This window comes from Pseudomonas sp. CJQ_9 (assembly GCF_043106615.1).
Lineage (GTDB): Bacteria > Pseudomonadota > Gammaproteobacteria > Pseudomonadales > Pseudomonadaceae > Aquipseudomonas > Aquipseudomonas juntendi.
Window position 1 is genome coordinate 1 of the sequence record NZ_JBICMS010000035.1, and the last position, 57671, is coordinate 57671.

The window sequence follows — 57671 nt, forward strand, 5'->3', positions numbered from 1 at the left end:
CCGGTACTGGCCCTATCGCTGGCAAGCCAGCTCCCACAGGGTACTGCACAGGCTTCGAGTGCTGCGGTATTCCTGTGGGAAATCACACAGCCCTAAGGGCTGCGCTGTCGCGCAGTGAACTCGATTCATAAGCCCGGCGCGCCCGCTCCAACAGGGTACTGCACAGGCTTCGAGTGCTGCGGTATTCCTGTGGGAGATCACACAGCCCTAAGGGCTGCGCTGTCGCGCAGTGAACTCGACTCATAAGCCCGGCGCGGCCCTGTGGGAGCGGGCGTGCCCGCGAACACCGGCGCAGCCGGTGCCATGCACCGCGCTGGATGCTTCGCGGGCGCGCCCGCTCCCACAGGGTACGCGGTGCACCCGGCGCTGCAAGAATGACAGGCAAAAAAAGGGGCGCCGACCAAGCGCCCCATAAGCCGTAAAGCACACAACAAATTCAGTGGGCGTCCACTAGCGCCATCGCCTCGGCACTGCACGCTTGGATCCGCGCCCAATCGCCATTCTTGATCCAGCTGCTGTCGAGCATCCAGGTACCCCCTACACACATCACGTTGGGCAAGGCCATGTAATTGCGCACATTGGCCGGGTTCACACCACCGGTTGGGCAGAAGCGGATATCGCCGAAAGGCCCGCCGAACGCCTTGATCGCCGCCACGCCACCGCTGATTTCCGCGGGGAACAGCTTGAAGCGACGGTAGCCCAGGGCATACCCCAGCATGATTTCGGACGGCGTGCTGATGCCTGGCAGCAGCGGGATCTCGCTGTCCACCCCGGCCTGGAGGAGCTCCGGGGTAATGCCTGGGGTGACGACAAATTGCGCCCCTGCGGCTTCAACGGCGGCGAACATACCGCGATCCAGTACAGTGCCGGCGCCCACGCAGAGCTCCGGGCGCTGCTTACGCAGTACCTCGATGGCCTTCAGCCCAAGCGCTGAGCGCAAGGTCACTTCGAGGGTACGGATACCGCCCGCAGCCAGTGCGTCAGCCAGCGGCAGGATGTCTTCCTCACGGGCGATGGTGATCACCGGCAGGATGCGCGCCTTTTCGCAAATGGCGTCGATCCGCGCGGCTTTGTCGGCCATCGAGAGCTTGGACTGTGGGCGTTCAAGGGTGGTCATGACTGTGGATCCTTGGCTCATGGGCACCAGTAGATGTCCAGGGGGGCGTGAAGAAAAGCGCGAATCGGCATTTCGGTAAGGTCGTTGCCAGCCAGCGCGGCGCGCAGGGTGGCGAGTTTGCCCTGGCCCTGCACGGCCAGCGCGGTAAAGCCGGCACTGGCCAGCAAGGCGCGGGTCATCGACAGGCGCTGGTGCGGCACGCTGGGCGCCAGCAACGGCAGGCAGCGACGTTGGCTAGCCAGGTCCAGGCCTGCTTTCAGGTTCGGGCTGGCCGGGAACAGCGAAGCGGTATGGCCATCGTCCCCCATGCCCAGCACCAGCACGTCGATCTGCGGCAGCTCGGCCAACGCCTGGTCGGCCAAGTGCGCTGCGGCGTCGAGGTTTTCCGCCTGCTGGTACAGGCCAATGAAGCGGGCCTCGGCCGCATTACCCTGGAACAGGTGACGGGCCAGCAGGCCCGCATTGCTGTCGGCGTGCTCTACCGGCACCCAGCGTTCATCGGCCAGGCTGACTGTGACCTTGGCCCAGTCCAGCGCTTCGCTGGCCAGTTTTTCCAGGAATGGCACCGGGCTGCGGCCACCGGACAACACCACGCAGGCCTGCCCCTTGGCAGCAACCGCAGCGCGCAGGCGCTCGGCCACGTCGTGGGCTTGAGCGGCGGCCAGCGCCGTGGCGTCTGCCAACTCGTGTACGTTCACGACCGCTGGCAGTTTCAGTTCAGATATCCCCATACCACGCCCTCCCATCGCGTGTGATCAGTGCAATCGAGCTCATCGGCCCCCAGGAGCCGGCCGCGTATGGCTTGGGCGCATCGCCCGCATTACGCCAGCCGGCGATCAACTGGTCGCACCACTTCCAGGCATACTCGATTTCGTCCTTGCGCACGAACAGGTTCTGGTTGCCGCGCATCACTTCGAGCAACAGCCGCTCGTAGGCATCCGGAATCCGCGCACTGCGCCAGGTATCGGAAAAGTTCAGTTGCAGCGGGCCACTGCGCAGTTGCATGCCCTTGTCCAGCCCCTGCTCCTTGGTCATTACCCGCAACGAAATGCCTTCGTCCGGCTGCAGGCGGATGATCAGCTTGTTGCCCACCTGCAAACGCTGTTCCGGGGCAAAGATGTAGTGCGGGGTTTCCTTGAAGTGAATAACGATCTGCGACAGCTTCTGCGGCATGCGCTTGCCGGTGCGCAGGTAGAACGGCACGCCTGACCAACGCCAGTTGCGAATGTCGGCACGCAGGGCGACGAAGGTTTCGGTATCGCTCTGCGCGTTGGCATTGTCTTCTTCCAGGTAGCCCGGTACGGGCTTGCCATCGCTGTAGCCGGCAATGTACTGGCCACGCACCACGCGGGTGCTCAGGGCGTCGCCCGTGATCGGTGCCAGTGCCTTCAACACCTTGACCTTTTCGTCGCGGATGGCATCGGCAGACAAGTCGCTGGGCGGGTCCATGGCGATCAGGCACAGCAGCTGCAGCAGGTGGTTCTGAATCATGTCGCGCAGTTGCCCGGCCTTGTCGAAGTAGCCCCAGCGGCCTTCGATACCGACCTTTTCGGCAACGGTGATCTCCACATGGGAGATGGAATTCTGGTTCCACTGGGTTTCGAACAGGCTGTTGGCAAACCGCAGGGCAATGAGGTTCTGCACGGTCTCCTTGCCCAGGTAGTGGTCGATACGGTAGACCCGGCTTTCCGGAAAGAACCGGGCGACAGCGTCGTTGACCCGGCGTGACGATTCCAGGTCATGGCCAATGGGTTTTTCCAGCACTACCCGGGTGCGCGCCACCAGGCCGGCCTTGTCGAGGTTCTCGCAGATGGCCCCGTATACAGCCGCGGCGGTGGCGAAGTAGGCGATCAACGGCAGCTCGCCGGGCAACTGCTCGGCCAGCGCCTGATAGCCTTCAGGCTGCAGGAAGTCCAGGTGCAGGTAGCTCAGCCGGGCGAGGAAGCGCCCCAGTGCGGCCGGCTCGATATCGGCCTCGGGCACATGCCGGCGCAGGTGCGCTTCGATGTGATCCAGGTGCGCCTGCGCACTGCCGGCCTCACGCGCCAGCGCCAGCAGACGGGTGTCCGGGTGCAACAGATTGGCGCGGTCGAGTTGGTACAGCGCAGGAAACAGCTTGCGCAGCGCCAGGTCGCCGAGGGCGCCAAACAGGGCAAAGGTGCAAGGTTCGACACTGATTGCAGCCATGATGTTGGTTCTTTCCTAAAGTTGGTCTAGGAATACCGCTTTCACATACGGTTTTCAAGGGGAAATGTAGTAAAAACCACAACATTACACACAAGTGTTACAGACAAGTGGTACGCCAACCGCACCGACAGTACGATAGACGACCGTGCAAAAAGCCTGCTGCTCCCACAGCCGGCTGTCTTCCCGACCCAAGGACATACCCATGGACCGCGTGCGAAACCTCCTGGAACAGATCCAGGGACGCCTCGACGAGCTGAACAAGGCCGAACGCAAAGTCGCCGAAGTCATCCTGCTCAACCCGCAACAAGCCACCCGTTTCAGCATCGCTGCGCTGGCCCAGGCGGCCAAGGTCAGCGAGCCGACCGTCAACCGTTTCTGCCGCTCGTTCGGCGTCAGCGGCTACCCGGAGCTCAAGCTGCAACTGGCACAGAGCCTGGCCAGCGGGGCCGCCTACGTCAGCCGTGCAGTAGAGGCCGACGATGACCCGGCGGCCTATACCCAGAAAATCTTCGCCAGCGCCATTGCCTCACTCGACAGTGCCTGCCAGCAACTGGACCCGATGCAGGTCAGCCGTGCCGTGGACATGATGATCCAGGCCCGGCAAATCCACTTTTTCGGCCTTGGCGCCTCCGCCCCGGTGGCCCTCGATGCACAGCACAAGTTCTTCCGCTTCAACCTGGCGGTATCGGCCCATGCCGACGTGCTGATGCAGCGCATGCTGGCCTCGGTGGCCCACACCGGTGACCTGTTCGTGATCATTTCCTACACCGGGCGCACCCGCGAACTGGTCGATGTGGCCCGCCTGGCCCGCGAAAACGGTGCCTCGGTGCTGGGCCTGACTGCCGCCGGCTCGCCCCTGGCCAACGCCTGCAGCCTGAGCCTGCATATCCCGCTGCCCGAAGACACCGACATCTACATGCCGATGACCTCGCGCATCATCCAGCTGACCGTGCTCGATGTCCTGGCTACCGGCATGACCCTGCGCCGTGGCGTGGATTTCCAGCCGCACCTGCGCAAGATCAAGGAAAGCCTGAACGCCAGCCGCTACCCGATCGAGGACGACGAACTCAACTGAGCCGGTGCGCCTGCAAACGCAGGTGGGCACGCTGCCCCGGCGCCAGGCTCAGGCCCTCGCCGCTGCCACTGGCAGCCTCGACGCAGACAAAGCCCTGGCATTCCCGCCCGGTCACGCCCATCAACGGGCGATTGCCCGGGTGCCAGACCACCGTGTCGTCGCTGTCGCCCGTGTCGATGCACAGCTCGCGCTGCCAGGCCGGGTCCTGCAGTTGTACCCGGGGCGTGCCCGGGTAGACCTTCTGGCAGCCGCCCTTGAGCTTCAGCGCACCGTCCTCACGGCAGGCCTGACGGCTCAGCCGGTCATAACCCTGTATATCCTCCAGCCCAGACAGCGCTATCTCGGAAACGTGACTGATACGCCAGTAGGCCAGCAAGGCATGGCTCAACTGGCAGGGTTGGCTGTCCTGGTGCTCAGTACTCAAGCTCAGTTCCATGCGGCTACCCAACCGGGCGTGCAGGTCGACCTGCCAGTCGCACAGGTCCAGCTGCCATTTCAGGCTTACGCCCTCCTCGTCCTCGCGGCTGTCCACCAGCTTCCAGTCGAGCAACCGCGCCCAGCCATGCGCCGGCCACAGGTCTTCGCTGGGGTGGCGGCCATACCATGGCCAGCACACCGGTACACCACCGCGTATCGCCCCCACTTGCGGCCACTGCTCGGCGCACCACAGCCAAGGCCGCTCGCCCGCCGGCTGAAAATGCAGCAGTTGCGCGCCCTGGCGGCTGAATACCGCCTGGCAACGGGGGTGGTCGATGATCAGCACATCGCGCTGCTGGTAACGCTCCCACTCGAATGTCGGCCGCGGCCGCTGCGAGGTGAAGAAGCGATGGAGCGGATGTTCGGGCATGGTTCAAAGCTCTTTTTGTTTGAGGTAGCGCTGTCTCAGCCTATCCCCAACACCCACTGCAGGGCAGTGGGTGCCGGGCGCCGAAATGGATTGGCGTAAATTTACAACAATTGCCCTCAGAATGACGACTGAATCTTCAAGCCGGCGACCAGCGCATTGTCCACCTGGTCAACCCCACCCGGGCTCTTGATGTACTGCAGGTTGGGCCGCACGGTCAGCCAGTTGGTGACGTGGAAGCCGTAGTACAGCTCGGCGTTGTACTCGGTGCGCTGCAATGGCATGAAGCCTGGGTTGTCATAATCGTCGATGCCGTTCTGCGCGTTGATCAGCTCGGCACGCTTCTTCACGTCGTCGTTCACATGGATGCGCGCCACGCCAAAGCCGATGTCATCCTTGGGCCGTGCGTCGAACGCACCTTTGTACACCAACCCCACCTGCTGGTAGTTGTCGACCACGTTGGTGGCCTTGTCGTGCACGGTGAAGTTAGCGAAAAGGCTGAGGCCACGGTTCACGTCCCCCGCATGGGCGGTGACCTGTTGCTGCGCCACCACCCACCAGCCATGCTTGCTGGAGTGCGACTTGAACGCGTCGCCGGTGAGACCCTGCGGGTTGCCGTTGACGTCGTCGTAGACATCGTCGGCCTTGGCGGTGCTGTAGTAGTAGCCCAGGCGGTACTCGCCCGGCAGGCCGTTGACCTTGGGTGACCACACCGCCTCTACCGGCAGGATCGCGCCCTTGGTGCCGCTGCCACTGAGTTTGAAGCCGTTGCCGGTTTCCAGGTTGGAGGGGTTCTGCTCGAAGGCACCGACCTGCACGAAGAAGTCCGGGGTGATGTTGTACTTCACCCGCAACGCCCACTGGCTGACCGGCCAGTTGTACCAGATGCCGCCTACCCAGTTGCCCACCTGCGAACCGCAGAAGGCTAGGTTCTGGAAGTCGCACGGGAAGCTGTTGAAATCCTCGCCCGGGCCGTAGCGGCCGACTTTCACATCCAGTGCGCCGTCGAAGTACTTCTGCTTGACCCACATCTGGGTCAGGCGCCAGGTCTGGCCGCGCCCCCACACTTCCTGCACCGAGCTGAACTGCCCGGCGCGCGGGTCGCTGATGCGGTCGTTGGACAGGTTACGGCCGCTACGCTCGGTGATCGCCAGCTTGAATTCGGCATCGTGCCAGCCGAAGATCTTCTGCAGGTCCAGGTGCGCGCCAAGGGCGAACTGGTCGCTGTAGCGCGCGGTTTTGTCGTGGTTGTAGCCGCCATGCAGGTTACCGGCCACTTCGCCCACGTAATCGAGGGTGAAATCGTAGCCCTTGTCCAGCAGCTCGGTACGGGTGCCGCCCCAGTCGCCGGTCATCCACTTCGATTCGCTGGAAAATGCCTCGGCAGCTTGTGCACTGGCGCTGCCAACCACGGCGAGCAATGCCAGCGACCCCAATGTCTTGATACGTTTGCGCTGTTCCATCCCTTTGCGTCCTCTTTTTCTTATTGATGATGTAGACGAATTAACGGCCTTTGAAGTGAGCCACGTTGTCCTTGGTGGCTGCGGCAGTGCTGGCCAGGTGCAGCCGCTCGCCGCTGTTGGCGTCGAACAGCAGCACCCGCGCCGGGTCCAGTTGCAGGTTGAGGTTGTCGCCAACCTGGCAGGCCACATCGGGCGCCAGGCGGCAGCAGACCTTGGTCTGGTTGAGGGTGACGAACACCAGCAGGTCCGGCCCGGTGGGTTCGGTGACCTGCACTTCGGCACGAATGGCCGGCAGGCCGTTGCCCTCGCTGGCCCCCAGGGCTATCTGCTCAGGGCGGATGCCCAGCAGGATTTCACGGCTATCCTGTTCATTGGCGGCCAGCCCCAAAGGCAGCTCGCAGCGCGCCTGGCCGCTGTCGAGCAGCGCCAGCAGGCGGCCATCCTGTTGCTTGAGGCGGGCCGGAATGAAGTTCATTGGCGGCGAGCCGATGAAGCTGGCGACAAACTGGTTGGCCGGGTCGTTGTAGATCTGTTGCGGGGTGCCGAACTGCTGGATGATGCCATCCTTCATCACCGCAACCTTGTCGCCCAGGGTCATGGCCTCGATCTGGTCATGGGTGACGTACACGGTGGTGGTCTTCAGGCGCTGGTGCATCAGCTTCATTTCGGTACGCATCTCGACCCGCAGCTTGGCGTCCAGGTTGGACAGCGGCTCGTCGAACAGGTAGATCTTCGGCCGCCGCGCCAGTGCCCGGCCCATGGCCACGCGCTGCTGCTGGCCGCCCGACAGCTGCGCCGGTTTGCGCGCCAGCAGGTGCTCGATCTGCAGCAACTTGGCCACACGCGCCACCTCTTCATCGATTGCCGCCTGCGGCAGCTTACGGATTTTCAGGCCAAATTCGATGTTTTCGCGCACGCTCATGGTCGGGTACAGCGCGTAGGACTGAAACACCATGGCGATGTCGCGGTCCTTGGGGCTCATGCCACTGACGTCCTGCCCGTCGATGAGAATGGCCCCGCCGGTGATCTGCTCCAGGCCGGCGATGCAGTTCATCAGAGTCGATTTACCACAGCCCGACGGGCCAACCAGGATCAGGAACTCGCCGTCGCTGATCGACAGCTGGATGTCCTTGAGGGTATCGGGCAGGCCGGTGCCGTAGGTCTTGTTTACATTGCGCAGTTCGAGCGTTGCCATGACTTACCCCTTGACTGCGCCGGCCGTCAGCCCGCGCACGAAATATTTGCCTGCCACCACATAGACCAGCAGGGTTGGAAGGCCGGCGATCATCGCCGCCGCCATGTCGACGTTGTATTCCTTGGCGCCGGTGCTGGTGTTCACCAGGTTGTTCAGGGCCACGGTGATCGGTTGCGAGTCGCCGCTGGAAAACACCACGCCAAACAGGAAATCGTTCCAGATCTGGGTGAACTGCCAGATCAGGCAGACCATGATGATCGGCGTCGACATCGGCAGGATGATGCAGCGGAAAATGGTGAAGAACCCGGCGCCATCCAGGCGCGCCGCCTTCACCAGCGCATCCGGGATACTCACGTAGAAGTTGCGGAAGAACAGGGTGGTGAAGGCCAGCCCGTAGACCACGTGCACCAGCACCAAACCACTGGTGGTGCTGGCCAGGCCAAGCTTGCCGAGGGTGAACGAGGCCGGCAGCAACACTGTCTGGAATGGCAGGAAGCAGCCGAACAGCAGCAGCCCGAAGAACAGCTGCGACCCGCGGAAGCGCCACATCGACAGCACATAGCCGTTCAACGCGCCGATGGCGGTGGAGATCAGCACCGCCGGCACGGTGATCATGATCGAGTTCCAGAAGTAACCGCTGACCGTGCCCCAGGCCTTGACCCAGCCAATGCCGGTGATCACCGCAGGCCAGCTCAGCAGGTTGCCGGTGCTGATGTCTTCCGGGGTTTTGAAGCTGGTCAGCAGCATCACCACCAGCGGCACCAGGTACAGCAGCACAGCGATCAGCAACACGCCATGGATGGCGATACGGCCAAGGCTGAGTGCCGTTTTGTCGGCAGGGCTATTCGATGCGCTATGCATGGCGTTTGCTCCGCAGCTCCGAGTACAGGTAAGGCACGAGGATCGCCAGAATCGCGCCCAGCATCAGGATGGCGCTGGCCGACCCCATGCCCATCTGGCCGCGGCTGAAGGTGAACGAGTACATGAACATGGCCGGCAGGTCGGATGAGTAACCCGGGCCACCGGCGGTCATCGCCGCCACCAGGTCGAAGCTCTTGATGGCAATGTGCGAAAGAATCATCAGCGCACTGAAGAACACCGGGCGCAGGCTGGGCAGCACCACTGTCCAGTAAATGCGTGGCAGGCTGGCACCGTCGATCTGCGCGGCGCGTATGATGGACTGATCAACCCCGCGCAGCCCGGCCAGGAACATGGCCATGATGAAGCCCGATGCCTGCCACACGGCGGCGATCACCAGGCAGTACACCACCCGGTCCGGGTCGATCAGCCAGTCCAGCCGAAAACCCTCCCAGCCCCAGTCGCGCAGCAGCTTGTCCAGGCCCATGCCAGGGTTGAGCAGCCACTTCCAGGCGGTGCCGGTAACGATCATCGACAGGGCCATGGGGTACAGGTAAATGGTTCGGATAAAACCTTCGCGGCGAATGCGCTGGTCCAGCAGTACCGCCAGCAACACGCCGATGGCCAGGCTGATGGCGATGAACAGGCCGCCGAACAGCAGCAGGTTCTTGCTGGCCACCCACCAGCGGTCGTTGTCGAACAGCCGGGCATATTGCGCCAGCCCCGCCCACTTGTAGGTGGGCAGGAAGGTGGAGGTGGTGAAGGACAGCACGAACGTCCAGAGGATGTAGCCGTAGAAGCCCACCAGCACAATGAACATGCTCGGTGCCAGCACCAGCTTGGGTAGCCAGCGCTGCAGCGCGTCCAGGGGTGAGGCCCGCAATTGGGCGGTAGTTGTGGTCATGGTTCACCTCAAAGGCGCTGCACTCCGGGTAGGAGCGGCCTTGCGTCGCGATGGGCTGCAGCGCAGCCCTGAGGACTCAAGTTCGACACCTACCTGAAAGATCGAGTGCGCAGGTTTGGGGCTGCTGCGCAGCCCATCGCGACGCAAGGCCGCTCCTACAACGGGACCGCGTCAGCCTTTACTGGGCCGCCTTGATGGCCGCCGCCAGCTTCTTCGCCGCATCGGCCGGGTCGGCCTTGGGGTCGTTGATGTAGTTGGTCACCACATCGAAGAACGCGCCCTGCACGGCCAACGTGGTGGCCATGTTGTGCGCCATGCTTGGCTGCAGGCCGCCCGTCTTGGCGTCGTCGAGGAAGTTCTTGGCGGAGGTTTGCGCGCAGCTGTCGAAGCCATACTTGCCCATGTTGCCGAGCATGTCGTTACGCACCGGAATCGACCCTTTGTTGATGCTGAAGACCTTCTGGAAGTCCTCGCCCAGCACCTTGCGCGCGATGTCCTGCTGCCCGGCGGATGTTCCGGCGTCGTTCTGCTTGAACACCACCAGCGAGTCGATGTTGTACAGGAAGGCCTTGTCAGTGCCGGGGAATGGGACGCACTGGTAATCCTTGCCGGCGGTTTTCTTCGCCAGGGTCCATTCGCTCTTGGCCCAGTCACCCATGATCTGCATGCCGGCCTTGCCGTTGATGACCTTGGCCGCTTCCAGGTTCCAGTCCTGGCCCTTGCCATCCTGGTCCATGTAGGTGGCGACCTTTTTCAGCTCGGTCAGTGCCTTGACCATTTGCGGGCCAGCCAGGGTGGCGCTGTCGAGGTCGACCAGGGCCTTCTTGTAGCCATCGACGCCCATTACTGCCAGGACCACGTTTTCGAACACGGTGCTGTCCTGCCAAGGCTGGCCGCCATGGGCAAGCGCAATGAAGCCGGCGGCCTTGAGCTTGTCGGCAGCGGCATAGAATTCGTCGAGGGTGGTGGGCGCCTTGTCGATGCCGGCTTTCTTGAAGACTTCGGGGTTGATCCACAGCCAGTTGATACGGTGGATGTTGACCGGCACGGCAACGTAGTCACCGTCGTACTTCACGGTATCGGCGACCTTCTTGTCGAGCAGCGAGTCCCACTTTTCTTCCTTGGCCACGTCCTTGAGCACATCGGCATCGAGCAAGCCGGTGGCCGCCCAGTCCTGGATGTCCGGCCCCTTGATCTGCGCCACACCGGGCGGGTTGCCGGCGACTGCGCGACTCTTGAGTACGGTCATGGCGGTGGCCCCGCCGCCGCCGGCAACGGCGCCGTCCTTCCAGGTGAAACCGTCTTTCTCGACTTGCGCCTTGAGCACATCGACCGCTGCTTTTTCACCGCCAGAGGTCCACCAGTGCACCACCTCTACACTGCCTTTGCTTTCAGCGGCGCTGGCGCCCAGCGGCAGTAAGGAGGCGAGCGAGATAGCAGCGGCGAGACAGAGTTTGGAATTCATCGAAGCACCTTTCTTGTTGTTATGCGTGCAAGTCAAACGCTTGCGTTGCATGGAGTCTAAACAGCGTGCCCGCCCCGTCAGGTAACGAAGCGATGCGTGAATGTCATCATTTGGTTACATTGCTGCCCAGGTTGCTGGCCAGGCTGGGCGCCAGCGGCAAGCCTGGCAGCAGCAGCGCCTGGTAGGCGTGATAGAGGTCGGGCTTGCCCGGCCAGATGGTCCCGGCCGGCCGGTTGTTGCTATCGAGTTCGTGGTGCCAGCTGCCCGCCACAGGGTCGATGAAGTGGTTGGCGATAAACCCCCAGAGGGTGCGGTACCACTGCTCGTAACGGGCCTCGCCGGTACGCTGCAACAAGGCCGCGGCGGCGGCGCACGCTTCGGCGTGCACCCAGTGCAGGCGCGCGTTCACCACCGGGCGGTTGGCCCAGTCCAGCGTGTACACGAAACCCTCTGCGCCATCGACGTTCCAGGCGTGCTGGCAGGCGGCCTCGAACAACCCGCTGGCACTTTCTGCCAGCCACTGCGGTGCCGGCAGCCCGGCACGTTGCAGGCTGGCCTCCAGGTGCAGCAGCAACCGCGCCCATTCCAGCGCGTGCCCAGGCGTGGTGCCAAAGGGCCGGAAATGATCGGCGGGGTGGTCGTGGTTGTAGTCCGCCACGGGCTGCCAGTGCACGTCGAAGTGTTCGATCACCCGGTAACCGCTACCGGCGGCATGGGTATGGATGATGCGTTCGGCGATACGCAACGCGCGTTGCAGCCACAGCGTGTTGCCGGTGACATCAGCCAGGGCCAGGAACGCCTCGGTCGCATGCATGTTGCTGTTGGCGCCACGGTACGGCTCGGGCAACTGCCAGGCACGGGAGTAAGCCTCTTGCAGGGCACCTTCGGCTTCGCTCCAGAAATGCCGCTCGATCACCTCGGTGGCGTCTGCCAGCAGGCCCCTGGCACTGGCGGCGCCCGCCACCACGGCAGAGCTGGCGGCCAGGGCGACGAAGGCATGCAGGTAGGCGGCCTTGCCGCTGTCCTGCTGGCCATCGGGGTGAGCGAACCAGCCCCCATAGCTGGCATCCTGCATGGCCCCGCGCAGGGCGGCCACGCCGTGCTCGGCGTAGGCCAGGCAGCCTGGAATGCCTTGCAGGTGAGCCAGGGCAAAACAGTGGGTCATGCGCGCCGTGTTCATGGTTTCGGCGCGGGCACCAGCGGCGAGTTGGCCTTTGGCATCCAGGTTGCCGAAGCCGTCCGGGCGTTTCGCGGCTTTGGCAAAGGCCAGCAGCCGCTGGGCCTCGGCCAGGCGCCAGGCGGTATGAGCCGGGGCTTTCAGCCAGCTGGTGGAGGGCAGTAGGTGGGTATTCATGAGCCAGCTTTATCCTTGCCAGTCGTGTGCGAATTCTAGCCAGCGGGGTCGAGGCAGATGTCACGAAGGAGGCTGGGATTGTCACTGGGCAGTGACAATTGAGTGACCTGAGTGCAAACCTTGAAACCCGTGCGGCCCTTGCAGGCAACACGGAAAATCAGTCCATGCCTCGCGGCAGGAACAAGGTTACCCGCAGCCCACCGTCGCGCAGGTTCAGCAAACTCACCTCGCCGCCATGGCTATGGGCAATATTGCGTGCAATCCCCAACCCCAGCCCGTAACCCTGTTGCTGGGCGGCCAGGCGGAAGTGTGGCTCGAACACCTGCTCCAGCTGCTGCTGGGGCACCCCCGGCCCTTGGTCATCCACCTGCAGCACAAAGCCCTCGGCGCTGTCGATGATACGCAGTTGCGCCCGTTCGCCGTACTTGATGGCGTTGTCGATCAGGTTGCCGATGCAGCGCCGCAGGGCCAGAGGTTTGCCCGGGTACGGTGCAAGCGCCTTGCCGTACACAGTGACGCGGCCATCGGCCAGGTAAGGCTCGGCCAGGATATCCAGCACCTGATTGAGGTCGACGGGCTCGATGTTCTCGTGGATGTCGGTGTCCTTCACGCATTGCAGGGCGCCTTTGACCAGCAGCTCCAGCTCGTCCAGGTCCTGGCTGAACTTGGCTTGCAGGCGCTCGTCTTCCAACAGCTCGACACGCAGGCGCAGGCGGGTTATCGGTGTGCGCAGGTCGTGGGATATGGCGCTGAACAACTGGCTGCGTTCGGTCAGGTAACGGCTGATACGTTCGCGCATGCTGTTGAATGCCCGGCTCACCTCGACCACTTCGCTGCCGCCACCTTCCGCCAGCGGCGCCACATCAGCGCCCAGCGACATTTCCCGCGCGGCCCGGGCCAGGCGTTTGAGTGGCCAGCTTTGCCAGTGCACCAACAAGCCGATGAACAGCAACAGCAAGGCCGTGGTCAGCACCATGAACCCCACCTGCTGGCGTGGCAGGCGTTCGGCTTCCAGGCCGGTATACGGCTCGGGCAGCAACGAGGCGATGTACAGCCACTCCCCCTCACCCAGGCGGATCTGCGTGACCAGCACCGGTGGCTTGAGGGGCTCGAGCGTCAGCGAGTAATGCGCCCACGAGCGCGGCAGCTCGTCGAGCTTGAGGCCGCTGTTGAAGATGCGCAGCTCGTCAGGCCCGACGAACTCGACGGAAATTTCCATCTGCGACCCCAGGCGCTCGTGCAACACCTGCTGGAATACATCGATCACCGCCTGCTTGCGCGCCGTGACGGGCAACGCCTGCATGTCCAGCGGGGTAGCATTGAGCGATACGAAAAACCGCGTGCCGCCCATGCTGCGCAACTGGTCGAGCACCAGCGGCCGGTAGGCCACCGGCAACGACCGGAAGTAACTGACGCTGGCGCTCATCGAATGGGCCAGGCTGCTGGCACTGGCCCGCAACCCCTGCAACTGGCTGGCGCGCAGTTGGGAAACCCAGATGATGCTCGACAACCCCTGGGCCAGCAGCACCACCAGCAGGGTCAGCAGCAGCATGCGCCCCAGCAGTGAGCGGGGCAGCAAGCGCCAGCGCCGCTCAGGACGCACAGCAGACATGCGCCGCCAACAAGTAACCGCTGCCGCGCACGGTGCGGATCAGCCGAGGAGGTTTGTCGGTGTCGCGCAGGCGCTGGCGCAGGCGACTGACCGCCATGTCGACGATACGGTCCAGCGGCATCGGCTCGCGGCCGCGGGTGGCGTTGCCGATGGTGTCGCGGTCGAGGATTTGCTGTGGGTGGTCGAGGAACAGCTTGAGCAGTGCGAAATCGGCACCGGAGAGAATCACCTCCTCACCATCGCGGTGGAACAGCCGGTGGCTGACCGTGTCCAGGCGCCAGTCATCGAAGGCCAGCACCGCACTGCCCGGCGCCGCCTGGCCAAACTCGGCGCGGCGCAGCAGGGCCTTGATCCGCGCCTGCAGCTCGCGCGGGCTGAACGGTTTGCCCAGGTAGTCGTCGGCACCCAGCTCCAGGCCGATGACCCGGTCGGCTTCATCAGAACTGGCAGTGAGCATGATGATTGGCACACGCGCCCGGCGCGGATGTTGCCGAACCCAGCGGCACAGGCTGAAACCATCTTCATCGGGCAACATGACGTCGAGAATGACCAGGTCGCAGGGACTGCTGTCCAGCGCGCGACGAAAGCCCGCACCGTCGGCTTCGGCATGCACCTGGAAGCCGGAGCGGCTCAAATAGGTTTGCAGCAGTTCACGGATTTCCTGGTCGTCGTCGACCATCAGGATCGATTTGCCGGCAGTGCTCAAGGTGGTCCTTCCTCTTCTTGGTTACAGGTCTTTGCTGCCTGTTTTTTATTGGGGCTGCTTTGCAGCCCTTCGCGGGCTTGCCCGCTCCTACAGGGATCGCCCAATTCATGACACAGCCATGCACCTGTAGGAGCGGGCAAGCCCGCGAAGGGCCGCAAAGCGGCCCCAGTCAATGATCCAGCGCTTGCTGCAAGGCCACACCCGCCCCCTGCAACCCGGAAAACTCCGCCGTCACCAGCCACACCGGCACACCCGCGAAGTAGCCGCTCATGCAGCCCTTGTCGGCAAAGCTGGCGGCGAACCCGCTGCGCAGGAACAGCTCGGCAAACCGCGGGATGACCCCGCCAACGATATAGACCCCACCGCGCGCGCCCAGGGTGAGCACATTGTTCCCGGCCACCCGCCCCAGGAACCGGCAGAACTGCTCGATCACCGCCAATGCCCGTGGCTCGCCGCCCAGCGCTGCATCGGTGATCTGCGCCGGGGACGTGTGCCGTGGGGTGTCGCCGTCCAGCGCACACAGGGCCTGGTAAAGCCGTACCAGGCCACCCCCGCTGAGTACCGTCTCGGCACTGACATGGCCGATTTGCTGGTGGATCTGCTGGTGGATCGCCGCTTCGCGGGCGTTGCCCACCGGCAGGTCGACATGCCCGCCTTCGCCCGGCAAGGCCTGCCAGTGCTGCCCGCCAAGGCGCAGCAGCGAACCCACGCCAAGGCCGGTGCCCGGGCCGATCACCAGCGCCGGGCGCGTGGGGTCTGCCTGGCCGGGGCATACCTGGCGCACTTCGCCTTCTTGCAGGCGGGTCATGCCCAACGCCATGGCGGTGAAATCATTGATCAACACCAGCCGCTCGACCTGCAAGGTCTTGCAGAACGCCAGGCGGCTCAGGCGCCAGTGGTTGTTGGTGAAGCGAAACTCGTCGCCCTCCACCGGCCCGGCCACCGCCAGGCATACCGCGGCCAAGCCGCCGCGGGCAATGCCCAGGCCATGCAGATAGGCCTCGATAGCCTGCTCCGGGCTGGTGTAGTCCGCGGTAGCGAAGACTTTTACCTCGTGCAACTGGTTGTCACGCCACAACGCAAAACGGGCGTTGGTGCCGCCGATATCGCCAACCAGCAGGTCCTTCATTTAAGGTTCTCCAGGGCAGAGGTGAAGGCACTGGCGCCCTGCTCTGCCGGGCTGAACGCCATGCGCATGAAGCCGAATAGCTCGCGCCCGCACCCCAGGTCATTGCCCTGGGGCGCCGGCGGCAGGTCGCGGCTGGCCAGTTCTTCGGCCGATACCAGTACCCGCAGCGTGCCTTCGACACCATCAACGCGCACCATATCACCATCGCGCACCCGTGCCAGCGGGCCACCGTCATAGGCTTCGGGGCACACGTGGATCGCCGCCGGGATCTTGCCCGAGGCGCCGGACATGCGCCCGTCGGTAACCAGCGCCACCTTGAAGCCGCGGTCTTGCAGCACGCCCAGGAACGGCGTGAGCTTGTGCAGCTCGGGCATGCCATTGCAACGGGGGCCCTGGAAGCGCACCACCGCCACGAAGTCACACTCCAGCTCACCGGCCTTGAACGCATCGGCCAGCGACTGCTGATCGTGGAACACCCGCGCCGGGGCCTCGACCACCTGGTGCTCGGCAGCTACAGCCGAAACCTTCATCACGCCACGCCCCAGGTTGCCCTCCATCACCCGCAGGCCGCCTTCGGCCGAGAACGGCCGCGCGACCGGGCGCAGGATGCTTTCGTCCAGGCTTTGCAGCGGGCCTTCGCGCCATACCAGCTTGCCATCATCGAGGAACGGCTCCTGGGTGTAACGGCGCAGGCCATGGCCGGCGACGGTGTTGACGTCTTCGTGCAGCAGGCCGGCATCGAGCAGCTCGCGGATCAGGAAGGCCATGCCGCCAGCGGCCTGGAAGTGGTTGATATCAGCCTTGCCGTTGGGGTAGACATGCGACAGGGTGGGCACCACCTCGGAGAGGTCGGCCATGTCCTGCCAGGTCAGCTGTATGCCGGCAGCCTGGGCAATTGCCGGGATGTGCAGGGTATGGTTGGTGGAGCCACCCGTGGCGTGCAGGGCAACGATGGAGTTGACCAGCGCCTTCTCGTCGACGATTTCGCCCAGCGGCATGAAGCTGCCACTGGCCTTGGTCATGCGCGTGACCTGTTGCGCGGCCTCGGCGGTGAGCGCATCGCGCAGCGGCGTGTACGGGTTGACGAACGACGCGCCAGGCAGATGCAGGCCCATCACCTCCATCACCAGCTGGTTGGTATTGGCGGTGCCGTAGAAGGTGCAGGTACCCGGGCTGTGATAGGAATTCATCTCCGACTCCAGCAGCTCCTCGCGGCTGGCCTTGCCTTCGGCATAGCGCTGGCGCACGTCGGCCTTCTGCTTGTTGGAAATGCCGGAAACCATCGGCCCGCCCGGCACGAAAATGGTCGGCAAGTGGCCAAAGCGCAACGCGCCCATCATCAGCCCGGGGACGATCTTGTCGCAAATGCCCAGCATCAGCGCGGCGTCGAACATGTTGTGCGACAGCGCCACCGCAGTGGACATGGCAATCACTTCCCGGCTGGCGATGGCCAGTTCCATGCCCGGCTCACCCTGGGTCACGCCGTCGCACATGGCCGGCACGCCACCGGCGAACTGGCCGACCGAGCCGACCTCGCGCAGGGCCTGCTTGATCTGCTCGGGGAAGTGCAGGTACGGCTGGTGGGCCGACAGCATGTCGTTGTAGGCCGAGACGATGGCCACGTTGGCGGCGTTCATCAGGCGCAGCGTTTGCTTGTCGTCGCTGCCGCAACCGGCCACCCCGTGGGCGAAGTTGGCGCACTGCAGGCTGGCGCGCATGGGCCCGTCACTGGCCGCGCCGCGAATCAGCTGCAGGTAGCGTTCGCGGGTGGCTCGGCTGCGTTCGACCAGCCGCTGGGTGACCTCAAGGATGCGCGGATGCATGTACTGGACTCCAGACTAATTGTAAGGGCGGTTTACCGGGCATTTCCCCTCCAACCGATTGCCGCCTAGGCTCAAGACCAGGAGCCCGCTGCATCGGTAGAGGCATCTTGCCCCACCACTCGTTGTATGTTTAAACAAAATACTGCCACTAAAAAGGCTTGTTTTCTATCTGATAGTGAATAATCTTGTAATTCCAACAACAAAACCGTTTCAGTGAAGCTCCTTTGTGCCACAGGTTTCACTCGGACTGCCAGAGGTACTGCCATGACCCTTCGCATCGCCATCAATGGATTCGGCCGCATCGGCCGCAACGTCCTGCGCGCACTGTATACCCAAGGCTACCGCCAGGACTTGCAGGTCGTCGCCATCAACGACCTGGGCGACAGCGCCATGAACGCCCACCTGCTCAAGTACGACAGCGTGCACGGTACCTTCGACGCCACGGTCGAGGCCGACCACGAAAGCCTCACGGTCAATGGTGACCGTATCGCGGTCAGTGCCATTCGCAACCCCGCCGAACTGCCGTGGAAGGCTGAAGCGATCGATGTGGTGTTCGAATGCACCGGGTTATTTACCGAGCGGGCCAAGGCAGCTGCCCACCTGGCCGCCGGGGCGGGCAAGGTGATTGTCTCGGCGCCGGCCAAAGGGGCTGATGCCACCGTGGTGTACGGGGTCAACCATGACGTGCTGCGGGCTTCGCACCAGGTCATTTCCAACGCCTCGTGCACCACCAACTGCCTGGCACCGATCGCCCAGGTGCTGCACCGCGAGTTCGGCATCGAGCAAGGCCTGATGACCACCATCCACGCCTATACCAACGACCAGGTGCTGACCGACGTTTACCACAGCGACCCGTACCGCGCGCGCTCGGCAACCCAGTCGATGATCCCCAGCAAGACCGGCGCGGCCGAGGCGGTAGGCCTGGTATTGCCGGAACTGGCCGGCAAACTGACCGGTATGGCCGTGCGGGTGCCGGTGATCAACGTGTCGCTGGTGGACCTGACCGTCAACCTCAAGCGCGAGGCCACCGCCGAGCAGGTCAACCAGTTGTTCCTCGAGGCGAGCAAGCATTCCAAGGTCTTGGGCTATAACGCGTTGCCATTGGTTTCCTGCGATTTCAACCACAACCCGCTGTCGTCGATCTTCGATGCCAACCACACCCGCGCCAACGGGCGCATGCTCAAGGTGCTGGCCTGGTATGACAACGAGTGGGGCTTCAGCAACCGCATGCTGGATAACTGCCTGGCGTTGTGCAGGGCACGGTGAGCCTGACGGGGCACTTTTGGCGCCTGTGAGACCCGGCGCCGCGCGGGCGGCGCTCGGTCTCGAATACACAGAACATCCTCCCCCAGCCACCAGCGGGCTCACAATCTTTACCTTTTCCTAACATTTCCAGACTTGACCTTCTGCATAGATGATAAGCATTATCATTAGCTTTTGGTCGGTCAGGTCTTCTCGTGAGTCACTCCCGGTTCAACGCCGTCTTCCTCCTCCAGCGCCTTTCCCTGCTGCGCACCCTGCAGCGCATGGTCGGCAACCCCAGCACCGCCGAGGACCTGCTGCAGGAAACCTACCTGCGGGTGTCGCGCGCCCTGGGCGAGCGGCCTGTCGAGCACATCGAACCCTTCGTGTTCCAGACGGCCCGCAACCTGGCGCTCGACCACTTGCGCGCCCGCCGGGTGCAGGCCCGCATGCTGGTCGACGACGTGCCCGACGAGGTGCTGCACAGCGTGGCCGCACCGGCCAGCAGCAGCGAGGATGCCGCGCACGCCGAACAACTGCTCAAGCACCTGAGCATCAGCCTGAACCAGCTGAGCGAGCGCCAGCAGCGCATCTTCATTCTCAGCCGCCTGCATGGCGCCACCTACCTGGAAATTGCCGAGCAACTGAATGTTTCGGCCAGTACGGTACAAAAGGAACTGAAGCTGATCATGGCCATCTGCATGGGCGTCGCCGAGCGCCTGAAGTGAACCGGCCGCTGGCCAGCCCCTCAACGTAAAGCCCTTGCCACACCACGCCGCAGCCTTGATCATTTGCAAAAAACCACGCAAGGATTCCCCGTGACCGACAGCCCCGCCCCTCGCCCGTCACCTGCCGGGCCCAATGCCCGTGCGCGTGCCATGGACGAGGCGCTGGAATGGCTGGTACGCCTGCAAGGCGCCGATGCCGACGACACCCTCGCCTTCCAGGCCTGGTTGAGCGCAGCGCCAGAAAACGCCGAAGCCTATGTCGAGGCAGAAGCGCTGTGGAACGGTATGCCGCTGCACCAGGTGGCCACGCAGATGCACCGGCAGCAGCGCCGGTCGTGGCGCGGGCGCCTGCGCAGCCACTGGAAGCCGTTGGCGACGGCAGCCGTGCTGCTGGTTGGGCTGGTGACCTTCGGCAACCTGCCGACACGCCTGCAGGCCGACCACCTGACCGTGGTCGGCGAACGCCAGCGCCTACAACTGGACGATGGCGCAAAGGTGCTGCTGAACACCAATTCGGCGTTCGCCAGTGACCGCCGCGGCGGCCGCCAGGTCGCGCGCCTGCTGCAGGGTGAAGCCTACTTCCAGGTGCCGCAGAACGCGCCGATGCCGCTGGAAGTCCAGGCCGGGCCATTGCGCGCGCAAGCACGCGATACCGATTTCGCCGTGCGCTACCTCAACGGTGAAGCGCAACTGCGGGTGCAGCGCGGCGATGTCGACCTGCAAGGTGCGCGTGACCAGCGCATACGCCTCAGCGCTGGCGACAGCATCAGTGTGGGCCCCCAGGGCATTGGCCAGCGCCAGCGCCCCGACATGCACAAGGACCTGGCCTGGGTCGATGGCCGCCTGGTGTTCGAAAACTGCCCGCTGAGCCAGGTACTGGCCGAAGTCCGGCGCTATTACCCCGGCTGGATCATCAACCGCAATACCCAGCTGGATGACGTTGCCGTAACCGGCAACTACCGCCTCGACCAGCCGCTGGAAACCCTGCGCGCGCTGGCTCACATCACCTCCGCCCAGTTGCATGAGTACCCGGCGCTGGTCATCCTGAACTGACTGTTTGCCTCCCCTACGGCCACGTCGCCGCGCAGCCCGGCATGCCTGTTCAAAGCTTTTGCATTTATTTTTACGCGGTTCTGCGCCCCCATCCGTCTCGTTATAGCCAATGCAACTGATTCTTGTTTAACAAACGAGAACAGACACCTATAACTGTCTGCACGTTTGGGAGCGCTTCCGATGTACACAGGTATTACCCGCTCGTCTTCCCTTCCCCGCCGTACCGGGCAGCTTTCGCTGCTGACCTTGGCATTGCTCGCCAGCGGCGCCTGTAGCCTGCCGGCGCTGGCTGGCGAACCGGCCCGCGCCAGCAGCCCGCGCATGGGCGACTACCGCTTCAGCATCGGCCAGCAACCGCTGGTGTCGGCCATCAACGCCTTCAGCCAGGTCACCGGTTGGCAGGTTGGCTTCAGCGCCGAGTTGGCCGAAGGCGTGGCCTCGCCCGGTGTACAGGGTGCGCTGCCGCCAGATGCCGCGCTCAAGCGCCTGTTGCAGGGCACCGGGCTGAGCTTTCGCAAGATCGGCAATGCCAATGTGGTACTCGAACGCCAGGCCGCGAACAATGTGATCGCGCTGCAGCAAGTGACCGTCAGCGCCACCCGCAGTGCCCAGGACGTGAGCCAGGTGCCGAGCACGGTCAGCGTGCAGACCCGAGCGCAACTGGACCGCCAGAACGTCAACAACATCCAGGACCTGGTGCGTTACGAACCGGGTGTATCGGTGGCCGGCACCGGCCAGCGCAGTGGCCTGAACGGCTACAACATCCGCGGTATCGACGGCGAACGGATTCTCACCCAGGTCGACGGTGTGGCGATCCCCGACAGTTTCTTCTACGGCCCCTACGCGCAAACCCAACGCAACTATGTCGACCCGGAAATCGTCAAGCGCGTGGAAATCCTGCGCGGCCCGGCCTCGGTGCTGTATGGCAGCAATGCCATCGGCGGCGCGGTCAGCTACTTCACCCTTGACCCCGACGACATCATCAAGCCAGGCAAGGACGTTGGCGCACGCCTGAAGAGCGGTTACAGCTCGGCGGACGAAAGCTGGCTGACCTCGGCCACCGTCGCCGGGCGCCAGGGCGATGTCGACGGGCTGCTGCACCTGAGCCAGCGCAACGGCCACGAGACCGAGACCCAAGGCCACCACAGCGGCGCCGGCCTGGCCCGTACCGAAGCCAACCCGATGGACGTGCGCACCACCAACGTGCTGGCCAAGGCAGGCTGGAACTACGCTGATGACGCCCGACTAGGCCTTACTTACGAGCGCTACAAGGATGACCGCGACCAGAACATCCTCAGCGCCGCAGGAGGGCCGTTCATACCCGGGTTCGGTGGCATGGGCTACTACAAGGCGCGCAGCGGCAACGACACCATCACCCGCGAACGCTTCGGCATCAACCATGAGTTCGGCCTGGACACGCTGTTCGCTGACCAGGTGAAGTGGAGCCTGAACTACCAGGTCGCCAAGACCGACCAGCACACCGATGAAATCTATGCGCCACCTGGCCGCCAGGTACTGCGCACCCGCGACACCCGTTACAAGGACCGCCAGTGGGTATTCGATGCCCAGCTGGACAGGGCCTTCAGCATCGGCAGCACCGACCACTTGCTGACCTACGGCACCACCCTCAAGCACGAGAAAATCACCGGTTCGCGCAGCGGCACGGGCACCTGCCTGGCCGTAGGCTCGGGTTGCGCTGCCGCCGGCGCGCCGCGCCCGGCCGACGGCCAGGTGCTGGTCAGTGATTTCCCGGACCCGACCGTGAACACCTACAGCCTGTTCGTGCAGGATGAAATCCGCTGGAACCGCTGGACCTTCCTGCCAGGCGCCCGTTACGACTACACACGCATGCAGCCCAGGTTCACCGAGGCGTTCCTGCGTGGCCTGGAGTCCACCGCCACCGCGCCCACCTCCCAGGACGACTCGGACAAGACCTGGCACCGCGTCTCGCCCAAGTTCGGCCTGACCTACGCCTTCGATGACCACTACACCTGGTACGGCCAGTACGCTGAGGGCTTCCGCACGCCGACCGCCAAGTCCATGTATGGGAAATTCGTCAACCTTGACCAAGGCTACCGGGTAGAGGGCAACCCAGGGCTGGAACCTGAAAAAAGCAAGGGCTATGAAACCGGCCTGCGCGGCAACTTCGACGCCGGCAACTTCGACGTGGCGGTGTTCTACAACAAGTACCGCGACTTCATCGACGAAGACGCCGTGCAGAGCGCCAACCTGGAACAGACCTTCCAGGCCAACAACATCAAGCACGCCACCATCAAGGGCGCCGAGGTCAAGGGCCGCCTCAACCTTGACCACTTCGGAGCGCCACAAGGCCTGTATACCCAGGGCTCGATTGCCTACACCTACGGCCGTAACGATGACACCGGCGAACCGCTGAACACGGTCAACCCGCTCAAAGGCGTGTTCGGCCTGGGTTACGAGCAACACAACTATGGTGGCTTGCTGAGCTGGACGCTGGTCAAGCGCAAGACCCGGGTCGACGACAGCACCTTCTACTCGCCAGACGGTTCGAGCACGAAGTTCCGCACGCCAGGCTATGGCGTACTGGACCTGACCGGTTTCTACAAGGTGACCGACGACGTCACCATCAACGCCGGGCTGTACAACCTGACCGACAAGAAATACTGGCAGTGGGACTCGGTACGCAGCTATGACGGCCAGGGTGAAGCGGCCGTGACCCAGCCGGCCAACATCGACCGTTTGAGCATGCCGGGGCGCAACTTCGGCATCAATGTGGTGTGGGATATCTGAAGGTTGCAGTTTGCGGCGCCCGATCCCACAGGCGCCGCAATGACCCGTCTGTACATACCCGGTTTTTTTACTGTTCCGCCGCCGCTGCTTCGTCTTGTCTCTAGACGCCCTCTTTCCAAGGACTGCCCCATGACCGACCGCCCAGCCTTGCGCTCCCAACGCCTGAACCAGATCACCCACGCCCCGCACGCCGAGCTCGATGCCCTGGTCAAATCCCACGCCCCATTCGACAGCCGCGAAAGTTTCGCCCGCTTCGTGGTCGCCCAGTACCTGTTCCAATCCGAGCTGCAGGCCCTGTACAACGACCCGCAACTGATTGCCATCGTCCCAGACCTGGCCGCGCGCTGCCGGGCCGACCACGCCCGCCTCGACCTCGCCGACCTCGACACCCAAGTGCCGGCCGCCGTGCAGGGTGCATTGGGCAATCCGAGCCTGGGCGAGGCAATGGGCTGGATCTTCGTCTCCGAAGGCTCCAAACTGGGCGCTGCGTTTCTGATCAAACGGGCAGCAGCGCTGGGCCTGTCCGACAGCTTCGGCGCCCGGCACCTGGGCGAGCCGGCCGGTGGCCGTGCCGAAGGCTGGAAGCAGTTCACCCGCATCCTGGATGCCCTGGACCTGTCGGCCGAAGAAGACGCGGCGGCCGAGCGCGGCGCAGTAGCGGCATTCGAGCGCTTCACCGAGCTGCTCAAGCATGCCTATCCTGCAGATGCTGCGCTGGTTTGATACGCCCTAGCCGGCCACCCTTCCGGTGGCCGCACCGTTTTTTGCAGTGAGACCATGACCCGACCCGCCCGCTCGAAACTCGCCCGCCTGCTGTATGGAATACTGGCTTACGTGAGCCTGGGGGTGGGTCTGGTCGCGATCGTCATTCCCGGCCTGCCAACCACCGAATTCATCCTGCTGGCAGCGTGGGCTGCAACGCGCAGTTCGCCACGGTTGTCGGCCTGGCTGGAAAACCACCGCCTGTTCGGGCCGATTCTGTACAACTGGCGCAACGGCAAGGTGATCCAGCGCCGCGCCAAGGTCAGCGCGACCCTCAGCATGCTGCTCTGTGCAGGCCTGATGCTGACCTTTCTTGAGCACCACTGGCCGGTATTCCTCGCCATCGCCGGCATGACCCTGGGCAACCTGTGGATCTGGTCACGCCCGGAGCACGCCTGCACAGCCCCGTCACAAGCTCAGCAACCCTGAGTAAAGGGCGTAGGCGGCCAGCGCCGCGCCTGCCAGCACAGCTGCGAAAATCAGCTTTTCCCAGGTGGTGAACAGGGTTTGGCGCTGCTCATGTTTGGCCCTGGCGAACAGGATCACGCCCGGGGCATACAGCAACGCCGACAACAGCAGGTACTTGAGCCCGCCGGCATACAGCAGCCAAATCGCGTAGAGCAAGGCAACCAGCGCCACCAGCACGTCTTTACGCCGCAACCGTGGCTGCGCGGCGTAGCTCTCGCCACGCACAGCCAGCAGCAGCGCATAGGCCGCCGACCACAGGTAAGGCACCAGGATCATCGACGACGCCAGATAGATCAGGCTGGTGTAGGTACCGGCCGAGAACAACGTGATCAGCAGGAAACCCTGGATCATGCAGTTGGTGAGCCACAGGGCATTGGCCGGCACATGGTTGGCGTTTTCCTTGGCCAGGAAGCGCGGCATGGTCTTGTCGCGAGCCGTGGCGTAAAGAATCTCGGCACACAGTAAAGCCCATGAAAGCAAAGCCCCCAGCAGCGAAACCGCCAGGCCGATACTGATCAGCAATGCGCCCCAGGGGCCGACGATATGCTCCAGCACCGACGCCAGCGAAGGGTTCTGCAACCCGGCAAGCTCCGGCTGGGTCATCACCCCGAGGGACAGCACGTTGACCAGCACCAGCAGCGCCAGCACGCCGAGAAAGCCTATGACCGTGGCCTTGCCCACATCGGAGCGGCGCTGGGCGCGCCCGGAGTAGACGCTGGCGCCCTCGATGCCGATGAACACGAAAACGGTCACCAGCATCATGTTGCGCACCTGCTCCAGCACGCCCCCGAACTGAGGGTTGCTCAACCCCCAGATATCACGGGTGAAGATATCGGCACGGAAGGCGAATGCGGCAATCACCACGAAAATCAGGATGGGCACCACTTTGGCCACGGTGGTCACCTGGTTGATGAACGCCGCCTCCTTGATGCCGCGCAAGACCAGAAAGTGCACCGCCCATAGCAGGACTGAGGCACAACCGATGGCGACAGGCGTGTTGCCCTCGCCAAAGACAGGGAAGTAGAAACCCAGGGTGCTGAACAGCAATACGAAGTAACCGACGTTGCCCAGCCAGGCGCTGATCCAGTAGCCCCAGGCCGAAGAAAAGCCCATATAGTCGCCGAAACCGGCTTTGGCGTAGGCATATACCCCCGAGTCCAGTTCCGGCTTGCGGTTGGCCAGGGTCTGGAACACGAAGGCCAAGGCCAGCATGCCCACCGCAGTGATGGCCCAGCCGATCAGTACCGCCCCTACATCGGCACGCGCCGCCATGTTCTGCGGCAACGAGAATATGCCGCCGCCGATCATCGAGCCGACCACCAACGCGATCAGCGCGCCCAAGCGTAACTTCTGACCCGGTTCGCTCATGTATCCCCCGTTTTTTTCGCCAATGTCATACGGATGTAACAGCGTTTGCGGCCATATAGAAACGCTTGCTTATAGTGAACCCGCTCACAAAAAGAACTGCGGTAATAACAGTTTTATCTATAAACAGTTCCTGTAAAAACTAGCAGCTAGATGGCGACTGGAGAAGGAATTGATAAAACTTGAAAAATTCGTAAAAAAGTTGCGAAAGCCAGGAAAGCGGCTAGCGTCAAGCATCGCAGGCTGAACAGAGCGTTTGCTCTAGAATGACATGGAGGTGCCAGCGCGCAAGGCCTGCAGCTTGAGCTGTCGGCACACTCCAGGAGCACCGTGAAGGTTTTTTCCTACTTCACGGCACCATGACCTGACCCACGTCAGCGAATGGCTGAGACGGCGGATTTATGCTGTCGTCAACTTTCTCCTGGCAGGAGTTGTTAAATGTCTGATTCATCCGGAAAATTGAAACTCGGTGCATTAGTTGCACTCGTGGTCGGCTCGATGATTGGCGGCGGCATATTCTCGCTGCCGCAGAACATGGCCGCCAGCGCAGGGGTTGGCGCGGTACTGATCGGCTGGGCCATCACGGCGGTGGGCATGCTGACCCTGGCCTTCGTGTTCCAGACCCTGGCCAACCGCAAACCTGACCTCGATGGCGGGGTGTATGCCTACGCCAAGGCCGGTTTTGGCGACTACATGGGCTTTTCTTCGGCCTGGGGCTACTGGATCAGTGCCTGGCTGGGCAACGTCGGCTACTTCGTGCTGCTGTTCAGCACCCTGGGCTACTTCTTCCCGATCTTTGGCGAGGGCAACACGCCAGCCGCCATCATCGGCGCCTCGCTACTGCTATGGGCGGTGCATTTCCTGGTCTTGCGCGGCATCAAGGAAGCGGCGTTCATCAACCTGGTCACCACCGTGGCCAAGGTGGTGCCGCTGGTGCTGTTCGCCCTGATCTGCCTGTTCGCCTTCAAGCTGGACGTCTTCACCGCCGACATCTGGGGCCGGGGCACGCCCGAACTGGGCAGTGTGATGAACCAAGTCCGCAACATGATGCTGGTCACCGTGTGGGTGTTCATTGGTATCGAGGGTGCGAGCATCTTCTCGTCACGCGCCGAAAAGCGCGCCGACGTGGGCAAGGCCACGGTCATCGGCTTCGTGACCGTGCTGTTGTTCCTGGTACTGGTCAATGTGCTGTCGCTGGGCATCATGACCCAACCGGAACTGGCCAAGCTGCAGAACCCGTCGATGGCCGCCGTGCTCGAACATGTGGTCGGCCACTGGGGGGCGGTACTGATCAGTGTCGGCCTGATCATCTCGCTGCTGGGGGCCCTGCTGTCGTGGGTGCTGCTGTGCGCCGAAATCATGTTCGCCGCCGCCAAGGACCACACCATGCCGGCATTCCTGCGCCGCGAGAACGCCAACCAGGTACCGGCCAATGCGCTGTGGCTGACCAACGCCATGGTGCAGGTCTTCCTGGTGATCACGCTGTTTTCCAGCAGCACCTACCTGTCGCTGATCTACCTCGCCACCTCGATGATTCTGGTGCCCTACCTGTGGTCGGCGGCCTACGCCTTCCTGCTGGCCCTGCGCAGCGAAACCTATGAGCAGGCCCTGGCCGAACGCAAGAAGGACCTGATCATCGGCGCTATCGCCCTGCTGTACGCCATCTGGTTGTTGTACGCCGGCGGCGTGAAATACCTGCTGCTGTCGGCATTGCTGTACGCCCCTGGCGCGATCCTGTTCGCCAAGGCCAAGCGTGAAGTGGGCCAACCCATCTTCACCAACGTGGAAAAACTGATCTTCGCCGCCGTGGTGATCGGCGCCCTGGTGGCAGCCTATGGCCTGTACGACGGCTTCCTGACCCTTTGACCACGCTTTCGTCCCATTGGAGGAATGAAACCATGTCCGCTGAAAAACAGAAGTACGGTGTGCACTCCGAGGCCGGCAAGCTGCGCAAAGTCATGGTGTGCGCACCGGGCCTGGCGCACAAGCGCCTGACGCCGAGCAACTGTGACGAACTGCTGTTCGACGATGTGATCTGGGTCGACCAGGCCAAGCGTGACCACTTCGACTTTGTCACCAAGATGCGGGAGCGTGGCGTGGAAGTGCTGGAAATGCACAACCTGCTGACCGACATCGTGCAGCAACCTGAAGCGCTGAAGTGGATTCTGGACCGCAAGATCACCGCCGATACCGTCGGCGTGGGCCTGACCAATGAAGTGCGCAGCTGGCTGGAAGGTCTCGAACCGCGGCACTTGGCCGAGTTCCTGATCGGCGGCGTGGCCGGCCAGGACCTGCCGCAGAGCGAAGGCGCCGAAGTGGTCAAGATGTACAACGACTACCTGGGGCACTCCAGCTTCATCCTGCCACCGCTGCCCAACACCCAGTTCACCCGTGACACCACCTGCTGGATCTACGGCGGCGTCACGTTGAACCCGATGTACTGGCCAGCACGGCGCCAGGAAACGCTGCTGACCACCGCCATCTATAAATTCCACCCGGCGTTCACCAGCGCCGACTTCCAGGTGTGGTATGGCGACCCGGACAAGGACCACGGCAACGCCACGCTCGAGGGTGGCGACGTGATGCCGATCGGTAATGGCGTGGTGCTGATCGGCATGGGCGAGCGCACCTCGCGCCAGGCCATCGGGCAGCTGGCCCAGAGCCTGTTCGCCCACGGTGCGGCCAAGGAAGTGGTGGTTGCCGGCCTGCCCAAGTCGCGCGCCGCCATGCACCTGGACACCGTGTTCAGCTTCTGCGACCGCGACCTGGTCACGGTCTTCCCGGAAGTGGTCAAGGAAATCGTGCCGTTCATCATTCGCCCGGATGAAAGCAAGCCGTATGGCATGGACGTGCGCCGCGTGAACAAGTCGTTCATCGACGTGGTCGGCGAACAGCTTGGGATCAAGCTGCGGGTGGTCGAAACCGGCGGCAACAGCTTCGCCGCCGAACGCGAACAGTGGGATGACGGCAACAACGTCGTGGCCATCGAACCAGGCGTGGTCATCGGCTACGACCGTAACACCTACACCAACACCCAGCTGCGCAAGGCTGGCATCGAAGTCATCACCATCAGCGCCGGCGAACTGGGCCGGGGCCGGGGCGGCGGCCACTGCATGACCTGCCCGATCATCCGTGACCCCATCGATTACTAACGCCCATTAGCCCGGCCGCGCTTACCCAGCGGCGGCCGGTGCGTTCACCATACCCAAGGAGAAAAGTCATGGCGTTCAACATTCACAACCGCAACCTGCTGAGCCTGGAACACCACACCACGCGCGAGTTGCGCTACCTGCTGGACCTGTCCCGCGACCTCAAGCGCGCCAAGTACACCGGCACCGAACAGCAACACCTGAAGGGCAACAACATTGCCCTGATCTTTGAAAAAACCTCGACCCGCACCCGCTGCGCCTTCGAAGTGGCGGCCTACGACCAGGGCGCCAATGTCACCTATATCGACCCCAACTCATCGCAGATCGGCCACAAGGAAAGCATGAAGGACACCGCCCGGGTACTCGGGCGCATGTACGACGCCATCGAGTACCGTGGCTTCAAGCAGGAAATCGTCGAGGAGCTGGCCAAGTTCGCCGGGGTACCGGTGTTCAACGGCCTGACCGACGAGTATCACCCGACCCAGATGATCGCCGACGTACTGACCATGCGCGAGCACAGCGACAAGCCGTTGCACGACATCAGCTACGCCTACCTGGGCGATGCGCGCAACAACATGGGCAACTCGCTGCTGCTGATCGGCGCCAAGCTCGGCATGGATGTGCGCATTGCCGCGCCCAAGGCGCTGTGGCCACATGAGGACCTGGTTGAGCGCTGCAAGCAGTACGCAGAAGAAAGTGGCGCGCGTATCACCCTGACCGAAGACCCGCTGGCCGCGGTCAAGGGCGTGGACTTTGTGCACACCGACGTATGGGTATCGATGGGTGAACCGATCGAGGCCTGGGGCGAGCGTATCAAGCTGCTCAAGCCTTACCAGGTGAATGCGCAACTGATGAAGGCCACTGGCAACCCCCGCACCAAGTTCATGCATTGCCTGCCGGCGTTCCACAACTCCGAAACCAAGGTGGGCAAGCAGATTGCCGAACAGTACCCGGACTTGGCCAACGGCATCGAAGTGACCGACGACGTATTCGAGTCGCCCGCTTGCATTGCCTTCGAACAGGCGGAAAACCGCATGCACACGATCAAGGCGATCCTGGTTTCGACCCTGGCTGACCTTTGAAAGCGGCAAGCTGAAAGCTGCAAGCTGCAAGCTGCAAGCTGCAAGCTGCAAGCTGCAAGCTGCAAGCTGCAAGCTGCAAGCTGCAAGCTGAAAGCTGAAAGCTGAAAGCTGAAAGCTGAAAGCTGAAAGCTGCAAGCTGCAAGCTGCAAGCTGAAAGCTGAAAGCTGCAAGCTGCAAGCTGCAAGCTGCAAGCTGCAAGCTGCAAGCTGCAAGCTGCAAGCTGCAAGCTGCAAGCTGAAAGCTGAAAGCTGCAAGCTGCAAGCTGCAAGCTGAAAGCTGAAAGCAGCTGATCACACCGGCCTGCTTCTGCTTGCAACTTGCAACTTGCAACTTGCAACTTGCCGCTTGCCGCTTGCCGCTTGCAGCCCCAAGCCCACCTCAAAAGGACATTCTCCATGCGTATCGTTGTTGCATTGGGCGGCAACGCCCTGCTGCGCCGCGGCGAACCCATGACCGCTGACAACCAGCGTGCCAATATCCGCACCGCCGCCGAACAGATCGCCAAGATCCACCCCGGTAACGAGCTGGTCATCGCCCACGGTAACGGCCCACAGGTCGGCCTGCTGTCGTTGCAGGGCCTTTCCTACAAACCGGACGAGGCCTACCCGCTGGACGTCCTCGGTGCCGAGACCGAGGGCATGATCGGCTACATGATCGAGCAGGAGCTGGGCAACCTGCTGGCCTTCGAAGTGCCGTTCGCGACCTTGCTGACCCAGGTTGAAGTCGACGCCAACGATCCGGCCTTCAAGGACCCGACCAAGTTCATCGGCCCGGTCTACAGCAAGGACGAGGCCGAGCGCCTGGCCAAGGAGAAAGGCTGGGTGGTCAAGCCTGACGGCGACAAGTACCGCCGCGTGGTGGCCAGCCCGAAACCCAAGCGCATCTTTGAAATCCGCCCGATCAAGTGGCTGCTGGAAAAAAGCAGCATCGTGATTTGCGCGGGCGGCGGCGGCATCCCCACCCTGTACGATGAAAACCACAAACTCAAAGGGGTGGAGGCGGTCATCGACAAGGACCTGTGCTCGGCGCTGCTGGCAGAGCAACTGGAAGCCGACCTTCTGATCATCGCCACCGACGTGGATGCGGCGTACATTGACTGGGGTAAACCTACGCAGAAAGCCATCGCCAAAGCGCACCCCGACGAACTGCAACGGCTGGGTTTTGCCGCGGGGTCCATGGGGCCGAAGGTGCAGGCCGCCTGTGATTTTGCTCGCCATACCGGCAAGGTGGCAGTGATCAGTTCGCTGGAAAACATCGAGGAAATCGTCAAAGGCACAGCCGGCACGCGTGTTACGACCGCGAAGCCGGGGATCAGCTACTGTTGAATGCAGTGGGCGGGCCTGCGCGGCCCGTCATTTTCGACCTCCCCAAGGAGCTTTCCATGGCCCAGTACCACCCCGGTCATGTACACATCGAGCGCACTGCGCTCAACAAAGATGACCACAGCTATGACCTGAACATCGAATACGAGGCAGTGTCGGACCCCAAGGAAGGTAGAGGCATTCAGTTCCGCATGCATGGCAGCATCGAAGGCAAGGCAGTCGATGAAGCGTTCTTCCTGCCCAAGGACCAGGCGCTGCCCAGCTTTCTCATGCTGCTGACCCGCAAGGCGCAAACGTACCTGCCGTCGCCGAAGAAATTCGAGAACCTGAGTTCACCGCACCAGCTCTATGACCATATGTTCGCGGACATTCGCGAAAAACTGGATGTGAAGTCGGGCGACCCGATCAAACCAGAACACCTGGAGTGATTTTCACAAGTTTGGGGCTGGCTTGCAGCCCATCGCAGGCAAGCCAGCGCCCAAAGGGATCGCATCAGGGCTGACAGGTGTTTGCCACAAGATATGCAGCGCCTATGAGATCGAGCGCCGCGCGGGCGGCGCTCGATCTCATAGGCGCTAAAGATGCTGCGGCTACCTTTGCCTGCGATGGGCCGCAAAGCGACCCCGGCGATGTTGAGGCATACTACCGCCCTCCCCGGCCACCACCCTCTACGTTCCCATGCGCATCCACGTCAGCTTCATCGACCGCGTCGGCATCACTCAGGAAGTGCTAGCCCTGCTCGGTGCCCGCAACCTCAACCTGGACGCCGTGGAGATGGTCCCGCCGAACGTCTACATCGACGCCCCGACGCTCAGCCCCGCGGTGCTCGAAGAGCTGCACGACGCACTGTTCGAAGTGCACGGGGTACAGTCGGTGGACGTGGTCGACATCCTTCCCGGACAACGTCGGCACCTGCAGCTGGATGCGTTGCTGGCAGCGATGAGCGACCCGGTCCTGGCCGTGGACAGCGCCGGCAAGGTGTTGCTGGCCAACCCGGCGCTGATCGAGCTGTGCGGCCGGGAATCGGCCGGCCGCTCGGTGGGCGAGCTGTTCGGCGACGCCGGGCTGCTGCAGGCGCTTCTGGACAACAACTTCCACCTGCCCATGCGCGAGATGCAACTGAACGGCCACAGCCTGCTGCTCGATGCCATGCCCATTACCAACGCCGGTGGCCTGCTGACGCTTTACCCGCCATCGCGCATGGGCGAACGCCTGTCGGCCCTGCACCACGACCACGCCGAGGGCTTCGACGCCCTGCTGGGCGAGTCACCGGCCATCCGTACCCTCAAGGCACGCGCCATGCGCGTTGCCGCACTCGACGCGCCGCTGCTGGTGCATGGCGAAACCGGCACCGGCAAAGAGCTGGTGGCCCGCGCCTGCCATGCCATCAGCAGCCGCCAGGCGGCACCGTTCCTGGCGCTGAACTGCGCCGCCCTGCCCGAGAGCCTGGCCGAGAGCGAGCTGTTCGGCTATGCCCCCGGCGCCTTCACCGGCGCGCAACGCGGCGGCAAGCCGGGGCTGATGGAGCTGGCCAACCAAGGCACCGTGTTTCTGGATGAAATCGGCGAAATGTCACCGTACCTGCAGGCCAAGCTGCTGCGCTTCCTCAGTGATGGCAGCTTCCGCCGGGTGGGCGGCGACCGCGAAGTGAAGGTTGATGTGCGCATCATCAGCGCCACCCACCGCGACCTGGAGCGCATGGTGGCCGAAGGCAGCTTCCGCGAAGACCTGTTCTACCGCCTGAACGTGCTCAACCTGCAGGTACCGCCCCTGCGCGACCGCGGCCAAGACATCCTGATGCTGGCGCACTTCTTCATGCAGCAGGCCTGCACGCAGATCCAGCGCCCAGCCTGCCGGTTGACCCCGGCCACCCATTCGGCGCTGCTGGCCAACCCGTGGCCGGGCAACGTGCGCCAGCTGCAGAACGTGATTTTCCGTGCGGCGGCCATCTGCGAAAGCAACCTGGTGGACATCGGTGACCTGGACATCGCCGGCACCTCGGTGGCGCGCGGGCAAGATGGCGAAGTGGCCAGCCTGGAACAAGCCGTGGGCGATTTCGAGCGTGAGCTGCTGCAACGTCTGTACGCCAGCTACCCCTCCACCCGGCAACTGGCTGCGCGCTTGCACACTTCGCACACCGCCATTGCCCAGCGCCTGCGGAAATATGGAATACCCGGCAAGGGCTGATAATCGTTGCAATAACCCGCTAGTTGTTCAGACCTTTCCTACGCCAGTGAAAGATACTCTCCCACATATGCCTCGTAGAATGGTGACAGTGTATTGCCACTTGTCACCCCACTGCTCCGCCTAAGTGCGGAGTGTGGTTCGCTACTGGATATAACGAGAGCACCTGATGTTTGAACTCGATTTTTACGGCACACTTGTAGCCGCCTCTCTCGTCCTGTTATTGGGGCGCGGGCTGGTTGCCCGGATTGGCTTGTTGCGCGTCTACAATATTCCGGAACCCGTTGCCGGTGGCCTGGTCGTCGCCTTTGCCCTGCTTGCGTTGCGCAGTTTCGATGTTCAGGTGCAGTTCGATACCTCACTGCAAACACCATTGATGCTGGCCTTCTTCGCCACCATCGGCTTGAGCGCAGACTTTGCCAGCTTGAAAAAAGGCGGGCGTGTGGTGGTGGTCTTCCTGCTGGTGGTCACCAGCCTGTTGCTGGTGCAGAACGCCATGGGCATCGGCCTGGCCTCGGCATTGGGGCTGGACCCATTGATGGGCCTGCTGGCCGGTTCGATCACCCTGTCCGGCGGCCACGGTACCGGCGCCGCCTGGGGCGCCACGTTCAGCGAAAAGTTCGGCCTGGCCTCGGCTGCGGAACTGGCAATGGCCTCGGCCACCTTCGGGCTGGTGCTGGGCGGCCTGATCGGCGGGCCGGTTGCCCGGCTGCTGATCAAGCGGGTGAAAACGCCGGGGGCCGATGAGGAACAGCCGCAACTGCCCCAGGGTTTCGAGCGGCCTGACAAAGAGCGCCTGATAACATCGTTTTCATTTGTGGAAACACTGGCGCTGATTGCGGTAAGCCTGCTTGCCGGTTCTTTGCTCAATGGCGCACTCAAAGGAACTGCATTCGAACTGCCGACGTTTGTGTGTGTGCTGTTCGTGGGTGTATTGCTGCGCAATGGGCTATCCGCATTCGGCTTCTACCGTGTGTTCGAACGGGAAGTTTCGGTACTGGGCAATGTCAGCTTGTCGCTGTTCCTGGCCATTGCCTTGATGTCGCTCAAACTATGGGACCTGGCAGCGCTGGCCTTGCCGTTCTTCGCATTATTGGCCGCACAGACACTGGTCATGGCGCTGTTCGCAATTTTCGTGACGTTCCGGGTCATGGGTCGTAATTACGATGCAGCCGTATTGGCTGCCGGCCATTGCGGATTTGGCCTGGGGGCCACGCCCACTGCCATTGCCAACATGCAGGCAGTGACCCAGCGCTACGGCGCTTCGAACATTGCCTTTCTGGTGGTGCCGATGGTGGGGGCGTTCTTCATCGACATCATCAATGTCATCGTGATCAAACTCTATCTGGCACTGCCGCTGTTCATGGCAGGTTGATGCCTTTTGTCGTACCTGTGGCGTCGCCCGCCAATGGGGTTGGCAGTAACATGCCAAGACAGGCGCCGTGGCGCTGTAATGCTTTGATTACACCGTACCGAAATCGCTACGCTTGCATGCACATGCGGTTATACAAGGGTTTGATAGCGAAACGCTTTTTCACCCCGCTTGCAGTGTAGTGTTTTCGTTCCACTTCCAAACAACGAGCACCGCAAAAAAAAATTAACTCATTGTTTTATAAGTCTTTTTTGAAATTGGCCGCATTATTGCTATGGGAATCTCGACCCAAGAGCGCGGGCACACCGCGCCCAACGCCCGAGGATTTCGCATGAGCGAGTTGCGTTTCACCGAAGATCACGAATGGCTGCGCGTAGAAGCCGATGGCAGCGTCACCGTGGGCGTCACCGCCTACGCCCAGAACGCCCTTGGCGATGTGGTTTTCGTTCAACTGCCCGAGTTGCTGCAGTACCAGAAAGGCAGCGAAGCGTCCACCGTCGAGTCGGTGAAAGCTGCCAGCGGCGTGTACATGCCCCTGACCGGCGAGGTGGTTGAAGTCAACGCACAGCTCGACCCAAGACCGGAGCTGGTCAACGATGACCCCATGGGCGAAGGCTGGTTCTTCCGCTTCACCCCGGCCAACATGAGCGAGGTCAGCGCCCTGCTCGACCGGGACGCCTATGACCGCCTGATCAAAGCCAACGCCGAAGCCTGAGGACTGCGCCATGACCATCAACCTCAGCACCGCCAACGAATTCATCGCCCGGCACATCGGCCCGCGCACCGCCGACGAGCAGGCCATGCTCGCCGCCCTCGGTTTCGAATCGCTGGACGCCATGACCGCGGCAGTCATCCCCGACAGCATCAAGGGCACCAGCGTGCTCGGCGCGCACGACGGCCAGAGTGAAGCCGACGCGCTGGCAGCACTCAAGGCCATCGCCGGCAAGAACCAGCTGTTCAAGAGCTTCATCGGCCAGGGCTACTACAACACCCACACCCCGGCCCCCATCCTGCGCAACCTGCTGGAAAACCCGGCCTGGTACACCGCCTACACGCCCTACCAGCCGGAAATCTCCCAGGGCCGCCTGGAAGCGTTGCTGAACTTCCAGACCCTGATCAGCGACCTCACCGGCCTGCCGATCGCCAACGCTTCGCTGCTCGACGAAGCGACCGCCGCAGCCGAGGCCATGACCTTCTGCAAGCGCCTGTCGAAGAACAAGACCAGCCACAGCTTCTTCGCGTCGGTGCACTGCCACCCGCAAACCCTGGACGTACTACGCACCCGCGCCGAGCCGTTGGGCATCGACGTGGTGGTCGGCGACGAACGCGAGCTGGGCGATGCCAGTGCCTTCTTCGGCGCGCTGCTGCAATACCCGGCCAGCAATGGCGAGGTGTTCGACTACCGTGAAGTGGTGCAGCGCTTCCATGCCGCCAACGCGCTGGTCGCCGTGGCAGCCGACCTGCTGGCCCTGACCCTGCTGACCCCACCGGGTCAGTTCGATGCCGACGTGGCCATCGGCAGCGCCCAGCGTTTTGGCGTGCCCCTGGGCTTCGGCGGCCCACACGCGGCCTACTTCGCCACCCGTGACGCCTTCAAGCGCGACATGCCAGGCCGGCTGGTCGGCGTGTCGATCGATCGCTTCGGCAAGACCGCCCTGCGCCTGGCCATGCAAACCCGCGAGCAGCACATCCGCCGCGAGAAGGCCACCAGCAACATTTGCACCGCCCAGGTGCTGCTGGCCAATATCGCCAGCATGTACGCCGTGTACCACGGCCCGGCCGGCCTCAAGCGCATCGCTGAGCGCACCCACGCGCTGACCGCGGTTCTTGCAGCCGGCCTGAACAGCCTGGGCCTGCAAGTGGTCGGTAAAACAGCTTTCGATACCTTGACCCTGGCCACCGGCACCGCCACTGCCAGCCTGCATGAGCAGGCCCGCGCCCAAGGTATCAACCTGCGCCAGGTCGACGCCGCCCACCTAGGCCTGTCGCTGGACGAGACCAGCACCCAGGCTGACGTGCAGGCCCTGTGGCAACTGTTCGCCGGCAACCAGCCCCTGCCTGACTTCGCCGCGCTGGCCGCCAGCACCGGTTCGCTACTGCCCGCTGCCCTGCTGCGCCAATCGGCCATCCTCGAACACCCGGTATTCAACCGCTACCACAGCGAAACCGAACTGATGCGCTACCTGCGCCGCCTGGCCGACAAGGACCTGGCGCTGGACCGCAGCATGATCCCGCTGGGCTCCTGCACCATGAAGCTGAACGCAGCCAGCGAAATGATCCCGGTGACCTGGGCCGAGTTCGGCAACCTGCACCCCTTTGCGCCGGCCGAGCAAAGCCAGGGCTACCTGCAGATGACCACCGAGCTGGAAGAAATGTTGTGCGCTGCTACCGGCTATGATGCCGTGTCGCTGCAGCCCAACGCCGGTTCGCAGGGCGAGTACGCCGGGTTGCTGGCCATTCGTGCCTACCACCGCAGCCGTGGCGAAAGTCACCGTGACATCTGCCTGATCCCCTCGTCTGCCCACGGCACCAACCCCGCTACCGCCAACATGGCCGGCATGCGTGTGGTGGTTACCGCCTGTGACGCCCGCGGCAACGTCGATGTCGAGGACCTGCGCGCCAAAGCCATCGAACACCGCGAGCGCCTGGCCGCGATCATGATCACCTACCCATCGACCCACGGCGTGTTCGAAGAAGCGATCGGCGAAATCTGCGCGATCATTCACGACAACGGTGGCCAGGTGTACATCGACGGCGCCAACATGAACGCCATGGTCGGCCTGTGCGCGCCGGGCAAGTTCGGCGGCGACGTGTCGCACCTGAACCTGCACAAGACCTTCTGCATTCCGCACGGTGGCGGCGGCCCGGGGGTGGGCCCGATTGGCGTCAAGTCGCACCTGGCGCCGTTCCTGCCCGGCCATGCGCAGTTGCAAAACACCCAGGGTGCGGTGTGCGCCGCGCCGTTCGGCAGCGCCAGCATTCTGCCGATCACCTGGATGTACATCCGCATGATGGGCGGTGCCGGCCTCAAGCGTGCGTCGCAGATGGCAATCCTCAACGCCAACTACATCGCCCGCCGCCTGGAAGAGCACTATCCTGTCCTGTATAGCGGCGGCAATGGCCTGGTGGCACACGAATGCATCCTCGACCTGCGCCCACTGAAGGACACCAGCGGCATCAGCGTCGACGATGTGGCCAAGCGCCTGATCGACTTCGGCTTCCACGCCCCAACCATGTCCTTCCCGGTGGCCGGCACGCTGATGATCGAACCGACCGAAAGCGAGTCCAAGGAAGAACTGGACCGCTTCTGCAACGCCATGATCCAGATCCGTGCAGAAATCCGCGCGGTCGAGGACGGTAGCCTGGACAAAGACGACAACCCGCTGAAAAACGCCCCGCATACCGCGGCCGAGCTGGTTGGCGAATGGGCCCACGGTTACAGCCGCGAGCAGGCGGTGTACCCGCTGCCTGGCCTGGTGGAAGGCAAGTACTGGCCACCGGTCGGCCGCGTCGACAACGTATTCGGCGACCGTAACCTGGTGTGCGCCTGCCCGTCGATCGAGAGCTATCAGGACGCCTGATCCGGCTCGCTGGCTCCCACAAGGGCTCCACTGCCTGCAAGGGTTGTGCTGCACCTGTAAGAAGCCTGCTCTCACGGGAACGTCGTACCTGTGGGAGCTGGCTTGCCGGCGATCGAGTGCGCAGCACTCGCCTTTTCTTTCTGGAGGGAACGAGCAATGGCTTTGAGCGTCTTCGACCTGTTCAAGATCGGCATCGGCCCCTCCAGTTCCCACACCGTCGGCCCGATGCGCGCCGCTGCGCGGTTTGCCGAAGGGCTGCGCCGTGATGGCCTGCTGGCCAAAACGGCCAGCGTCAAGGCCGAGCTGTATGGCTCACTGGGTGCCACCGGCAAAGGCCACGGCAGTGACAAGGCCGTGTTGCTCGGCCTTGAAGGCGAACAGCCGGACACCCTCGATACCGACAGCATCCCCGCCCGCCTGCAGGCCATCCGCAGCAGTGGCAAGCTCAAGCTGCTGGGCGAGCACACCATTGCCTTCAATGAAAAGCAGCACCTGGCAATGATCCGCAAGCCACTGGACTACCACCCCAACGGCATGATCTTCCGCGCATTCGACAACGCCGGCCTGCAGATCCGCAGCCGCGAGTACTACTCGGTGGGCGGCGGCTTCGTGGTTGACGAAGCCGCCGCCGGCCACGACCGTATTGTCGAGGACAGCACCGCCCTGGCCTACCCGTTCACCACCGCCAAACAGCTGCTCGGCCACTGCACCACGCACGACCTGGCGGTCAGCCAGGTGATGCTGGCCAACGAGCAGGCCTGGCGCCCAGAGGCACAAACCCGCGCCGGGCTGCTGCGCATCTGGCAAGTGATGCAGGACTGCGTAGAAGCCGGCTGCCAGCATGAGGGCATTCTGCCGGGTGGGCTCAAGGTCAAGCGCCGGGCACCGGCACTGTACCGCCAGCTCAGCCGGCACCCGGAGGCCAGCCTGCGCGATGCCCTGTCGGTACTGGACTGGGTGAATCTGTATGCGCTGGCGGTGAATGAGGAAAACGCCTATGGCGGGCGGGTGGTCACCGCGCCCACCAATGGCGCCGCCGGTATCGTCCCCGCGGTACTGCACTACTACATGCGCTTCGTGCCCGGTGCCAGCGAAGACGGGGTGGTGCGTTTTCTGCTCACGGCTGCGGCCATCGGCATCTTGTACAAGGAAAACGCCTCGATCTCCGGGGCCGAGGTGGGCTGCCAGGGCGAAGTCGGGGTGGCCTGCTCGATGGCTGCCGGGGCGCTGTGCGAGGTGATGGGCGGCAGTGTGCAGCAAGTGGAGAACGCCGCCGAAATCGGCATGGAACATAACCTGGGGCTAACCTGCGACCCCATTGGCGGGCTGGTCCAGGTGCCCTGCATCGAGCGCAACGCCATGGGCTCGGTAAAGGCGATCAATGCGGTGCGCATGGCCTTGCGCGGCGACGGGCAGCACCACGTATCGCTCGACAAGGTCATCCGTACCATGCGCCAGACCGGCGCCGACATGAAAAGCAAATACAAAGAGACCGCCCGTGGCGGCCTGGCCGTCAACATCATCGAGTGTTGACCCACTAACGAAAGCAAGGAGTCACCGATGTCCGAAACACTGCTCAAGACCCCACTGCATGCCTTGCACCTGGAGCTGGGGGCGCGCATGGTGCCGTTCGCGGGCTATGACATGCCGGTGCAGTACCCGCTGGGCGTCCTCAAGGAGCACCTGCATACCCGTGAACAGGCCGGCCTGTTCGATGTGTCGCACATGGGCCAGATCATCCTGCACGGTGCCAACGCTGCCAAAGCCCTTGAAAGCCTGGTGCCGGTAGACATCATTGACCTGCCGGTGGGCATGCAGCGCTACGCCATGTTCACCGATGCCCAAGGCGGTATTCTTGACGACCTGATGGTTGCCAACCTGGGCGACGACAAGCTATTCCTGGTGGTCAACGCCGCCTGCAAGGCGCAGGACCTGGCTCACCTGCAAGCGCACATCGGGACCCACTGCGAGGTGCAGCCGCAGTTCGAAGCGCGTGCGCTGCTGGCCCTGCAGGGCCCGGCGGCAGCGCATGTACTCGCGCGGCTGGCGCCGGAAGTGGCCAACATGACCTTCATGCAGTTGCGGGAGGTAAAACTGCTGGGCGAAGACTGCTTCGTCAGCCGCTCGGGCTACACCGGCGAAGATGGCTACGAGATCTCGGTGCCGGCCGGCGCCGCCGAAGCCTTGGCCCGCCGCCTGCTGGCCGAACCGGAAGTACAGCCGATCGGGCTGGGTGCCCGTGATTCGCTGCGCCTGGAAGCCGGCCTGTGCCTGTATGGCCACGACATGAACAGCGAAACCACCCCAGTCGAGGCCAGTTTGCTGTGGGCGATTTCCAAGGTGCGCCGCGCCGACGGCCAGCGTGCGGGTGGGTTCCCGGGCGCCGAGGCCATCTTTATCCAGCAGCGCGACGGTGTGGCACGCAAACGCGTCGGCCTGTTGCCGCAAGAGCGCACGCCTGTACGCGAAGGCGCGGACATTGTCGACGCCAACGATAAACCGGTTGGCAAAGTGTCCAGCGGCGGTTTTGGCCCGACAGTTGGGGCGCCCGTTGCAATGGGTTATATCGATAGTGAACATGCGGCAATCGACACCGCGCTATTTGCCGTGGTGCGGGGCAAGAAGGTGGCCTTGAAAGTCAGCAAAATGCCATTCGTGGCGCAACGTTACTACCGTGGGTGAATGAGCTTTGTGAAGGTGGCGGGCAGGCGTGGCATATTCGTTTCCGAAACCTGCCCGGTAACTTTTGAACATGGCGCCAGGCCAGCCACCATGCCGTTTGCACGACGGTGATCGGTACGTGAAAAAAGGCCCGTTATTCCGCATGGCCGAGGGCTTGTTTTTCGCTCGGGAGTTGGCGTAGAGTCATTCCACTGTGTTTGCATGGGTCGCAATGGTTCGTGACCTGGGCCAGTAGCCGAGAGTTGCTACAACCCGTTCGACGTCTCTTACTTTCCTGCAACCCAGCCCAGTAATCTTTCGCTTACACAAAGTGCGAAAGTAACTGTCATCAAAATTTGAGCTCCATAGGAAATAAGACAATGGCTGAACGTCAGAACGGTACCGTCAAGTGGTTCAATGACGAAAAAGGTTACGGTTTCATCACCCCAGAAAGCGGTCCGGATCTGTTCGTGCACTTCCGCGCAATCGAAGGCAACGGCTTCAAGAGCCTGAAAGAAGGCCAAAAGGTCACTTTCGAGGCCGTGCAGGGCCAGAAAGGCATGCAAGCGGACAAAGTCCAGGTTGCAGGCTAAGCCGAACCCGACTGCAAAAGCCCCTGCCAAGTGCAGGGGCTTTTTTTTGCCCGTAGAATAGCGGCTTCATCTTCTGGAGCCGTTTTGCATGTCCAAGCCTTTGCTCACACCCCAGGGTGATTTTCCGCCGGTCGGCCTGGGCCGACGCCTGGCGGCGATGTTCTACGACTTCCTGTTGTGCACTGCACTGCTGATCGTGACCGCTGGGGCCTATAAGATGATCCAGATGGCGATCATTGGCGAAGCCCGCATGCGCGAGCTGACCGAGGCAGGCGCACTGGACGGCGACCCGTTGCTGTCCACGGTTCTGCTGTTCGCCTTGTTCGGCTTTTTCGCCAAGTTCTGGACCCACGGCGGGCAGACGCTGGGCATGCAGGTATGGGGCGTGCGGGTACAGAACGCAGACGGTTCGGCGATCAGCCTGTGGCAGGCACTGCTGCGCTTTGTGGTGTCGATCGCGTCGTGGTTGTGCCTGGGGCTGGGTTTCTTCTGGGCGCTGATCGACAAACGCAAGCGGGGCTGGCATGACATCTATTCCGAAAGCCAGCTGGTGCGTGTGCCGAAACAGAAGAAATAGAAAGGCCCGGCCCCAATGAAAAAGCCGACCTGAGGTTAATGCCAGTCAGTTAAGTAATTTGGGGCCGCTTTGCGACCCTTCGCGGGCACGCCCGCTCCCACAGGGGATCGCGCAGCGCCAAGCGTGTAGGAGCGGGCGTGCCCGCGAAGGGCTGCAAAGCAGCCCCAGTAACGCTTAACTCACAGGCATTAACCTGAGGTCAGCTTTTTCTCCAGCTCAAGCCATTACCCCGCCCGGCGCAGCAACCACACACCGGCCAGGGCACAGATGCCCGCCGGGATGACCACCGCCAGCAAGGGCGGGAAGCCGAACACCTGGCTCGAAGGGCCGAGCAGGTCCTGGCCGATGCGGAATACGAAGCCCACCAGCACGCCGGTGAACACCCGCTGGCCCAAGGTCACCGAGCGCAGCGGGCCGAAGATGAACGAAATGGCCATCAACACCAGTGCCGCAGTCACCATCGGCTGCAGGACCTTGGTCCAGAACGCCAGCCAGTAACGGGCGTTGTTCAGGCCCTGGTCGGACAGGTAGTGGATGTAGTCCCACAGGCCGGTGATCGACAGCGACTCCGGCGCCAGGATCACGGTGTTCAGCAGTTGCGGGGTCAGCGACACGTCCCAGCGCTCGGTGGGGGCCTTCACCACCTCGGTGTGGTCCCCGCGGAAGAAGGTTGTGTTGACGTCGCTGAGCAACCAGTGATCGTCGGTGTACTGGGCACGCCGGGCAAAGCTCGACGTCTGGATCTTGCGCTCGCTGTCGAAGCGGTAGCGGGTCACGCCCAGCAACAGGCCATTGGGCTGCACGGCGTTGATGTGCACGAACTCTTCGCCCTGGCGATGCCACATGCCACGCTTGGAGCTCTGCGCCTCGCCCCCACCCTGGGCCAGCGAGCGGTCAGCCTGGGCCTTGTTCTCGGTGACCGGCGCCACGTATTCGCCAATCAGCAGGCCGACCAGCATCAGCACCAGCATGGGCTTCATCACCGCCCAGACAATACGCCCGATGGACACACCGGCCGCACGCATGATGGTCAGTTCGCTGCTGCTGGCCAGGCTACCCAGGCCAATCAGGCAACCGATCAGCGCAGCCATGGGCAGCATCTCATAGAGCCGCCGCGGCGCCGTTAGCAAGACGTAGTAACCAGCCTGCATCACCGTATAGGTGTCGCTCAGGTCGCCCATCTCATCGATGAACGCGAACAACGAGGCCAGGCCGAGGATGATCCCCAGCACCGCCAGGATGGCCAGCAGCACGCTCTGGCCGATGTAGCGGTCGAGTTTAGCCATGGGCCACCTCCGCACGGCGGGCGGCACGCTTGAGGCGCAATGGCTCCCAGTACATCAGGCCAAGGCCGATGAGCAGGAACAGCCCGTGGACCCACCACATGCCCAGGGCAATCGGCAACTTGCCCTTCTCCAGGGCGCCACGTACGGAAATCAGCATTGTCAGGTAGGCCATGTACAGAAGAATTGCCGGCAGCAACTTGAGGAAGCGGCCCTGGCGCGGGTTGACCCGCGACAGCGGCACCGCCAGCAGGGTCACCACGAAGACCAGGATCGGCAACGACAGCCGCCATTGCAGTTCGGCGCGTTCGCGCAGGTCGGTCTTGCCGAACAGGTCGAGGGTCGGAATGGCCTCGCGCTCGGTCACTTCCTCGGCCACTTCCGGCTTGGGCAGCAACACGCCATAGGTGTCGTACTTGATGGCCCGGTAGTCGGCCTGGCCGGGGTTACCGTCGTAGCGGTAGCCGTTTTCCAGCACCAGGTAACGGTTGCCATCGGCCTGGATCTCCTGGTGGCCCTTTTCCGCCACCAGCACTGACGGCGCACGGTCCTTGGTCTTGTCCTGATTGAAGCGTTTCTCGGAGATGAACACGCCACCGAGCTTGACGCGGTCGTCCGACAGTTGCTCGGTGTAGGTGACCCGCGAGCCGTCACGCAGCATCTGGAAACGGCCTGGCACCAAGGTGTCGAACTCGGTCAGGGTGTCCTGCTGGGCGATGATCTGCTGCACCTGGGCCACGCCCAGTGGCGCCAGGCTCAGGCTCAACCAGGCCACCAGCAGCGCCACCAGTGCGGCCGGCGCCATGGTCATGCCCAGCAGGCGCTGCTGGCTCATGCCAGTGGCCGAGAGCACGGTCATTTCGCTTTCCAGGTACAGGCGCCCGTACGCCAGCAGAATGCCGAGGAACAGCCCCAGGGGCAGGATCAGCTGCAGGAAACCCGGCAGGCGGAAACCCATGATCAGGAACAATACGCCAGGGTCGAGCACGCCCTGGGCGGCCTGGGCCAGGTACTTGATGAAGCGCCCACTCATGATGATCACCAGCAGCACGGCGCTGACGGCGCTCAAGGTCACCAGGACCTCGCGGGACAGATAACGAAAGACGATCAAACCAGACACTCCTGGGTTGTCAGGGCGGACTGCCATGCAATGGCGCCAAACAATGACTTAGTACATCCAAGACCAATGCCGGTTCGCCAAAGGCGAACCTCCATGTAAAGTGCGCGCATTATCCTGTGATTGGCTGCGCCTGTCACTTGGCGGCGCGTGAAGGCGCATAACGGGGTTGTCAGCACGCGGGTGGCAGGCTCAAACTGGCAGCTTTTCCGCTGGCGCGCGACGGCGCGGCCAGGCCCGTCCAGAGCGCTGCAATGTACAGCGCCATTTGTATCGATCATTCGGGGACCCTGACATGGAACTGGTTGTAAAAAGCGTAGCTGCTGCATCGGTAAAAACCGCCACCCTGGTCATTGCAGTCGGTGAAAATCGCAAACTTGGCGCGGTGGCCAAGGCCGTCGACCAGGCCACCGAGGGTGCCATCAGCGCGGTACTCAAGCGCGGTGACCTGGCCGGCAAACCGGGCCAGACCTTGCTGCTGCACAACCTCCCGGGGCTCAAGGCCGAACGTGTCCTGCTGGTTGGCAGCGGCAAGGACGAAGCCCTGGGCGACCGCGCCTGGCGCAAGCTGGTCGCCAGCGTCGCCGGCGTGCTCAAGGGGCTCAATGGCGCCGATGCCGTGCTGGCCCTGGACGATATTGCCGTCAGCAACCGCGATGCCCATTACGGCAAGTACCGCCTGCTGGCCGAAACCCTGCAGGACGGCGAATACGTGTTCGACCGCTTCAAGAGCCAGAAGGTCGAGCCGCGGGCACTGAAAAAAGTCACCCTGCTGGCAGACAAGGCCGGCCAGGCCGACGTCGAGCGCGCGGTGAAGCACGCCAGCGCCATCGCCACCGGCATGGCGTTCACCCGCGACCTGGGCAACCTGCCACCGAACCTGTGCCACCCGAGCTTCCTTGCCGAGCAGGCCAAGGACCTGGGCAAGGCGCACAAGGGACTGAAGGTCGAAGTGCTCGACGAGAAAAAGATCAAGGACCTGGGCATGGGCGCCTTCTACGCCGTGGGCCAGGGCAGCGACCAGCCGCCACGCCTGATCGTGCTCAACTACCAGGGCGGCAAGAAGGCCGACAAGCCCTTCGTGCTGGTAGGTAAAGGCATCACCTTCGACACCGGCGGCATCAGCCTGAAACCCGGCGCCGGCATGGACGAAATGAAGTACGACATGTGCGGCGCCGCCAGCGTCATGGGCACCCTGCGTGCAGTGCTGGAGCTGCAACTGCCCATCAACCTGGTCTGCCTGCTGGCCTGTGCCGAGAACATGCCAAGTGGCGGCGCCACCCGCCCGGGTGACATCGTGACCACCATGAGCGGCCAGACCGTGGAAATCCTCAACACCGACGCCGAAGGCCGCCTGGTGCTGTGCGATACCCTGACCTACGCCGAGCGTTTCAAGCCACAGGCGGTGATCGACGTCGCCACCCTGACAGGCGCCTGCATCGTCGCCTTGGGCAGCCACACCTCCGGCCTGATGGGCAACAATGACGACCTGGTCGGGCAATTGCTCGACGCGGGCAAGCGGGCAGACGACCGCGCCTGGCAACTGCCGCTGTTCGACGAGTACCAGGAACAACTGGATAGCCCGTTCGCCGACATGGGCAACATCGGCGGGCCGAAGGCCGGCACCATCACCGCAGGCTGCTTCCTGTCGCGTTTCGCCAAGGCCTACAACTGGGCGCACATGGACATCGCCGGTACGGCGTGGGTCAGCGGCGGCAAGGACAAGGGCGCCACGGGTCGCCCGGTGCCACTGCTGACCCAGTACCTGCTGGACCGCGCGGGCGCCTGAGGCCGTGACGCCGGTGGTGCTGGCGCGCCACCGGCCGGCCATACCGACCATGAGCAAAGTCGACTTCTATATCCTGCCCACCGACTCGCTGTCGGCGCGGCTCGATTTCGCCTGCAAGCTGTGTGAAAAGGCCTGGCGCCTTGGCCACCGGGTCTACCTGCATTGCCAGGATGCCGAGCAACGCGACGAACTGGACCTGCGCCTATGGCGCTTCAAGGGCGAAGCTTTCGTGCCCCACGACCTGGCCGAGGTGCATGCCGATGCCGGCGTGGCCCTGGGCCTTGCGGAACACGCCGGTGACCACCACGGCCTGCTGATCAACCTGGGCGCTAGCGTGCCGGGCTTTGTTGGCCAGTTCGAGCGGGTGGCGGAAATCGTCGTCGAGGCGCCCGACATTCGCCAATCGGCGCGAGAGCGATTCCGTTTCTACCGTGAACAGGGCTATGCTCTGCAAGACCACCGCTTACAGCGACTTTGACGACGATGGACAAGCACTCCCCCCTGCCCGACTCCGCTCACCTGCTCGACGACCTTGAGTCGATCCGTCAGTTGCTCGGCGACGCCGACCTGCAACCACCCCTGCTGACCGAAACCGTCGAGCAACTGCCGTTGTTGCCGGACGCGCCGGTTACCGAAGCGGCTGCGCCCGAGGAAGACCCGCAGACGCGCCGCCAGGACACCCTGCTACACCTCGAGAGTGAGCTGCGCGCCGCGGCGCAGATGATCATGCAGGACGTGATCAACGACTTTACCCCGCATATCGAGAACGAAATCAAGCGCCGGCTGGATGCGCGCATCGAGCGGTTGATCAAGCGTTCCGAGTAAACCCGCACATCGGTGTCGCCTGCTTCGCGGGCATGCCCGCTCCCACAGGCACCTCACGGCCCTCGAAGCCTGTGGCGGGCTTGTGGCAGCGGGCAACACAGTTCCGACAGTTGTCAGCAGCTTGTCGCCTGCGGCCCCCAGCTTGGTTATACTTCCCGGCTTTCCCGAATAAATGCACAGGGTCCCGCCGCGCATGGATAAGACCTACCAGCCGCACGCCATCGAAACTTCCTGGTACAACACCTGGGAGTCCGAGAACTATTTCGCTCCACAAGGTGCAGGCGAGTCCTACACCATCATGATCCCGCCGCCGAACGTCACCGGCAGCCTGCACATGGGCCACGGTTTCAACAACGCGATCATGGATGCCCTGATCCGTTTCCGCCGCATGCAAGGCCGCGACACCCTGTGGCAGCCAGGCACCGACCACGCCGGTATCGCCACCCAGATGCTGGTCGAGCGCCAACTCGAGGCCAAGGGCCAGAACCGGCATGATCTGGGCCGCGAGAAGTTCCTGGAGAAGGTCTGGGAATGGAAGGATCAGTCCGGCGGCAATATCAGCCGGCAAATCCGCCGCCTGGGCTCGTCGGTCGACTGGAGCCGCGAGCGCTTCACCATGGACGACGGCCTGTCCGAAGCGGTCAAGGAAGCCTTCGTGCGCCTGCACGAAGATGGCCTGATCTACCGCGGCAAGCGCCTGGTCAACTGGGACACCAAGCTGCACACGGCCATCTCCGACCTCGAAGTGGAAAACCACGACGAAAAAGGCCACCTGTGGAACCTGCGCTACCCGCTGGCCGATGGCGCCAAGACCGCCGAAGGCGAGGGTTACCTGGTGGTTGCCACTACCCGCCCGGAAACCCTGCTGGGCGACGCCGCCGTGGCGGTCAACCCGAATGACGAACGCTACCAGGCACTGATCGGCAAGTACGTCGAGCTGCCGCTGGTGGGCCGTCGCATTCCGATCATCGCCGACGACTACTGCGACCCTGCGTTCGGCACCGGCTGCGTGAAGATCACCCCGGCCCACGACTTCAACGACTATGAAGTCGGCAAGCGGCATAACCTGCCACTGCTGAACATCTTCGACAAGAATGCCGTCGTGCTGGCCAACGCCCAGGCCTTCAACCTCGACGGCAGCGTCAACGAGCAGGTCGACACCCAACTGCCAGCGCAGTACGCCAACCTCGACCGCTTCGTGGCCCGCAAACAGATCGTGGCCGACCTGGACGCCCAGGGCCTGCTGGTCAGCATCGACGACCACGCCCTGAAAGTGCCGAAAGGCGACCGTTCCGGTACCGTGATCGAACCCTGGCTGACCGACCAGTGGTACGTTTCCACCAAGCCGCTGGCAGAGCCTGCCATTGCTGCCGTGGAAGACGGCCGCATCCAGTTCGTGCCCAAACAGTATGAGAACATGTACTTCTCGTGGATGCGCGACATCCAGGACTGGTGCATCAGCCGCCAGCTGTGGTGGGGCCACCGCATTCCGGCGTGGTACGACGAGGCCGGCCAGGTCTACGTTGGCCGCAACGAGCAGGAAGTGCGCGCCAAGCACCAACTGGGCGCCGATGTGGTGTTGCGCCAGGACGACGACGTGCTCGATACCTGGTTCAGTTCGGGCCTGTGGACCTTCTCTACCCTGGGCTGGCCGGAGCAGACCGAATTCCTCAAGAAGTTCCACTCCACCGACGTGCTGGTGACGGGCTTCGACATCATCTTCTTCTGGGTTGCGCGCATGATCATGCTGACCATGCACCTGATCAAGAACGAGGACGGCACCCCGCAGGTTCCATTCAAGACCGTGTACGTGCACGGCCTGGTGCGTGATGGCCAGGGCCAGAAGATGTCCAAGTCCAAGGGCAACGTGCTGGACCCACTGGACATCGTCGACGGCATCACCCTCGACGCCCTGCTGGAAAAACGCACCAGCGGCATGATGCAGCCCAAGCTGGCCGAGAAAATCGCCAAGCAGACCAAGGCCGAGTTCCCCGAAGGCATCGCCAGCTACGGCACCGACGCCTTGCGCTTCACCTTCTGCTCGCTGGCGTCCACTGGCCGCGACATCAAGTTCGACATGGGCCGCGTCGAGGGCTATCGCAACTTCTGCAACAAGATCTGGAACGCTGCCCGCTACGTGCTGGACAAGGGCGAAGATTGTGGCCAGAACGGCGAGGCCTATGAGCTGTCGCTGGCTGACCGCTGGATCATCTCGCAGCTGCAGCGCACCGAAGCCGAGGTGACCCGCCAGCTGGAGCAGTTCCGCTTCGACCTGGCCAGCCAGGCGCTGTACGAGTTCATCTGGAACCAGTACTGCGACTGGTACCTGGAGCTGTCCAAGCCTGTGCTGTGGGACGAAAATGCCCCGGTCGAGCGCGCCCGCGGCACCCGCCGCACCCTGGTGCGCGTGCTGGAAGTGGCGCTGCGCCTGGCACACCCATTCATGCCGTTCATCACCGAGGAAATCTGGCAGCGTATCGCACCGCTGGCCGGTATCGAAGGCAAGACCATCATGCTGCAGCCATGGCCGGTGGCCAATGAAAGCCGCATCGATGCTGCCGCCGAAGGTGATATCGAATGGCTGAAAGAGCTGATGGTGGGCCTGCGCAACATCCGCGCCGAAATGAACATTGGCCCGGGCAAGCCGCTGCCCCTGTTCCTGAAGAACGCCAACGCCGACGACCAGCGCCGCCTGCAAGAGAACGAAGCCTTGCTGAAGAAGCTGGCCAAGGTCGAATCGTTCACCGTGCTGAGCGATGCCGAAGAGGCACCGCTGTCGGCTACTGCGCTGGTGGGTGACCTGCAAGTGCTGGTGCCGATGGCCGGGCTGATCGACAAGGATGCCGAGCTGGCACGCCTGAACAAGGAAATTCAGCGCCTGCAAGGCGAAGTGGCACGCGTGGGTGGCAAGCTGTCCAACGCTGCCTTCGTCGACAAGGCCCCGCCTGCAGTGATCGAGAAGGAGCGCGCCAAGCTGGCCGAGTCCGAACAGGCCCTGGCCAACTTCACCGAGCAGCACGCGCGCATTGCAGCGCTGTGACAACCTGATAGACCGCTGGGGCCGCTGTGCGGCCCTATCGCGACACAAGGCCGCTCCTACAGGACGGTGCCGGTTTCACAGGCGCCGCTATCCTTTAGGAGCGGCCTTGTGTCGCGATAGGGCTGCAGAGCAGCCCCAAGGCCTGCAACACCGGACCCCACCATGACCGACAAACCCACCCTGCACCCGCGCAACCGGCACCAGGGTCGCTACGACTTCCCCAGCCTGATCAAGGCCCACCCTGACCTGGCCCGCTTCACCATCACCAACCCCCACGGCAAACCCAGCATCGACTTCGCCAACCCCGAAGCCGTAAGGGTATTCAACCGTGCTCTGCTCAAGGCCCAATACGGCATCCAGCACTGGGATATCCCCGCCGACTACCTGTGCCCGCCCATTCCCGGCCGCGCCGACTACATCCACGTAGCCGCGGATTTGCTGGCCACGGACAACGCGGGGGAAATTCCCAAAGGCGCCCAGGTACGCGCGCTGGACATCGGCGTGGGTGCCAACTGCATTTACCCGCTGCTGGGCCACAGCGACTACCGCTGGCGCTTTCTCGGTTCGGATATCGACCCGGTAGCCCTGGCCTCGGCCAAGGCCATCGTCCAGGCCAACGGCCTGGGCAAAGCCATTGCCCTGCGCCAGCAGGCGAACCGGGGCCATATCCTCAGCGGTCTGTTGCAGCCAGAGGAGCGTTTCGACCTGACCCTGTGCAACCCACCCTTCCACGCCTCCCGCGACGAAGCCACCCGCGGTAGCCAACGCAAGTGGAAAAACCTGGGCAAGCAGGACCCCAAACGCAAGCTTCCGGTGCTCAACTTTGGTGGCCAGAACAATGAACTGTGGTGCGAGGGCGGCGAAATCCGCTTTGTCACCCAACTGGTGAGCGAAAGCGTGCAGTACGCCGGGAGCGTATTGTGGTTCACCAGCCTGGTGTCAAAGGCCAGCAACCTGCCGGGTATAGAAGCGGCACTGAAGAAGGCCGGCGCCAAGGCCGTACGTGTCGTCGAAATGGGCCAGGGCCAGAAGCAGAGCCGCATGGTTGCCTGGAGCTTCCACGATGAAGCGGCACGCCAGCGCTGGTACGCCCAGGGCCGATCACAGGCATGAAAAAACCGCGCCCGGGCAAGCCGGGCGCGGTTTCGTCAAAGCAGCAACAATTACTTGTTGATAGCGTCGGTCAGCACTTTGGCTGGCACGAACTTGACGACTTTCTTGGCAGCGATTTCGATGGCAGCGCCAGTCGAAGGGTTGCGGCCAGTGCGGGCAGGACGCTCCGAGACTTTCAGCTTGCCGATGCCTGGCAGGGTGATTTCAGCGCCGTTTTCCAGCTGGTCAGCAACGATCTGGCCCAGTTGCTCCAGTGCGTTCTTGGCGGTGGCTTTCGGCGCGGCGATCGACTCGGCGATGTCGGCAATCAGTTGGTCTTTGGTCAATGCCATGGTGGTGTTCCTTCCCTATCAAATTCGATGGTTATGCAGCGAACGACGACGTTATCGGGCCAGCCCCTTGTAGTTGGAGGGCCGCGCCAATTGGGTATGTAGATACCCAAATCGGCGTTTGGTTCGACACGACGGCAGCGCGCTGCCAGCAATGCGCCACAGGTGGGCACAAGACCGCGCAAAGCTACCACAGGAGTGGATAAATATCCGCTGCGCACTTCGATTAAATGCAGGTTTTTCAGGGGTTTTGGCTTAAAACGTACAAAAATGAACAAAAAACGAACAACCGGCATTTCGGCCAACATCCGGCCACTGCACCACTGGGTGTCTGGGTTAAACTTGGCGACTTTTGCAGCTCGCCGAGAATTTCATGCCTATCCGTCATTGCATCGTTCACCTGATCGACAAGAAGCCTGATGGCAGCCCCGCCGTACTGCATGCCCGCGACAGCGAATTGGCGGCTTCCGACGCCATCGAAAACCTGCTGGCAGACCTGAACGACAGCTACAACGCCAAACAAGGCAAGGCCTGGGGCTTCTTCCACAGCGAGTCGGGGGCCTACCCGCTCAGCGGCTGGCTGAAGCAGTACCTGGAAGGGGAAACGGGGTTCACCGCCTTCAGCCGCCTGGCCGTGGAGCACCTGCAGAAGCTGATGGAAGAGTCCAACCTGTCCACCGGCGGTCACGTGCTGTTTGCCCATTACCAACAGGGCATGACCGAATACCTGGCAATCGCCCTGCTGCACCACAGTGAAGGCGTGGCGGTGAATGCTGAACTCGACGTAACCCCATCTCGTCATCTTGACCTTGGCCAGTTGCACCTGGCGGCGCGCATCAACCTGTCCGAGTGGAAGAACAACCAGAACTCCAAGCAGTACATCTCGTTCATCAAGGGCAAGAACGGCAAGAAGGTCTCGGACTATTTCCGCGATTTCATCGGCTGCCAGGAAGGTGTCGACGGCCCGGGTGAAACCCGCACCCTGCTCAAGGCCTTCAGCGACTTCGTCGAGAGCGAAGACTTGCCGGAAGCCTCCGCCCGCGAAAAGACCCAGACGCTGGTCGAGTACGCCACTACCCAGACCAAACTGGGCGAGCCGGTGACGCTGGAAGAGCTGTCCAGCCTGATCGACGAAGACCGGCCCAAGGCGTTCTACGACCATATCCGCAACAAGGACTACGGCTTGTCGCCGGAGATTCCGGCGGATAAACGCACCCTCAACCAGTTCCGTCGCTTCACCGGGCGTGCCGAAGGGCTGTCGATCAGCTTCGAGGCGCACCTGCTGGGCGACAAGGTGGAGTATGACGAGGCCGCCGGCACCCTGATCATCAAGGGGCTGCCGACCACCCTGGTGGACCAGCTGAAGCGACGCAAGGACTGACGGCTCATGGGCCGCGCGACCCGCTCCTGCACGCCTCGCGACCTCTTGTAGGAGCGGCCTTGCGTCGCGATGGGCCGCAAAAGCGGCCCCGGCATCCTCAAGCCGAACCCATCAGGTAAGCCGCCACCAGCGCCTCTTTCGCCGACTTGCGCAGCCGTTTCACCAACCGCTCCTGGCGCAACGCCTCGCCCTTGTCCGGCCACTGTTCGACATACACCAGCGCCTGTGCCGGGCTGGTCTTGAAGTACCGTGCCCCCTGCCCTTTCTGATGGGCCAGAAAACGCCGCTGCGGGTCATCGCTGACCCCGCAATACAACGAACCGTTGGCCGCCCTGACCAGGTATACATACCAAGGCTTGCCAACGCCTGCGGGGGCAGCTTCACACACCTTGGGCCTGCTGGAATGCGCGCAAACCCTTGAAGGCCTGTGCGCGAACCTTGTTCTGCAGCAGCGGCGACCACCCCAGCAATACCCCTGGCATGCCCAACGCCTGTCGCGACCAGCGCCACAGGTCGAACGTATCGTCGTGCTGGCAGATCAAGCCATCGCGGATGATGAAACGTGCCTGGATATCATTGACCACCACGCGGCCCGTCTGGCTGAACAGGTAGGTCGCCACCCAGTGTGCGGCACCGCTGCGCTCGTCGGCCCGTACGCTGTCGAAGGTCAGGGTGAAGTCTTTGGCGCGCGTGGTCAGCATGCGCCACATGTCGCCCGCATCCTTGCCACGCAGCGTGCCGAAAACCGGGTCGCTGAAAACGATATCGTCGCTGTAGCAGGCGATCATTGCCTCGGCGTCCAGGCGCTGGAAAGCCTGGTAGAAGCGCGTAATCAAATCGCGGTGGGCGTCACTCATGGGGGCTGGTCCATCCTGGGGTCGAAAGCAGCACGATAATCTGACCCGGTTGCTTATGCCAGCTTCCGCCGCAGCATCTACAGCGCCTGTGAGACCGAGCGCCGCGCGGGCGGCGCTCGATCTCACAGGCGCTGCATATCTTCTGACAAACACCTGTCAGCCCTGATGCGATCCCTGTGGGAGCTGGCTTGCCGGCGACAGGGCCGGTGCTGCCCAGCACAGATTCAGACCTTTTCGCTGGTCACCTGCACATGCAAAGCCCGCCCGGCCCCCAACCCGAAGACGATGGCGCCGACCCCAAGCACAGCGAAGATCCAGCCCACGGCCGCCCAGCCGCCCGTCAGATCATGCACCAACCCCACCGCGAACGGCCCCATCGACGCCAGGGTATAACCCACGCCTTGGGCCATGCTCGACAGGTTGGCCGCCACGTGGGCATCCTTCGAGCGCAACACGATCAAGGTCAGCGCCAGGGCAAAGGTACCGCCCTGCCCCAGGCCCAGCACCACGGCCCAGCCCCACAGCCCTGAAAGCGGGGCATACAGGCAACCGAACAGGCCCGCCAGAGTGGTCAGCATGACCACCACGATTGCCAGCCGCTGGTCCTTGCCGCGAGTGGCCAGCCACGGCGCGCTCAGCGAACTCAGTAACTGCACGATGACCGACCCGGAAAGTACCAGGCCGGCCTGGGTCGGGCTCAGGCCACGACCGATCAGGATCGACGGCAGCCAGCCAAACACGATGTAGGCCAGCGACGACTGCAGGCCCATGTACAGGGTCACTTGCCAGGCCAAGGGATCACGCCAGAGGCCACGTACGCGGTATGCCACCGTGTGCAGGCCATGCCCCTGGCGGGCTTGTGGCAGCCAAACCAGCATGGCCAGCAGCGCCGGGAGCATCCAGAAGCCCAGGCCCAACGCCCAGCTGCCACCGAAATGGCTGGCCAAGGGTACGGTAGCACCCGCCGCCATGGCCGCGCCCAGGCACAAGGCCATGGTATACACCCCGGTCAGCGTCCCTGCGTGCTGGGGGAAGTCGCGCTTGACGATACCGGGCAACAACACCCCGATGATGCCGATGCTGGCGCCAGCCATCAGGCTGCCCAGAAACACCCCCGCCACGCCCAAACTGCTGCGCACGACGATGCCCAAAGCCAGGGTGAGCAGAATGCCGACGATCACCCGCTCACTGCCAAAGCGCCGTGCCAGCATCGGTGCCAGCGGCGCAAACAGCCCAAGGCACAACACCGGCAAGGTGGTCAGCAAGCCGGCTTGCGAAGCGTTCAGCCCCAGGCCTTCGGACACCTGGCCCAGCACGGGCGCCATGCTCGACAGCGCCGGGCGTAGGTTCAGCGCCACCAGCACCAGGCCGAGCAACAGCAGCCACGGCCGACGCAATTGCACCGGCTGCTGCTGGACTTGCTCGTCGTCGGCCTCGGCGTCGATCAGCAGTTCATCGAGATCACGCGCGTGCGGTGGGGTGTTGCGAGGTAGGGGTTCAGCCATGGCGTTCTCGGGGTCAGGATTCGATGAGGGTACGGCTCAGGCGCTTGGCCCGGTCCGCATCACGCTGTTCGATGGCGTCGAGGATCTGCCCATGCAGATCGAACGTAGCCTGGCAGCGCGGCACGGTCGCCATGCTGTGCTGCAGCGCCGCCGCGACCACGCCGGAAAAATAGCGGTAAAGCTCGCTGAGTGCGGGGTTGTGGGCGGCATCGACCAGCCGCTGGTGAAACACCAGGTCGCACCTTATGTAGTGATCGACATCACCATGAAAATGCCCGGCGCTGCCGGCCAGCGCTTCGCGCAGCCCCTGCAGGTCTGCATCGGTGCGCCGCAGCGCGGCCAGGCCAATCGCCTCCGCCTCGAGAATGTGGCGGGTTTCACGGGCCTGCTCGGCGGTACAGCGGGCCATGGCCTGCATCGCCAGCAACGGGTCCTGTGCGGTACGCAGGTAGCTGCCGTCGCCTTGGCGCACTTCGACCAGGCCGCTGAAGGCCAGCACGCGCATGGCTTCGCGCACGGTGTTACGGCTGATGCCCAGTTGCAGGGCCAGTTCCGGCTCGGTCGGCAGGCGTTCGCCGATCTGCCAATCGCCCTGGGCGATGCGCTCACGCAGTTGCTCAACGGCCTGCTCGACCAGGGAGCGTTTGATCAATAACGACATCGATACATCCAGTCATCGGACGAATAAAGGCTAACCATAAGCGCTGAATCAACAGGCTGCAACGCTTCACACGATTGTTTTTAAGTAGAGGCGGGGCGCCGCACGGGCGGCGCTCGGTGTTACAGGTGCTAAAACTGCTGCGCCCAAGGCGCGCTCAGTTCAAGGCATCCAGCAGTGCCTGGTTCATCTCCGGCGTGCCAATGGTGATCCGCAGGAACTGGGCGATACGCGCCTGCTTGAAGTGGCGCACGATGACACCCTGCTCGCGCAAGCGCGCTGCCAACTCGGCGGCATCCTGTTGCGGGTGGCGCGCGAAGATGAAGTTGGCCGCCGACGGCAGCACTTCGAAGCCCTTGGCCTGTAAGTGGCCAACCAACGCCTCGCGGCTGTCGATCACCTTGCGGCAGGTTTGCTCGAAGTACTCACGGTCCTCGAAAGCTGCGGCGGCGCCAACAATGGCCGCGCGGTCCAGCGGGTAGGAGTTGAAGCTGTTCTTGATGCGCTCCAAGGCCTCGATCAGGTCCGGGTGCCCCACGGCCAAGCCAACACGCAGACCCGCCAGCGAGCGCGATTTGGACAAGGTCTGGGTCACCAGCAGGTTGTCGTAGCGGTCGACCAGGCTGATGGCGGTTTCGCCGCCGAAGTCGATGTACGCTTCATCCACCACCACCACCGAGTCACGGTTGGCCTGCAGCAGTTGCTCTACCGCCTGCAGTGGCATCAGGCAACCCGTAGGCGCGTTGGGGTTGGGGAAAATGATCCCGGCATTGGGCTTGTTGTAGTCCTCGATACGGATCTGGAACTGCTCGTCCAGGGCCACCTGCTCGAACGCGATGCCGTAGAGGCCACAGTACACCGGGTAGAAGCTGTAGCTGATATCGGGGAACAACAAGGGTGCATCGTGCTGGAACAGGCCGTGGAAGATGTGCGCCAGCACCTCGTCCGAACCATTGCCGACAAACACTTGCGCCGGGGTAACGCCGTAATACTCGGCCACTGCCTGCTTCAGGCGGTCACCGTTAGGATCGGGGTACAGGCGCAGGTTGTCGCTCAGCTCCGCGCGCATGGCTTCCAGCGCCCTGGGCGACGGGCCGTAGGGGTTCTCGTTGGTGTTCAACTTGACCAGCCGCG

Annotated in this window: 49 protein-coding genes (1 of these 49 running past the window's edge); 26 read left to right on the top strand and 23 right to left on the bottom strand. The window is 63.2% G+C overall.

The window, feature by feature from the left end:
• Positions 1–436: 436 nt before the first annotated feature.
• From ACF8SD_RS05650 to zwf, 3 genes are read right to left on the bottom strand one after another with little or no spacing between them, the layout of a single operon-like run.
• On the bottom strand, positions 437–1117 hold the full coding sequence (locus ACF8SD_RS05650; RefSeq protein WP_392484064.1) for a bifunctional 4-hydroxy-2-oxoglutarate aldolase/2-dehydro-3-deoxy-phosphogluconate aldolase: 681 nt from the start codon (positions 1115–1117) through the stop codon (positions 437–439).
• Positions 1118–1134: 17 nt separating this feature from the next.
• Positions 1135–1848 carry a 6-phosphogluconolactonase gene (pgl, locus tag ACF8SD_RS05655; RefSeq protein WP_173887718.1) on the bottom strand — a complete coding sequence of 238 codons (714 nt, stop codon included), beginning with the start codon at positions 1846–1848 and terminating at the stop codon, positions 1135–1137.
• Positions 1835–3304, bottom strand: a complete 1470-nt coding sequence (zwf, locus tag ACF8SD_RS05660) for a glucose-6-phosphate dehydrogenase (RefSeq protein ID WP_009683411.1) — start codon at positions 3302–3304, stop codon at positions 1835–1837. Before zwf ends, pgl begins: the two co-directional genes overlap by 14 nt.
• Before the next feature lie 211 nt (positions 3305–3515).
• On the opposite strand from zwf, the gene hexR reads away from it, so the two are divergent.
• Entirely contained in the window at positions 3516–4379 is an 864-nt protein-coding gene (gene hexR, locus ACF8SD_RS05665; RefSeq protein WP_172828429.1) for a DNA-binding transcriptional regulator HexR, read from the top strand.
• Here hexR and ACF8SD_RS05670 read toward each other — a convergent pair.
• From ACF8SD_RS05670 to edd, 11 genes are all read right to left on the bottom strand, one after another.
• Positions 4372–5226, bottom strand: a complete 855-nt coding sequence (locus ACF8SD_RS05670) for a D-hexose-6-phosphate mutarotase (RefSeq protein WP_173887717.1) — start codon at positions 5224–5226, stop codon at positions 4372–4374. The genes hexR and ACF8SD_RS05670 overlap by 8 nt on opposite strands.
• A gap of 116 nt (positions 5227–5342) precedes the next feature.
• The gene (locus ACF8SD_RS05675) at positions 5343–6686 is read right to left on the bottom strand and encodes a carbohydrate porin (protein ID WP_173887716.1); all 1344 of its coding nucleotides are present in this window, start codon (positions 6684–6686) and stop codon (positions 5343–5345) included.
• 40 nt (positions 6687–6726) lie between these two features.
• Positions 6727–7881, bottom strand: coding sequence for an ABC transporter ATP-binding protein (locus ACF8SD_RS05680; protein ID WP_392484065.1), 1155 nt, complete (start codon positions 7879–7881; stop codon positions 6727–6729).
• A 3-nt stretch (positions 7882–7884) separates the two neighbouring features.
• Complete coding sequence (locus ACF8SD_RS05685) at positions 7885–8742, bottom strand: carbohydrate ABC transporter permease (protein ID WP_392484066.1); 858 nt, start codon at positions 8740–8742, stop codon at positions 7885–7887.
• The gene (locus ACF8SD_RS05690; protein WP_009683405.1) at positions 8735–9643 is read right to left on the bottom strand and encodes a carbohydrate ABC transporter permease; all 909 of its coding nucleotides are present in this window, start codon (positions 9641–9643) and stop codon (positions 8735–8737) included. The genes ACF8SD_RS05685 and ACF8SD_RS05690 overlap by 8 nt, the downstream gene beginning before the upstream one ends.
• Before the next feature lie 178 nt (positions 9644–9821).
• Positions 9822–11108 carry an ABC transporter substrate-binding protein gene (locus ACF8SD_RS05695; RefSeq protein WP_392484067.1) on the bottom strand — a complete coding sequence of 429 codons (1287 nt, stop codon included), beginning with the start codon at positions 11106–11108 and terminating at the stop codon, positions 9822–9824.
• A gap of 106 nt (positions 11109–11214) precedes the next feature.
• Complete coding sequence (locus tag ACF8SD_RS05700; RefSeq protein ID WP_029885494.1) at positions 11215–12462, bottom strand: AGE family epimerase/isomerase; 1248 nt, start codon at positions 12460–12462, stop codon at positions 11215–11217.
• A 157-nt stretch (positions 12463–12619) separates the two neighbouring features.
• Positions 12620–14074: an ATP-binding protein gene (locus ACF8SD_RS05705; RefSeq protein WP_054881599.1), complete on the bottom strand. Its 1455-nt coding sequence runs from the start codon at positions 14072–14074 to the stop codon at positions 12620–12622.
• Positions 14055–14780: a two-component system response regulator GltR gene (gene gltR / locus ACF8SD_RS05710; RefSeq protein ID WP_392484068.1), complete on the bottom strand. Its 726-nt coding sequence runs from the start codon at positions 14778–14780 to the stop codon at positions 14055–14057. The genes ACF8SD_RS05705 and gltR overlap by 20 nt, the downstream gene beginning before the upstream one ends.
• 169 nt (positions 14781–14949) lie before the next feature.
• Positions 14950–15909 carry a glucokinase gene (locus ACF8SD_RS05715; RefSeq protein WP_392484069.1) on the bottom strand — a complete coding sequence of 320 codons (960 nt, stop codon included), beginning with the start codon at positions 15907–15909 and terminating at the stop codon, positions 14950–14952.
• Complete coding sequence (edd, locus tag ACF8SD_RS05720; RefSeq protein ID WP_009683397.1) at positions 15906–17732, bottom strand: phosphogluconate dehydratase; 1827 nt, start codon at positions 17730–17732, stop codon at positions 15906–15908. Before edd ends, ACF8SD_RS05715 begins: the two co-directional genes overlap by 4 nt.
• A gap of 264 nt (positions 17733–17996) precedes the next feature.
• On the opposite strand from edd, the gene gap reads away from it, so the two are divergent.
• The 6 genes from gap (at position 17997) to ACF8SD_RS05750 (ending at position 24715) form a co-directional block, all read left to right on the top strand.
• Positions 17997–18998: a type I glyceraldehyde-3-phosphate dehydrogenase gene (gene gap / locus ACF8SD_RS05725; protein ID WP_054881597.1), complete on the top strand. Its 1002-nt coding sequence runs from the start codon at positions 17997–17999 to the stop codon at positions 18996–18998.
• 191 nt (positions 18999–19189) lie between these two features.
• Entirely contained in the window at positions 19190–19702 is a 513-nt protein-coding gene (locus tag ACF8SD_RS05730) for an RNA polymerase sigma factor (RefSeq protein ID WP_161893136.1), read from the top strand.
• 90 nt (positions 19703–19792) lie between these two features.
• Positions 19793–20755, top strand: coding sequence for a FecR domain-containing protein (locus tag ACF8SD_RS05735; RefSeq protein ID WP_047150079.1), 963 nt, complete (start codon positions 19793–19795; stop codon positions 20753–20755).
• A 180-nt stretch (positions 20756–20935) separates the two neighbouring features.
• Entirely contained in the window at positions 20936–23524 is a 2589-nt protein-coding gene (locus ACF8SD_RS05740; RefSeq protein WP_392484071.1) for a TonB-dependent receptor, read from the top strand.
• A 129-nt stretch (positions 23525–23653) separates the two neighbouring features.
• Positions 23654–24247: a biliverdin-producing heme oxygenase gene (locus ACF8SD_RS05745; protein ID WP_392484072.1), complete on the top strand. Its 594-nt coding sequence runs from the start codon at positions 23654–23656 to the stop codon at positions 24245–24247.
• 54 nt (positions 24248–24301) lie between these two features.
• Positions 24302–24715, top strand: a complete 414-nt coding sequence (locus ACF8SD_RS05750; protein WP_054890324.1) for a YbaN family protein — start codon at positions 24302–24304, stop codon at positions 24713–24715.
• Here the strand turns inward: ACF8SD_RS05750 and arcD (ACF8SD_RS05755) are convergent.
• Complete coding sequence (gene arcD / locus ACF8SD_RS05755; protein WP_235768530.1) at positions 24695–26122, bottom strand: arginine-ornithine antiporter; 1428 nt, start codon at positions 26120–26122, stop codon at positions 24695–24697. The genes ACF8SD_RS05750 and arcD (ACF8SD_RS05755) overlap by 21 nt on opposite strands.
• 435 nt (positions 26123–26557) lie before the next feature.
• Between arcD (ACF8SD_RS05755) and arcD (ACF8SD_RS05760) the strand changes: the two genes are divergently transcribed.
• From arcD (ACF8SD_RS05760) to ACF8SD_RS05820, 13 genes are all read left to right on the top strand, one after another.
• Positions 26558–27985, top strand: a complete 1428-nt coding sequence (gene arcD / locus ACF8SD_RS05760; RefSeq protein ID WP_392484073.1) for an arginine-ornithine antiporter — start codon at positions 26558–26560, stop codon at positions 27983–27985.
• A gap of 32 nt (positions 27986–28017) precedes the next feature.
• Complete coding sequence (gene arcA, locus ACF8SD_RS05765) at positions 28018–29271, top strand: arginine deiminase (RefSeq protein WP_173887706.1); 1254 nt, start codon at positions 28018–28020, stop codon at positions 29269–29271.
• Between the two features lie 68 nt (positions 29272–29339).
• On the top strand, positions 29340–30350 hold the full coding sequence (locus tag ACF8SD_RS05770) for an ornithine carbamoyltransferase (protein ID WP_009683386.1): 1011 nt from the start codon (positions 29340–29342) through the stop codon (positions 30348–30350).
• A gap of 395 nt (positions 30351–30745) precedes the next feature.
• On the top strand, positions 30746–31675 hold the full coding sequence (arcC, locus tag ACF8SD_RS05775) for a carbamate kinase (RefSeq protein WP_392484074.1): 930 nt from the start codon (positions 30746–30748) through the stop codon (positions 31673–31675).
• Positions 31676–31731: 56 nt separating this feature from the next.
• The gene (locus ACF8SD_RS05780; RefSeq protein ID WP_173887704.1) at positions 31732–32100 is read left to right on the top strand and encodes a DUF5064 family protein; all 369 of its coding nucleotides are present in this window, start codon (positions 31732–31734) and stop codon (positions 32098–32100) included.
• A gap of 250 nt (positions 32101–32350) precedes the next feature.
• On the top strand, positions 32351–33859 hold the full coding sequence (locus tag ACF8SD_RS05785) for a sigma-54-dependent transcriptional regulator (RefSeq protein WP_047150239.1): 1509 nt from the start codon (positions 32351–32353) through the stop codon (positions 33857–33859).
• 166 nt (positions 33860–34025) lie between these two features.
• Positions 34026–35231, top strand: a complete 1206-nt coding sequence (gene gltS / locus ACF8SD_RS05790) for a sodium/glutamate symporter (RefSeq protein WP_274411660.1) — start codon at positions 34026–34028, stop codon at positions 35229–35231.
• Positions 35232–35559: 328 nt separating this feature from the next.
• Positions 35560–35943, top strand: coding sequence for a glycine cleavage system protein GcvH (gene gcvH / locus ACF8SD_RS05795; RefSeq protein WP_392484075.1), 384 nt, complete (start codon positions 35560–35562; stop codon positions 35941–35943).
• A 10-nt stretch (positions 35944–35953) separates the two neighbouring features.
• Positions 35954–38809, top strand: coding sequence for an aminomethyl-transferring glycine dehydrogenase (gene gcvP / locus ACF8SD_RS05800; RefSeq protein WP_173887701.1), 2856 nt, complete (start codon positions 35954–35956; stop codon positions 38807–38809).
• A gap of 156 nt (positions 38810–38965) precedes the next feature.
• The gene (locus tag ACF8SD_RS05805; protein WP_392484076.1) at positions 38966–40342 is read left to right on the top strand and encodes an L-serine ammonia-lyase; all 1377 of its coding nucleotides are present in this window, start codon (positions 38966–38968) and stop codon (positions 40340–40342) included.
• Positions 40343–40369: 27 nt separating this feature from the next.
• Positions 40370–41491, top strand: a complete 1122-nt coding sequence (gcvT, locus tag ACF8SD_RS05810) for a glycine cleavage system aminomethyltransferase GcvT (protein ID WP_173887699.1) — start codon at positions 40370–40372, stop codon at positions 41489–41491.
• 359 nt (positions 41492–41850) lie between these two features.
• Positions 41851–42063, top strand: a complete 213-nt coding sequence (locus ACF8SD_RS05815) for a cold-shock protein (protein WP_003257941.1) — start codon at positions 41851–41853, stop codon at positions 42061–42063.
• Positions 42064–42151: 88 nt separating this feature from the next.
• The gene (locus tag ACF8SD_RS05820) at positions 42152–42640 is read left to right on the top strand and encodes an RDD family protein (RefSeq protein ID WP_029886776.1); all 489 of its coding nucleotides are present in this window, start codon (positions 42152–42154) and stop codon (positions 42638–42640) included.
• A 224-nt stretch (positions 42641–42864) separates the two neighbouring features.
• Here the strand turns inward: ACF8SD_RS05820 and lptG are convergent, their stop codons facing one another.
• Positions 42865–43926, bottom strand: a complete 1062-nt coding sequence (lptG, locus tag ACF8SD_RS05825) for an LPS export ABC transporter permease LptG (RefSeq protein WP_392484077.1) — start codon at positions 43924–43926, stop codon at positions 42865–42867.
• The gene (gene lptF, locus ACF8SD_RS05830) at positions 43919–45034 is read right to left on the bottom strand and encodes an LPS export ABC transporter permease LptF (RefSeq protein WP_029886778.1); all 1116 of its coding nucleotides are present in this window, start codon (positions 45032–45034) and stop codon (positions 43919–43921) included. Before lptF ends, lptG begins: the two co-directional genes overlap by 8 nt.
• 301 nt (positions 45035–45335) lie before the next feature.
• On the opposite strand from lptF, the gene ACF8SD_RS05835 reads away from it, so the two are divergent.
• From ACF8SD_RS05835 to rlmF, 5 genes are all read left to right on the top strand, one after another.
• Positions 45336–46829, top strand: a complete 1494-nt coding sequence (locus ACF8SD_RS05835) for a leucyl aminopeptidase (RefSeq protein ID WP_173887698.1) — start codon at positions 45336–45338, stop codon at positions 46827–46829.
• Positions 46830–46878: 49 nt separating this feature from the next.
• Complete coding sequence (locus tag ACF8SD_RS05840) at positions 46879–47307, top strand: DNA polymerase III subunit chi (RefSeq protein ID WP_173891651.1); 429 nt, start codon at positions 46879–46881, stop codon at positions 47305–47307.
• Positions 47308–47312: 5 nt separating this feature from the next.
• Positions 47313–47654 carry a hypothetical protein gene (locus tag ACF8SD_RS05845; protein ID WP_009687043.1) on the top strand — a complete coding sequence of 114 codons (342 nt, stop codon included), beginning with the start codon at positions 47313–47315 and terminating at the stop codon, positions 47652–47654.
• A gap of 193 nt (positions 47655–47847) precedes the next feature.
• Positions 47848–50694 (top strand): valine--tRNA ligase, encoded by a 2847-nt coding sequence (locus tag ACF8SD_RS05850; RefSeq protein WP_009687044.1) that lies wholly within the window; start codon positions 47848–47850, stop codon positions 50692–50694.
• Between the two features lie 162 nt (positions 50695–50856).
• Positions 50857–51807: a 23S rRNA (adenine(1618)-N(6))-methyltransferase RlmF gene (rlmF, locus tag ACF8SD_RS05855; RefSeq protein WP_173887696.1), complete on the top strand. Its 951-nt coding sequence runs from the start codon at positions 50857–50859 to the stop codon at positions 51805–51807.
• Between the two features lie 50 nt (positions 51808–51857).
• Here rlmF and ACF8SD_RS05860 read toward each other — a convergent pair whose 3' ends face one another.
• The gene (locus ACF8SD_RS05860) at positions 51858–52139 is read right to left on the bottom strand and encodes an HU family DNA-binding protein (protein ID WP_003255106.1); all 282 of its coding nucleotides are present in this window, start codon (positions 52137–52139) and stop codon (positions 51858–51860) included.
• Between the two features lie 370 nt (positions 52140–52509).
• Here ACF8SD_RS05860 and yejK point away from each other — a divergent pair, with 370 nt between their 5' ends.
• On the top strand, positions 52510–53517 hold the full coding sequence (gene yejK, locus ACF8SD_RS05865) for a nucleoid-associated protein YejK (protein ID WP_173887695.1): 1008 nt from the start codon (positions 52510–52512) through the stop codon (positions 53515–53517).
• A gap of 97 nt (positions 53518–53614) precedes the next feature.
• Here yejK and ACF8SD_RS05870 read toward each other — a convergent pair whose 3' ends face one another.
• The 5 genes from ACF8SD_RS05870 to hisC form a co-directional block, all read right to left on the bottom strand.
• Positions 53615–53905, bottom strand: coding sequence for a GIY-YIG nuclease family protein (locus tag ACF8SD_RS05870; RefSeq protein ID WP_392484078.1), 291 nt, complete (start codon positions 53903–53905; stop codon positions 53615–53617).
• Entirely contained in the window at positions 53898–54374 is a 477-nt protein-coding gene (locus ACF8SD_RS05875; protein WP_054911609.1) for a nuclear transport factor 2 family protein, read from the bottom strand. Before ACF8SD_RS05875 ends, ACF8SD_RS05870 begins: the two co-directional genes overlap by 8 nt.
• 224 nt (positions 54375–54598) lie before the next feature.
• Positions 54599–55879 (bottom strand): CynX/NimT family MFS transporter, encoded by a 1281-nt coding sequence (locus tag ACF8SD_RS05880; protein ID WP_392484079.1) that lies wholly within the window; start codon positions 55877–55879, stop codon positions 54599–54601.
• A gap of 13 nt (positions 55880–55892) precedes the next feature.
• Entirely contained in the window at positions 55893–56540 is a 648-nt protein-coding gene (locus tag ACF8SD_RS05885) for a FadR/GntR family transcriptional regulator (RefSeq protein WP_173887692.1), read from the bottom strand.
• 154 nt (positions 56541–56694) lie between these two features.
• On the bottom strand, positions 56695–57671 hold the 3' portion of the coding sequence (gene hisC, locus ACF8SD_RS05890; protein ID WP_392484080.1) for a histidinol-phosphate transaminase. It continues 70 nt past the right edge of the window; the window shows 977 of its 1047 coding nt (coding positions 71–1047); its start codon lies beyond the right edge, outside the window; it ends in the stop codon at positions 56695–56697.

What these genes read in the sequence shown, in the direction of transcription:
- yejK (WP_173887695.1), top strand. Translation starts at nt 52,510, where the DNA reads ATGCCTATCCGTCATTGCATCGTTCACCTGATCGACAAGAAGCCTGAT.
- ACF8SD_RS05675 (WP_173887716.1), bottom strand. Translation starts at nt 6,686, where the DNA reads ATGGAACAGCGCAAACGTATCAAGACATTGGGGTCGCTGGCATTGCTC.
- ACF8SD_RS05715 (WP_392484069.1), bottom strand. Translation starts at nt 15,909, where the DNA reads ATGAAGGACCTGCTGGTTGGCGATATCGGCGGCACCAACGCCCGTTTT.
- ACF8SD_RS05885 (WP_173887692.1), bottom strand. Translation starts at nt 56,540, where the DNA reads ATGTCGTTATTGATCAAACGCTCCCTGGTCGAGCAGGCCGTTGAGCAA.
- ACF8SD_RS05780 (WP_173887704.1), top strand. Translation starts at nt 31,732, where the DNA reads ATGGCCCAGTACCACCCCGGTCATGTACACATCGAGCGCACTGCGCTC.
- ACF8SD_RS05680 (WP_392484065.1), bottom strand. Translation starts at nt 7,881, where the DNA reads ATGGCAACGCTCGAACTGCGCAATGTAAACAAGACCTACGGCACCGGC.
- rlmF (WP_173887696.1), top strand. Translation starts at nt 50,857, where the DNA reads ATGACCGACAAACCCACCCTGCACCCGCGCAACCGGCACCAGGGTCGC.
- gltS (WP_274411660.1), top strand. Translation starts at nt 34,026, where the DNA reads ATGTTTGAACTCGATTTTTACGGCACACTTGTAGCCGCCTCTCTCGTC.
- ACF8SD_RS05805 (WP_392484076.1), top strand. Translation starts at nt 38,966, where the DNA reads ATGGCTTTGAGCGTCTTCGACCTGTTCAAGATCGGCATCGGCCCCTCC.
- arcC (WP_392484074.1), top strand. Translation starts at nt 30,746, where the DNA reads ATGCGTATCGTTGTTGCATTGGGCGGCAACGCCCTGCTGCGCCGCGGC.
- ACF8SD_RS05750 (WP_054890324.1), top strand. Translation starts at nt 24,302, where the DNA reads ATGACCCGACCCGCCCGCTCGAAACTCGCCCGCCTGCTGTATGGAATA.
- ACF8SD_RS05770 (WP_009683386.1), top strand. Translation starts at nt 29,340, where the DNA reads ATGGCGTTCAACATTCACAACCGCAACCTGCTGAGCCTGGAACACCAC.
- gcvT (WP_173887699.1), top strand. Translation starts at nt 40,370, where the DNA reads ATGTCCGAAACACTGCTCAAGACCCCACTGCATGCCTTGCACCTGGAG.
- gap (WP_054881597.1), top strand. Translation starts at nt 17,997, where the DNA reads ATGACCCTTCGCATCGCCATCAATGGATTCGGCCGCATCGGCCGCAAC.
- ACF8SD_RS05650 (WP_392484064.1), bottom strand. Translation starts at nt 1,117, where the DNA reads ATGACCACCCTTGAACGCCCACAGTCCAAGCTCTCGATGGCCGACAAA.
- pgl (WP_173887718.1), bottom strand. Translation starts at nt 1,848, where the DNA reads ATGGGGATATCTGAACTGAAACTGCCAGCGGTCGTGAACGTACACGAG.
- gcvH (WP_392484075.1), top strand. Translation starts at nt 35,560, where the DNA reads ATGAGCGAGTTGCGTTTCACCGAAGATCACGAATGGCTGCGCGTAGAA.
- ACF8SD_RS05690 (WP_009683405.1), bottom strand. Translation starts at nt 9,643, where the DNA reads ATGACCACAACTACCGCCCAATTGCGGGCCTCACCCCTGGACGCGCTG.
- ACF8SD_RS05835 (WP_173887698.1), top strand. Translation starts at nt 45,336, where the DNA reads ATGGAACTGGTTGTAAAAAGCGTAGCTGCTGCATCGGTAAAAACCGCC.
- ACF8SD_RS05695 (WP_392484067.1), bottom strand. Translation starts at nt 11,108, where the DNA reads ATGAATTCCAAACTCTGTCTCGCCGCTGCTATCTCGCTCGCCTCCTTA.
- ACF8SD_RS05860 (WP_003255106.1), bottom strand. Translation starts at nt 52,139, where the DNA reads ATGGCATTGACCAAAGACCAACTGATTGCCGACATCGCCGAGTCGATC.
- ACF8SD_RS05840 (WP_173891651.1), top strand. Translation starts at nt 46,879, where the DNA reads ATGAGCAAAGTCGACTTCTATATCCTGCCCACCGACTCGCTGTCGGCG.
- gcvP (WP_173887701.1), top strand. Translation starts at nt 35,954, where the DNA reads ATGACCATCAACCTCAGCACCGCCAACGAATTCATCGCCCGGCACATC.
- ACF8SD_RS05845 (WP_009687043.1), top strand. Translation starts at nt 47,313, where the DNA reads ATGGACAAGCACTCCCCCCTGCCCGACTCCGCTCACCTGCTCGACGAC.
- ACF8SD_RS05820 (WP_029886776.1), top strand. Translation starts at nt 42,152, where the DNA reads ATGTCCAAGCCTTTGCTCACACCCCAGGGTGATTTTCCGCCGGTCGGC.
- arcA (WP_173887706.1), top strand. Translation starts at nt 28,018, where the DNA reads ATGTCCGCTGAAAAACAGAAGTACGGTGTGCACTCCGAGGCCGGCAAG.
- arcD (WP_235768530.1), bottom strand. Translation starts at nt 26,122, where the DNA reads ATGAGCGAACCGGGTCAGAAGTTACGCTTGGGCGCGCTGATCGCGTTG.
- edd (WP_009683397.1), bottom strand. Translation starts at nt 17,732, where the DNA reads ATGCATCCGCGCATCCTTGAGGTCACCCAGCGGCTGGTCGAACGCAGC.
- lptG (WP_392484077.1), bottom strand. Translation starts at nt 43,926, where the DNA reads ATGGCTAAACTCGACCGCTACATCGGCCAGAGCGTGCTGCTGGCCATC.
- ACF8SD_RS05740 (WP_392484071.1), top strand. Translation starts at nt 20,936, where the DNA reads ATGTACACAGGTATTACCCGCTCGTCTTCCCTTCCCCGCCGTACCGGG.
- ACF8SD_RS05880 (WP_392484079.1), bottom strand. Translation starts at nt 55,879, where the DNA reads ATGGCTGAACCCCTACCTCGCAACACCCCACCGCACGCGCGTGATCTC.
- ACF8SD_RS05875 (WP_054911609.1), bottom strand. Translation starts at nt 54,374, where the DNA reads ATGAGTGACGCCCACCGCGATTTGATTACGCGCTTCTACCAGGCTTTC.
- ACF8SD_RS05850 (WP_009687044.1), top strand. Translation starts at nt 47,848, where the DNA reads ATGGATAAGACCTACCAGCCGCACGCCATCGAAACTTCCTGGTACAAC.
- zwf (WP_009683411.1), bottom strand. Translation starts at nt 3,304, where the DNA reads ATGGCTGCAATCAGTGTCGAACCTTGCACCTTTGCCCTGTTTGGCGCC.
- arcD (WP_392484073.1), top strand. Translation starts at nt 26,558, where the DNA reads ATGTCTGATTCATCCGGAAAATTGAAACTCGGTGCATTAGTTGCACTC.
- ACF8SD_RS05745 (WP_392484072.1), top strand. Translation starts at nt 23,654, where the DNA reads ATGACCGACCGCCCAGCCTTGCGCTCCCAACGCCTGAACCAGATCACC.
- ACF8SD_RS05670 (WP_173887717.1), bottom strand. Translation starts at nt 5,226, where the DNA reads ATGCCCGAACATCCGCTCCATCGCTTCTTCACCTCGCAGCGGCCGCGG.
- ACF8SD_RS05785 (WP_047150239.1), top strand. Translation starts at nt 32,351, where the DNA reads ATGCGCATCCACGTCAGCTTCATCGACCGCGTCGGCATCACTCAGGAA.
- ACF8SD_RS05700 (WP_029885494.1), bottom strand. Translation starts at nt 12,462, where the DNA reads ATGAATACCCACCTACTGCCCTCCACCAGCTGGCTGAAAGCCCCGGCT.
- ACF8SD_RS05705 (WP_054881599.1), bottom strand. Translation starts at nt 14,074, where the DNA reads ATGTCTGCTGTGCGTCCTGAGCGGCGCTGGCGCTTGCTGCCCCGCTCA.
- ACF8SD_RS05685 (WP_392484066.1), bottom strand. Translation starts at nt 8,742, where the DNA reads ATGCATAGCGCATCGAATAGCCCTGCCGACAAAACGGCACTCAGCCTT.
- ACF8SD_RS05815 (WP_003257941.1), top strand. Translation starts at nt 41,851, where the DNA reads ATGGCTGAACGTCAGAACGGTACCGTCAAGTGGTTCAATGACGAAAAA.